The following is a 57,671-nucleotide window of genomic DNA, read 5'->3' as shown; positions in this document are numbered from 1 at the left end:
GTTTTTTATACATCATCTCAAAAAACTCTTTTTATGTGTAATGAACGTTTTTGGGAAAAAGGAAATGATAATGAGAAGATAGTTGGCGGAGGATCTAATACTGATTTGCCAATTCAAACCATATGGTATCCTAGTCATAGTATTAGTACTAGTTATGGTGGAGTAACAAAAAATAAGATGAATGTTTCTGTTGGAAGAAAAAGAAGTGCTAAGGATAATCAAGGAGTTCTGATAGCATCATATAATTTAGGGTTAGACGGAATACGCGTAGGAAGCTTAGATGATAATGCACGATTTGAATTGATTAAAAGGCAAGTTGAGGATGTCCAGGGTCTTCCACGAGGATATCTTGATTATATAGTTGAAGATCATAAAACTGTTGACTGGGATAGAGAAAAAGGATTTTATGGAGCATTTTGCTACTTTATGCCTCAGCAGCAAAAACTTTTTTCTAATGCGATGGTAAAACCAGAATATAATAATAGAGTATATTTTGCAGGAGAACATGTTTCTTTGACGCATGGATGGATAGAAGGTTCTGTAAGTACTGCAATGAAAGCTGCAAATAAATTAGCAGAGTACTGTAAAAGTATGTGAGAGTGAGCTACCTTTAAATAGAAATGCATTTTCTATTTATGGTGGCTTTTTTTGGTGAAAAATTATATATTAATAATTTAGATTTTTTAGTATAATAGTAGCGAAGGGAGTAGATATAATGAGAAAAAGAAGAAATAAAAGTAGTAACAAGGTTATGCCAGGGGTTATAATTTCTCTCTGTACTTTGGGTGCTATATATTTAGGTATGTCATTATATTCTATTAATCATTTTCACTTTGGAACCGTAATTGATGGGGTTAATGTTGGCGGGCAGACCGTTGAGGGAGCAGAAGAAAAGCTAGCTGCCCAAATGCAATCATATGCATTGGAATTAGACGAAAGAGGAGATGTAAAAGAACAAATTAAAGCTAGTGACATTGGATTAAAATATAATTCTGATAAAATCAAAGAATTAAAGAAGAATCAAAGTTCATTTGCTTGGCCTAGTACATTTTTTAAGAAAAATAATTCTGAAGCATCCCAGATAATTATGTATGATGAAGAACAACTAAACCAAACACTAAATAAGCTTTCTTGTGTTAGTAACAAGAAGATAACCCAACCACAAAATGCTAGCTTAAATTATAAAGATGGAGAATACGAGATAGTAGATGAAGTTTTAGGAAATAAGATAAATAAAGATGCTTTACATGATAATGTAGCTAATGCGATCCTTGATGGGAAAACATCAATAGATTTAGATTCAAGCAATTGTTATGAAAATCCTAAATACACTTCAAAGTCAGATGAAGTAACTGCAGCAAGAGATACACTTAATAAATACATAGGATTAAAAATTACGTATGATTCAAATGGCAAAAAAGAAGTTTTGGATGGATCTACTATACATAACTGGCTTGGAGTAGATGACAATATGCAAGTTACAATCAATGAAGATAAAGTTCGGAATTATGTATATAAAATATCTAGCATTTATAATACTTTTGGTAGCATAAGAGATTTTGTTACAGCAACAAAAAAAACAGTACAAGTGAGTGGCGGTAATTATGGATGGATTGTTGATAACTCTAAAGAAGTAAAAGATTTAATAGAAATTATAAGGAATGGACAAGATGTAACAAAGGAACCAAAATATGCACAAAATGCATTTGTAAAAGGAACTAACGATATAGGGAATACTTATGTAGAAGTCAATCTTACTAAGCAGCATGTATGGTTTTATAAAAATGGAGCTCTAGTTGTTGATGATGATGTTGTTACAGGAAATGTAAGTAATAATACGGGTACACCAGTAGGGACATATGTTCTAAATTACAAAGAGAAAAATGCAACATTAAAGGGTGAAGATTATAGTTCACCAGTTGATTATTGGATGCCTTTTAATGGAAATGTAGGTATTCATGATGCTAGTTGGAGAAATGGAGTGTTTGGTAAGCAGATATATTTAACAAGCGGTTCACATGGATGCGTAAATTCACCTTATAATTTAGCAAAAACAATATTTGAAAATATTGAGCCGGGAACTCCAATTATAGTATATACTGAATAATGTACTATTTAATTTATATTTGTTAATAAAATTGTAATACTATTGAAATAGTATAAATAAGTAAAGTTATGCTAATATAAAAGCAGGTTTATAGATTAAAAATCTTGAACCTGCTTTTAATTTTAACATTAGAGAAGGTGTATATTATGGATATAAAAATTCTTATAGCTGAAGATGACAATATATTTCGTGATTTAGTATGTGATATAGTAAGAAAAGAAGGGTACATGCCTATAGAAGCGTGTGATGGGGAAGAAGCTATTAATATGTTTTTTAATAATAATGATATTGATTTGGTCATATTAGATGTAATGATGCCAGTGTACGATGGGTGGGAGGTTCTTAAAGAGATAAGAGAAAAATCTGAAGTGCCAATAATTATGCTGACAGCATTAGGAGATGAAAAACATGAAGTGTTAGGGCTTAAAAAAGGTGCGGATGATTACATTGGAAAACCGTTTAGTTATGAAATATTTGTTGCACGCTTGAATAACATCGTAAAGAAAGTAAAGAAGAAATTCTCAGACGAAATAGCTGTAGGAAACTTAAGGATATATCAAAGAACTCATAAAGTAGTGATTGATGATGAAGAAATCAAATTAAATCCAAAAGAATATAATCTTTTACTGTATTTAGTTGGAAATGTTAATACAGTTCTAAGCAGAGAGCAGATATTGGATAAAGTATGGGGATATAATTTTGATGGTGATATAAGAACTATAGATACGCATATAAAAACTTTAAGGGCTAAACTTTCGGAACAAGGAGATTGGATAAAAACTATAAGAGGAAGTGGATACATGTTTGAGGTAGAAAAATATGAAAACAATTAAGACAAAATTATTTTATATATTTATGGTTCTTATGATTTCATTAGTTTTAGGTGGGATAATTTTAAATTCAGTCTTCCTAGAATCATATTATATTTATAAAAATAAAGGAGTCTTAGTGTCAGTAAGTCAGAAAATTAAGGATGAATATACGGAAGGAGAAAAAGACAATTATCAATATGTAGACACAATACAAAGTGTTGATAACATTAATACAATAATTGTTGATAATAATTATGATATAAAATACAATTCTATTCATCCTAAATCAAATGATGAAGAAAAACGTCTATCTAAGGAGATTAAACAAACTATTGTAGAGAATGAAAAAAGACTTTCGAAAAAGTATGTTTACTATATTGATGAGAAAAATAATGATCAAAGGACAAAATTAGTATTTGTTTCACAAATTGAGAATGGAGATTTTATTATTCTAAAGAAGTCTTTTAAGAGTATTCATGAGAGCGTAGTAATTGCAAATCAATTTTATATATTGGCAGGACTTATAGTAATGTTTATTGGTGCTATATTTATTATTATTTTCTCTAATAAAATAACAAAGCCAATTATAGAAATGAGTAAAATTGCTGAAAATATATCTAATCTTAAATTTGACAAGGTTGTTGATATAGATTCGAAGGATGAAATAGGAAGGCTAGGAAATAGTATAAATAAGATTTCTGACAAGCTTAACAAAAGTATAGATGAACTTAAACAAGATGTGGAGCGTAAGAAAGAACTTGTAAGGAATATGTCTCACGAATTAAAGACACCAATTGGGATAATTAAAGGGTATGCGGAAGGGCTCAAATTTGGAGTGGCCAATGATAGGGAAACAATGGATAAATATTGTTCGATATTAGTTGAAGAATGCGATAGAATGGATAGCTTGGTTAAAGAACTTTTACATTATTCTATGATGGAAGGTGGAATGATTAAACTAAATGTTGTATCATTTGATATTAACAAATTTTTATGCAAAATTGTAGAACGATTTAAACCAGTAGTTGGTGAGAGAAATATTACTTTCACTTTAGATTGTGTGAAAGACTGTGAAATACATGCTGATAGAGACTTGCTTGAGAAGGCTATAAATAATTTCATTACGAATGCCATCGATCATGTGAAAGGCAGAAGAATTATTAATATAATAGGCAAGAAAGAAGAAAATAAAATAAAGATAGGTGTTTTCAATACTGGTGATAACATATGTGAGGAAGAAATGGATAAGCTTTGGGATGTATGCTATAAAGTGGACAGGTCGAGAGCTAGAAAGTATGGAGGTCATGGTATAGGCCTGTCATTAGTGAGATTGATTGCACAACTTCATGGTGGAATTACTAAAGTGAAAAATGTGGAAGAGGGGGTGACTTTCTATTTGGAAATACCTGAATAGATTATTGAATATAAATTTATCCCAAATATAAGAGAATATTAAAGTCATGCAAAATATATATGCATGACTTTTTTGATATAAAATATATTTATATTTAAAATACATGAAAAAGAGCAAGGGATTTTTGTAAAAGGTGTATACGATTTCGAAAAAAATGTATAAATTCATGGAATAATATTCTTGATAACAAGGACAATCTGATGTATAATACATACTGTTAGTATGCGAACAATATGTATAAAAATAATTCGTACATGGAGGGTTAATATGAAAAAGACTATGTTAGTTTGTTTAGTTGTAGCACTAATGTTAAGTGGTTGCGGTTCGACTAATAACGGAAATACAAGCAATAATTCAAAAACTGCTGAAACTACTGCAGAGCAAGCTAAAAATAAATACATAATGGCTGGAAAAATAGAAGCAAATGATCAAGCAAATATAGCCTCAAAAATTTCAGCAAGAGTTTCAGAAGTACTAGTTGATGTTGGGTCAAAAGTAAATGCAGGGGATACTATAGTTAAGTTAGATACTCAAGACTTGCAAGCACAAGTGAATCAAGCACAGGCAGCGGTTGATACTGCAAATGCGACGTTAACTAACGCTATGAATTCTACACGTCCAGAACAAATATCTCAAGCTCAAGCAACTTTAGATAGTGCAAATGAAGCTTATGATGTTGCTAAGAAAAACTATGATCGTACTAAAGCTTTAGTTGATGCGGGAGCAAATACTCAGCAGCAACTTGAAGCTGCACATCAACAGCTTACAACTGCAGAGTCACAACAGAAATCTGCACAAGAGCAATTGAACATGCTTAATAATGGAGCAACACAAACAAGTATAGATGTTTATAAAGCTCAAGTGGCACAAGCAGAAGCTGCCTTAAAAACTGCACAAACAACATTAAATAATGGAACTCTTACAGCGCCGATTTCGGGTGTAGTAAATGCTAAAAGTATTAATGTAGGTGAGATGGCATCTCCAGGTGCAACTCTTGTTTCAATATCTAATCCGGATGCTTTAGTGGTAAATGCATATGCACCTTTAGATATTGCAGGTCAGCTTCAAGAAGGACAAGATGTGGTAGTTAAAGTATCAGAAGTAGATAATGTTGAATTTGACGGAAAGATAACTGTAATAAATTCAAAACTAAATTCGCAAAGTAGAAATATTTTGGTTAAAGTTAGTTTAGCAGACCCAAATTCACAATTAAAGCCTGGCATGTTTGCTGAAATTGGATTAAAGGAATAAGGGAAGAGGTGACTTGAATATGAAAGGAAAGCGTAAAATATTAATTATTGGAATATTGTTGGTAATTGTGGTAGCATTAGGTAGTATAGGATTCTACTATTGGTATGAAAATGCATACTATGTTTCAACTGAAGATGCAAGAGTTAATGCAGATTTTGTTAGTGTAACTCCACAAATTTCTGGTAAACTACTAGAACTTAATGTTGATGAAGGAGATAAAGTAACAAAAAATGAAATACTAGCGCGTCAAGAAATGAATAATCTTCCAGACACAAGTGTAGAACAATCTTTAGTAAGAGCACCTATTGATGGAATTATAGTAAAGAAGCAGGGAACTGTTGGAGAACTTTTATCAACAGGTCAAACTTTAATTACGTTAGTAGATCCAACTAAGCTTTATATTTCTGCTAACATAGAAGAAACGAAACTTGAAAAAGTAAAAGTTGGACAACCAGTTGATATTACTATTGATGAATATGATTCACAAAAATTTAGTGGAAAAGTAAAAACAATAGGTGAAATATCTAATTCTGCTATATCACTATTACCATCATCAACAAGCGGAACCTTTACTAAAGTAGTTCAAAGAGTACCAATAAAAATTGAACTTGATAATTTTGATGATAAGATTCTTCCAGGAACTAATGCAGTTATTAAGATTCATATTAAATGATGAGGTGATATAATGGGAGAGAATAATAACGAATCATTAGCAAGTAGTTGGTTAGCGTTAGCTGTAGTTATTATAGGTACTTTCATGTCTATACTTGATAGTAGTATAGTAAATATTGCTCTTCCTAAAATGATGGCTGTTTTTGGAGTATCTTTAGATGATATAAAGTGGGTGTTAACAGCTTATACATTGGCGCTTGGTGCCATTATACCACTTACTGGATATTTACAAGAAATTTTAGGAGCTAAAAGAATATATGTATTTGCTTTAGCGATGTTTACAGTTGGATCTATGTTATGTGGTCTTTCTTGGAGCAATACAAGTATGATAGCATTTCGTGTCCTCCAAGCCATTGGAGGAGGAATGATAATGCCAGTAGGAATGTCAATAATATATCAAATATTTCCTCGAGAAAAGATTGGATTAGCACTTGGATTTTGGGGAATAGCTGCGATGGCAGCACCTGCAATAGGACCTACTTTGGGTGGATATATTATTGAGAAGATGGACTGGAGACTTATTTTCAATGTTAATGTCCCAGTAGGGATAGTAGGAGTAATATTGGCCTTAATTTTATTAAAGGGGACAGAAAGGAAACCTTTTAAATCCTTTGATATAATTGGATTCTTATCTTCCACTGTAGGGCTAGTAAGTATACTATATGTTCTAGGTGAAGGCTCATCAATTGATTGGTCAAAACTTGAAAATCCAATTTTGATGACCCTTGGATGTTTAAGTCTTGTATTATTTATAGTAAATGAATTAACTCATCCAGATCCATTATTAGATTTAAGAGTTTTTAAATTATTTGATTTTACAATTAGCCAAATTATAACTAGTGTATTAACTCTAGCTATGATGGGCGGTGTTTACGTATTACCATTATTTTTACAGAATATAAGAGGATATACACCTATGGAAGCCGGATTAATAATGTTGCCGGGAGCTCTGGTAATGGGAATTATGATGCCTCTTAGCGGTAATTTATTAAATAAAGTTGGCGTAAAAGCACTGGTTATACCTGGACTTATAATACTTGCAGGCGCTTCATATGAACTTGCAACAGCTATAAACATGAATTCGAGTAAAGACTATATCATACTTGTTAATTGTATAAGGTCCATTGGAATAGGATTGAGTATGATGCCGATTAGTACTACCGGGATGAACGTTGTTCCAGCACATTTAATTAGTAGAGCATCAGCTCTTTCAAATACCTTAAGACAGGTGGCTGGTTCAGTTAGCGTTACTTTAATGTCTACTCTTATACAAGGAAGAAATGATTATAATTATGCAAAGTTATCTGAACAAATTAATGTATATAATCCAACTTCTAATAGCACAATAAGTACATTAACTAAAGCATTTATGGGAATGGGAATGGATACAAATACTGCTAGAGCTTCTGCAGTATCTTATATAGTGAAAATAATTCAAGGTCAAGCGTATGTAGATGCTATGTCATATTCAGTTGTAGTAACTGTTGTTATAGTATTCGTGACTATATTCTTAGCTTTATTTATGGGTGGAAAGAAAGAGCCTAAAAAAGAAAATAAAGAAGGTGAAAAAAATGAATCTACAGGAGGGGCCCTCATCGCCGAATAATGAATTACATCAAAAACAAGCGGATGAGATTATTGGTGTATTTAGGAATATTAGAAAAGAATTAAGCTGTAAGTTTGAAAAAATTGCAAAAGATTGCGGATTTACAGCACCTCAATTAAATGTTATATTTCATTTATATATGATGCCATCGATAACTCTAAATGAATTAAGTGATCAGATAGGATTAACTAAAAGTACAGTTTCAGGAATAGTTGATCGTCTTGCAAAACAGGGAGTTGTTACAAGAGAAATACCAAAGGAAAATCGTAGAATTGTAAGATTGTCAATTTCAGCGGAATTTAGGAAAAACAATGATATTTGCAAAATGAAAAAAGAGTTTATATCAAATCTTATACTAAATTCTATAAAAAATACAGATCCAGAAGAAGTAGAAAAAATAATTTATGGATTAAAACAATTCAGTATATTACTGAATAATAATTAGAAAATTGTAAAGCGCTTTATTCATATACAATTATTTTAGGATAGTTTTTATGAGTGAAGTGTTTTTCTTTAAGAAATTTATAAAAGGCCAAAGTAAGACTGATTTTATAATTCTTTTATTTGGATCGGAATCTTTTTAAGTTTAATGTCCAGGTGAACTGTAATTGGCTAGGTGATAAATGGGAAATATGACGTTCAATGTAGTAGCCGAAATTTTGTTATTTTTATTAAAAAAAAGAAGTAATATATGTGTTAATTTAATAAAGTTAAAGTGAAATTATTTGTATATTTTAATTGAGTTAGTAGTATAATTAAATGAAGGCTAATTTTGTCGAAGATGTATACAAAGGTAAAAGTATATTATATTATTTTAATATAAAAATTAAAATAATATAAGTGGGAGAGAAAAGTTTATGTCTGAAAAAAACAACAAAAAAATTGTTTGGTATACCTTAGCATTTATGGCTTTTTCAACAGTTTGGGGTTTTGGTAACGTTATCAATGGTTTCTCTGAATATAATGGACTTAAGTCAGTAGTATCTTGGATCCTGATTTTTGCTATTTATTTTGTACCATACGCATTAATGGTAGGAGAGTTAGGATCAGCGTTTAAAGAATTTGGTGGTGGTGTCAGTTCATGGATAAATGAAACAATAAGTCCTAGAGTTGCCTATTATGCAGGATGGACATATTGGATTGTTCATATGCCTTATATTTCACAAAAACCATCAAACTTTATGATAGCAACAAGTTGGGCTATATTTCAAGATAAAAGAATTAGCAGTATGGATACAAAGTTACTACAAATAACATGTTTAGTAATTTTTTTGGTTGGACTTTATATAGCTTCTAAAGGATTAAATCCGTTAAAAAAATTAGCTACACTTGCAGGAACATCGATGTTTGTAATGTCAATTTTGTTTATTGTTTTAATGGTAGCTGCACCTGCTATTACTAATGCGCATTTAAATTCTATAGATTGGTCTATAAAAATGTTTATGCCCGCATTTGATATGAAGTTTTTTACAGGTCTATCTATATTAATTTTTGCAGTTGGCGGTTGTGAAAAGATTTCGCCGTATGTAAACGAAATGGATGATCCTGAAAAGGGATTCTCAAAGGGTATGATTGCATTAGCTGTTATGGTAGCTGTATGTGCAATTTTAGGAACAATTTCTCTTGGAATGATGTTTGATTCAAATAATGTTCCTAAAGACTTAATGACAAATGGAGCATACTATGCCTTCCAGAAGTTAGGGGAATACTATCATCTAGGTAATTTATTTGTTGTCGTTTATGCTATTACTAACATGATTGGACAGTTTGCGGTATTAATTATATCTATTGATGCACCTTTACGTATGTTACTTGATAGTGCGGATAAGAATTTTATTCCTGAAAAAATGTTTGTAAAAAATAAATATGGCACATATAAAAATGGTCATAAATTAATTTTAATAATTGTTTCAATTTTAATAATAGTTCCAGCCTTTGGTATTGGGAACGTAGACGAGCTAGTGAAATGGCTAGTAAAATTAAATGCCGTGTGTATGCCACTTCGTTATTTATGGGTATTTGCTGCTTATATTGCATTGAAAAAAGCAGGAGAAAAATTCAAGCCAGAATATCAATTTGTAAAAAACAGAACTGTTGGTATTATAATTGGAGCATGGTGTTTTGCATTTACTGCTTTTGCATGTATTAGTGGTATGTATACAGCTGATAAATTTCAATTAGTTCTTAATATTATAACTCCTTTTGTATTACTTGGGCTAGGATTTATAATGCCGTATTTTGCACGAAAGAACAATAATTAATTATACAATAAAATATTTGGCTCTAAGTATTATAACTTAGGGCTGTTTTTATTGTACAAAAAACTATGAATTTATTAAATGCTAAATAGCTTATTATATAAGTCTTTAGTGATATAATTGTGTATACATTGGGGATTATGAGATTATAAAAATAAACGGAAGTGGAGGGCGGCGTAGCTAGCTTTTATAAATGAATAATAATTAATCAGAATCTTTGAAAAGTTTTAATACTAAAGCAGTGTAGATTATAGTAAATAGAGAATTTAAATAATTTATAAATAATTATGGAAAGTGTACAGGATTTTAAAGAGGAAAATTGGTGCATTAAAAATATATTTAAAAGGTCTTTTAAATTGCTGTATTTTTAAGTATTATAATAAGTGAATGCTAACATTTTAATTGTCCTCCATATTATTTATCATGCTTAACAGCGGGTGTATAACTTGGGGGATAAAACTTATTTTTTAAAATAATAAAGCGGGTTAAGTTGGCAGGGTTAGAAAATACTTTTGAAAGAACTTTTAAGCTGCAAGATAGTAGCATTTGGAGGAAATATGTCAGATATTAGAGAATTGAGTTTTAATGATACAAATAGTTCAACAAAATCACTAGGAGAGCAAACTTCAGAAAGAATTGTTCGATTGATTATAGATAATGATTGGAAATCTGGAGATAAGTTACCTAATGAATATGATCTTGCAAGTAGCCTTAATGTAGGAAGAAGCACTATAAGAGAAGCTATAAAGGCTTTGGTTTCACGGAATGTTTTAGAAATTAGACGTGGAGCTGGAACTTTTATTTCTGATAAATGTGGAATTGCTGATGATCCCCTAGGATTAACGTTCGTAAAAGATAAATATAAATTAGCGCTTGATTTATTGGAAGTAAGATTTATGATAGAACCATCAATAGCATCTATAGCTGCTACAAAAGCTACTGATGAAGAAATCGAACAAATGTCTAGCCTGTGTGACGAAATAGAGAGCCTTATCTTGAAAAATGAACCGTATTTAGAGAAAGATATAGAATTTCATACTGCAATAGCTAAGAGTAGTAAGAATTTGGTTATTGTTAATTTGATTCCAATAATTAACAGATCTATTACTATATTTATAGATATTACAAATAGAAAATTACGTAATGAAACAATAGAGACGCATAGGGAAATTTTAAATTCAATTAAGGAACATAATGCTAATGGAGCCCATGATGCGATGCTCTTACATTTAGTATATAATCGAAGGAATATCGCAAGTATTATAGCGAAGGAAAAAAATTACTAATTGTTTTGACTTGATGAAATACATCTGCTCTTGTTTTGGAGAAAGGTGTATTTTTTTGCTGCTATTTTAAATACATCAGATGAATGTGCATGTTTTATATTGCTTTTTATAGAAAAATAAGAATTAAAGCAATGAATTCAAAAAAAATTGACAAATACATCAGATGTGATATCATAAATACATCAGATGTATTTAAACGGTGTCAAATAAAGATTAAGGAGAGAAATAGTATGATTAGTCAAGAAGTAAGAAAAATTGCTCCAGAGATGGATCCACTTCGAAGAGGAATGGGATGGACAACAGAAGATTTATCAAAGCCACAAATTATAGTAGAAAGTACATTTGGAGATAGTCATCCAGGAAGTGCTCATCTATTGAAATTTGCTAACAGAGCAGTTGAGGGAATTACACAATCAGGTGGGAAAGGTGCTAGATACTTTGCAACAGATATTTGTGATGGAATGTCACAAGGGCATGATGGAATAAATTACTCCTTAGCGTCTAGAGATACATTAACGTCTTTAATAGAAATCCATGCTAATGCAACACCATTCGATGGAGGCGTATTTATTTCAAGTTGTGATAAAGCAGTTCCATCACATCTTATGTCAATCGGAAGGCTAAACATACCAGCTATTATGGTTACTGGAGGAGTAATGGAAGCAGGTCCTGATTTATTGACACTAGAACAAATAGGTGCCTATAGTGCAATGTGCCAAAGAGGGGAAATTTCAGAAGAAAAATTAACTTTTTATAAAGAAAACGCATGCCCATCTTGCGGAGCTTGTTCATTCATGGGAACAGCAGCTACAATGCAAGTTATGGCAGAAGCACTTGGATTAATGCTTCCAGGTAGCTCATTGATGCCAGCAACATGTGAAGATTTAGAAGAAGTAGCGTTAAAAGCAGGAAGACAAGCTGTTGAACTAGCTAAAATGAATCTTCGTCCAAAAGATATTGTTACAATTAAATCCTTTGAAAATGCTATATTAGTTCATGCAGCTATATCAGGGTCTACTAACTCACTGTTGCATTTACCTGCTATAGCTCATGAATTTGGATTGTATATCGATGAAGAGACTTTTGATAGAATACACAAAGATGCACATTATTTACTAAACATACGTCCTGCTGGAAAATGGCCTGCGCAATATTTCTATTATGCAGGTGGTGTACCAGCAATAATGGAAGAGCTAAAGCACTTGCTTCATTTGGATGTTATGACTGTAACGGGGAAGACTTTAGGTGAAAACTTAGAAGAATTAAAAACTAACGGATATTATGAGAAGTGTAATGAGTATCTTGAAAAAGTAGGACTAAAAAAAGAAGATGTTATTCGTCCATTCAATAATGCTATTGGTACTAATGGTTCTGTATCGATATTAAAGGGAAATATAGCGCCAGAAGGTGCTGTAGTAAAACATTCTGCAGTTCCTAAAGAAATGCATGAGGCTATACTAAAAGCAAAACCTTTTGATAGTGAAGAGGAAGCTATTGATGCAGTCTTAAGAAAAATAATTCGTCCAGGGGATGCGGTTATTATAAGATATGAAGGACCAAAAGGTAGCGGAATGCCAGAAATGTTCTATACAACAGAAGCAATTGCTTCGGATGAAGAATTATCTGCTAGTATAGCGTTAATAACAGATGGTAGATTCTCAGGAGCTTCTAAAGGACCGGCAATTGGACACGTATCACCAGAGGCCGCAGTAGGAGGACCAATTGCATTAATTGAAGAAGATGATTTGATTGAAATTAGTATTCCTAATAGAGTATTACAGATCGTTGGTATAAAGGGAAAAAAATGCAGTAAAGAAGAAGTGGAGAAAGTTTTTGAAGAACGTAGAAAGAATTGGAAACCACGAAAATCAAAATACGAATCTGGAATTCTAAAGATTTTTTCAGAACATGCAGTATCACCAATGAAAGGTGGATATATGAAATAGATTAAAAACAAGGGAAAGATAAACTGTTTATTATGTAGTATACAGATTAAAATATTTCCATAATAAGTGATAATTTTATGATTTCTATTATAAATTATTAAAAGGGAAAGAATGGTTCATGTGTTAGTGAATTGTTCTTTCCCTTTATTACGCTAGATTTAAAAGATATATTATGTAAGACAAGGATGTAATGCCTTTTGGGGTAGAAAGCTGAAAAAATAATCAGATTCCTATATAGAATTTTTAAATATACAAATATAATGTTTTAGTAATGATGTGTATGAACGTATATTAGCACTAAAAAATATATACCTCAATAATAGTAAATAGAATTCTAAAGTGATATAATTTTGAAAAAGAACTATGTTCAAATGATATGTTATAGCAATTTAGGAGGAAATCTATTATGGAGAAAAGACTCTATCTATCAGCAACAGATAAAAAGTTAGCAGGGGTATGCGGTGGGATAGCTGAATACTTTGGACTTGATTCAACATTAGTCAGAATTGGGTGGGCAATTTTGATTGTTTGTGCGGGATCAGGATTACTCTTATATATAATTTGTGCATTAATTATACCAAAGCAACCGCTATTATAAGCATAAGAAAAATTAAAATTTAAGGAAGTATACTAGTGAGCAAGTTTAATATAATATTAACTATCTAACTTGGGAGGAAACAAATGGATAAAGTAAATAGCTTGATAAAAAATACGCCAATACATTTAACAACAAATACTATAGTTTTAATAATAGTTGCTATTATTGCTCTTTATATATTAATTAAAGCAATAGCAGGTATCATAAGAATAGCAGCTCTTATAGGTGTGTGCTGGTTTATATTGATGTCTATTCAAAGTACAAACCTTATTAATATACCAATTATAAGAGAAGCGTATACAACGGTAGAAAAAATAATTCCTTCAAAGGAATTATGGACAGAAGCTTTGGATAAGGCAAATAAGATAAACAAAGTAGTTAATGATTTAAAATAATAAATGTTTTTTATTTTCCACCTAGGGAAAGCTAATTTCAAGATATAAAAATTGATATTTTAAAAAATTGAAAATACTTTTGAGGAGTGAAATGAATGAAGACGTCAACTCATAGAATAGCTATTCCTTCTATTTTAGAGGTGGGAAAAGGAAATATAAATAATGTAGGCAACTTGATTAAGAAAGCCATGTTTAAAAATGTTTTAATATGCTTTGGCGAGGGTCTAGAAGAATTGTTTGGAGATTCTATATGCAACTCTTTAAAAGAAGCTAATATAGATATTTCAAGAATAGAAACAATATCAGATGTAAATTTCGAAAAGATTAGTGTAAAAGCTTTTGAAATATCAAACGACGTAGAAGCTTTAATTGGAGTAGGCGGAGGAAAGGCTATAGATGCTGTTAAGTACATGAGCTTTTTGAGAAAACTACCGTTTATTAGTATTCCAACTTCAACTTCTAATGATGGTTTCTCAAGTGCAGTTGCCTCTCTTTTGGTTAATGGCAGGAGAATATCTCTTCCAGCTAAAACTCCTTATGGAATAATTGTAGATATTGATGTTATTAAGAGTGCACCAGAAAAATTTATATATTCGGGGATAGGAGATTTAGTATCAAATATCACTGCGTTGTATGATTGGAAATTTGAAGAAGAAAATGGAAGGATGATTATTGATGATTTTGCTACTATGATTTCTAAGAAAGCAGTCAATAGTTTTATAAGAACTGAGTTTAAAAATATTAAAGATGATTTGTTTCTGAAGGAATTAGTGGATTCATTAATATTGAATGGTATTTCTATGGAAATAGCAGGTAATAGCTCGCCGGCCTCTGGTTCAGAGCATCTAATATCTCATGCATTAGATAAATTTTTAGAAATGCCTCAGCTTCATGGAATACAGGTTGGAATTGCAACATATATTATGGCGAAAGTACAAGATCATAGATTTGAAAGAATATCGAAGATACTAAAAGAAACAAACTTTTTTGAGCATGCAAAAACTTTAAAAATGAAAAAGAAAGATTATAAAAAAGCTATTGATATTGCTCCATCAATAAAACCTAATAGATATACGTATATTCATGTAGATGAAAATAGAATTCTTGCTAAAAAAATTATAGATGAGGATGAAATTTTGAACTACATATTAATATAATTTTTTCAGAAAAGATGGAAATAAAATAAAGATTAAATGCATGAAAAAAAGTGATGAAGAAGCTATCGTAAAAGCTGAATAAAAAAGTCTCCACGGGTAATACTAGATTTAGAGTTAGTATGATTCAAAAGAGGAGGAACTTTAATGGAAAAATTAAGAAAAGGTGAGCATGAAAAAGCCATGGAAAAAGCAAAAGAGATGCTTGATAAAGGTTGCGGAATGGGAGATATAGTAGAGGAAACAAAACTAAGCGAAGAAAATGTAATGAAGGCAAAAAGAAAATGGGAAGATAAATCGTAATATTTGTTTTTGCATAAAATAATAGAAAAGTATAGTTTATTTTATAACTACTAATTAGGTTGCTAGATAAGTGCTTAGTTGGTAGTTTTATATTTTTATAATTTAATATAATAAAATTTGTTCAAGATAAAAAAATATATTTATTAGTATTTCTAAAGCAACATGGACCTAGTGCTATAGTTATTGAATAAAATATACAATAATAAATAAATTTATGAATAAATATTCAATTATTATGAATATAGTGTATAATATAATTATAATAATATAGAAGTTGGGGAAGAAATATGAATAATATTACATATGAATTTATAAATTATAAAAGTAAAGAGTTTAAAGAAGTATCTGAATTAAGGTTTAAAATACTTTTTAAACCATATAATAAAATTCATAAATACGACTATGATGAATTAGATTATAGCAGTATACATTTGGTAGCATTAGATGAGGGCACTGTTGTTGCATATTCCAGAATGACTAATTATAATATGAATGGTAAAATGACAAATATAGTTGTTAGTGAAAAATATGTGGGTAAAGGCATTGGCATTGAAATGTTAAAAAGACATAAAATTAAGGCTAAAGAGTTTGGAGTTATATGTTTATATTTGAATGCAAGATTAGATACAATTAATTTTTATAAAAAGGCAGGATTCCAGTGCAAAGGCAATACATTTTTATCAGAAAAAAGTGGATTAGCATTACAGCCTATGTATTTTAAAATAAGTTAATATATAATAATATTATTATAATGGGATCAAAACTTATTATCATACAAATTCAGAGTTGATAAATTATATAATTTTAGGCAATAATCTTAGTAAGATTATTGCCATTATTTTTGCACATAAAATATTTGAATATCATCCTAACAACTTTTTCGTACATGTCTTGATTTTTTTATGTCTAAATAAGAATCACCGGGAATATTCTGAATGAATTTAAGAAATTTAACTATCTTTATATCTTTCTTTAATGATTCAAGACTTCGATAGTGTGTTGCTAATTCACGATTCGTGAAAAGAGCATGAATTTGTCTATGACAGGTTGAACATAAAGAGAGTGTTTTAAATTTTTCTCCGCCTTTTTCTAAGGGAATTAAGTGATGTTTAGTAATGCTAGAAACATTTCTATTGCATAATTCACATATATGGTTTTGTGCCATAAAATCCTCCTCTTATATATTAGCTTTACAATTTGATTATATCAAAATAATGAGTAAAAGCAAAAAAGATTAAAAGTAATATCATTATTATTTTATTAACAATTATTCCGTAAAATTACAAAAATATAGAAGTCCATTTTAGTAAGATTAACTTGTATATTTAAATTTATTAGTTTTCATGAAGTAGAATTGAGATATTTATAGAATTACTGTTTCAAAATACAAATCAAAGATTTGAAATTTGTAATAATTTTGAGTTAAATTAGGAAAACTTTAATCATACTAAATCAGAATTTCTTAATATATATTAAAATCATAAAGCTATATTTATAATTATTATAAGTCAAGTGATTAATTAAGGCTAATATGTGGAAATTAAATTGAAATACAGGTGTAATAACAAAGTTAAAAATAATTCATTAAAAGAAGAAATCAGTGATAATTACATATGTATTCGTATTCATGAGGCAAATTCTACATTTTTCTTCAATATATGCAATAATTAGAATATTGCTTTTGATTTCATTATTACATACAATATTTTTCGTATGATAATATAGGGGGAAAATAAATGCTTACAAAGTTTTTAGATGTTTTATTAGGAGAACCTTTATCAAATGAACAAGGATGTAATGAAAAGTATAATATTCCTTTTGGATTAGCAATTATGGCAAGTGATGCAATATCATCTGTTGCCTATGCTGCTCAGGAGATTCTTTTTGTTTTAATAGTTCTAGGTGTAGCAGCATATCAGTGGTTAACATGGACCTCTTTTATGATTATAGGATTATTAATAATATTAACAATTTCGTATATTCAGATTATTAGGGCTTATCCTCAAGGTGGAGGAGCTTACAAAGTAGCAAATGAAAATATAGGGAAAAAATCTGGCTTAGCAGCTGGTGCAGGTCTAATAATTAGTTATATACTTACTGTCGCAGTTAGCGCCAGCGCAGGTGCGGATGCTATTATTTCTGCATTTAGCAATTTGACAGAATATAAAGTCATGTTTGTTTTAATAATAATTATAGTTTTGACTATTTTAAATTTAAGAGGTATAAGTGAATCTTCAAAAATTTTTGCCATACCTACGTATATTTTTATTTTTAGCATGGCTTTTATGATACTTTATGGTTTGTTTAAGTACTTTATATTAAATATTCATCCAGAACCAATGTATTCTATCCCGGCAAATACTACAGAAAATGTATCGATATTTCTTATTTTAAGAGCTTTTTCATCAGGATGTTCTGCTTTAACTGGAGTGGAGGCAGTAAGTAATTCTGTTCCAAATTTTCAAGAACCGAGCCAAAAAAGTGCAAAGACTGTTATGATATTATTAGCAGCTTTAATATTTTTCATATTTGGAGGAACTTCGGTACTTGCCATATTTTATACAGCTGTACCAATAGCAAATGGTCCTACAGTTGTTTCACAAATAGCATTTGCTATTTTCGGCAATGGCATAATGTACTATATAATTCAGTTTAGCACTGCTGTAATTTTACTTATGGCATGCAATACAGCATATACAGGATTTCCAATGCTAATGTATATAGTTGGGAAGGATGGTTTTGCACCACGACAATTCACTATTAGAGGTAAACGACTTAGTTTTTCTTTTGGAATCGTTGCATTATCATGTATAGCTTGTATTTTAGTTATTGTATTTAAGGCCGATACTCATAGGTTGATTCCGCTATATGCTATAGGAGTATTTATATCTTTTACCCTAGGACAATTTGGAATGGTGAATCATTGGAGAAAAGAAAAAGGTAAGGGTTGGGTAAAACGTGCAATAATCAACGGTATTGGTTCTGTTGTTACTTTATTAACAACGATAATAATTTTAATTGAAAAATTTAGTGAAGGTGCATTTATAGTTGCAATTTTAATTCCAATCATAATTGTAATTCAGCTAAGAATAAAAAAACACTACGATAAAGTGGCTTGTGGTTTAAGTATTAGTCAATTAAATCTGAAAAAGGTGAATTTAAGAAAGAAATATACTCATATTGTGATAGTTCCAATTGCTAGCTTAAATAAAGCAACAATAGGTGCGTTGCAATATGCTCAAAGTGTAAGCGATAATGTTATTGCTCTTAATATTTCACCAGACAAGGAAGCTATGGAAAAATTAAAATCTAGATGGAGTGAGTTAGATACAGATATATTACTTGTCGCAAAATATTCTCCATATAGAGCTGTGGTTACTCCTTTGTTAAAGAATATAGAATTGATTGCAAATTCAACAGCTAAAGATGAGAAGATAACAGTAGTTGTACCTCAATTTGTTACTAATGAAAGATTTGGTGAGGTCTTACATAATCATACAAGTTTCTTTATTAGAGAAACCTTATTGAAGAATGATAACATAATTGTATCTACTTATCCTTATCATTTACTAGATGAGGATATAAAGCAAAGTAAGTAATTATTAATTATAGATTTAGGATATAAAAACGTGCTATATTGTTTGATTCAGCAATATAGCACGTTTCTTAATTTCATTATTATCTTTTTACTTTAGTTCCAAATAATTGATCCCACATATTTAAAGCGTCCATGAATTTAGTTGTGTCTAATTGCGTCGAATTTGGAAGTGTATTAATAGAATCTTCATAAGATTGTCTTATAGCTGGTTTTATTTTATCTTGACTTTCTTTTGGAGCCATATCAAGTGAAACATTTTTTACAGAAGGTCCAGGATAAAAATAACCGCTATCGTATGTTATTGCCTGCATCTTTGGCGTCATAAGCCATGCCATTAGTTTTAAAACTACATTTTTTTGTTCATCGCTAAGTCCTTTTGGAATTGCCATATACTGAGCATCTGCAACCAATGTAGTATTGTTTAATATAAATCCTTGATAAGTTTGTGGAATACCACCTATGATTCTCTGATTCATATCCCATCCTAACTGACTTGCTATAATAGATCTTTTTCCGTCTTTTAATTCTGTGAATGTAGTACCAGTTTTAGCGGGATAATAATCTATGTATTGATTCAATTCTTTAAGATAAGCCCAAGTCTTGTCCCAAGTTTTAGGATCTTTAGGATCCTTGTCTCCAAGAATATATGGTAACCCTTGAAGAAAAATTCTGCCTGGTCCTGAACCCGCGGGTCTTGCATATGTGAATTTTCCAGGATTAGCTTTAGCGAAAGCTAAAAGCTCATCAGGCGTTTTAGGTATATTTTGTACGGTATCTGGGTTATAAGTAAAGAATGGGCCGCTAGGTGAATACACATAAGTTATCCCATAACCCTTTACTAAATCATAAGTGGCTTTAGCGCCAGAACTATAATTACTTTCTAAATCAGGAAATCTGCTGCTATATGCAGTCATAATGTTTTCTATAACATCTCTATCAATACATGTGGAAAGACCATCAATTCCAGTAAAAATCAAATTTGTTTGCATATCTTCAGATAAAATTTGAGATTTTAATAAAGATGGGACCTCTAATGCAGTAGATTTTTTTACTACGACATCTCCTATTAAATCAGGGTTTGCAGCTTTAAATTGATCTATGGAATCTCCGACTAATTGCATGCTTCCTGAAACATCTATTATATTTAAAGTGATAGGCTGCATTGCTTTGGAAACATTTTTTGAACCGCAGCCTGTTAATATAGTCGTCATAAAAACTATTACAAGCGTAACATTTAGAAATTTAAAATTTTTCATAATTATCCTCCATTTTAATTTAGATATAATGCTCTCGAGTTTAAAATTGCAAAATATATCTTAAGTTATGTATAACAACAATTATAATTTAAATTTACTTACTTCATTCATCATAGAGGTTGTTAAATTTGATAAAGTTTGAGCTGAAGTTGCTACATCATTAAAAGATGAATTTATTTGTTGTACTGAGGCTGCTATTTCTTCAGATGAAGCTGCATTTTCTTCTGATACTCCAGAAATATCTAACGTTTTTGAGATTATGAGATCTTTTTCAATATTTATATTTTCAATAGATTTATTTATATTATCAACTCTAGGCAATATAGTATTTATAGCCTTAAATATTAAAGCAAAAGATTTTATAGAATCTTCAATAAGGACTGATTGATTATTTAAGCTATCTTTACCTAAATCAGTAGTCTTAACCGCTATTTGGGCTTCGTTATTAATATTAGTAATCAAGTCACTTATATTACTTGCAGATACTTTAGATTGTTCCGCGAGTTTTCTGATTTCCTCTGCAACTACAGAGAATCCACGCCCTACTTCTCCTGCACGAGCAGACTCAATTGCAGCATTTAATGCTAATAAGTCGGTTTGATCAGCAATTGAATTTATAATAGTAGTTATGTTATTCACTTGTTCTACATGATTATCTAATTGAACAACCTTATTTCTTACAGTATCAAAAGATTCGTTTACATCTTTAATAGAATTAAATAAAAATTCTAACTTAGAGTTACTATCTTGGGCCATTGAACTAATATTATGTATATTTGAGTTTACATCATTAATTGACGAGGTTATTTGATCTAGTGAATCAGCGAAACTATCCAATGAAGTTTTTACATTCATTAGGTCACTAGATTGTTCAGTGGCAGCATTAGCTACTTCTTGAACAGCAGCATTAATTTCTTGTGCAGAAGAAGACATTTCATCTGAAGCTCCTAATAAATTAGTTGCTTGTATATTTACAACATTTGCTGAATTTTGCACTTCTTCGAGCATGGAGGAGATGTTTGAAGTTGTTACTTTGAGTGATTTTTTCATTCTGCCAAATTCGTTTTTTAAATTAGTGCTTATTTCAAAACTAAAGTCACCCTGAGCAACATTATCTAAATCGGACATTATCTCCTTTATAGACTTTCTTATAACCAAGATTATAGAGGAGGAAACAAGTATCTGAAGAATAAAGCCAATGAAGAAAGTGGTAAAAAAGATTTTAGTGCTTCTAATGTATAAACTCATATTGTCATTATGCAGAGTATTAGCAGTATTTGAACTATAAGTTACTAGATTATCAAGAAAAAGTTGCATTTCAACTCCCAATTGATTAAATTTTTCTAAATCTATACCATATAATTTATTGCCTTTTTCAAGATTCTTAATTTGTTCATAATAAGCTGAGGAGTCCTTCTTAAATTCGGATAAATTGTTTGTTTCTATAGTGCTAAGCGATAGATTTTCGTAATCTTCCACCATTTTGTTTATGGCAGAGTAGTCATTATCTATAGCTGCTACATCATCATCATTAAATTCAGATATAGAAATTCTATTGACATTTAACCGAATATTTAAGAATGTTTGTCTAATTTCCTCAGTCTTAATAATTCTTGTTAACGCAATTGTGTACATTGATGATGAATTCGAGTTAATCGTTTTCATGTTATTATAACCAATTATTGCGATAGATAACGATACAACCGTTGATAAGATAACCATCAAAATAATACTATTGATAATTTTAATATTTTTCAGCATAATATTCCCCTTTCAAACATAATAAATTTCCATATTGATAATATATCTAACCAATATTATACTCAAGGTCTAAAAAATCGGCGTATATATGAAATACGTGCAATTATATTGCATTTTTCTACCATATTCTCATTATTGCTAACTATATTGTAAGTTGATGCATTTCAAAAAATAATTAAATATTTATCTTGACATTGTAAACGGTTATGATTATTATTAAAACATAACTACCATACAAGTATGGCAGTATGGATTGATAATAGATTTTTTAAAATACTTATGATAAAATATAAATATAACTACCATACAAGTATGGTAGAACTTGAAAGTAAGGGAGAATATAAAAATGGCTTTAGAGGTAAATAAGAATACAACAAGTAAAACTATATATTATAAACTTAGAGATGAAATTATTAATTTATATCTTGAGCCTGGTACTAGTATTTCGGAAAAGGAACTTTCGGAAAAGTATAGTGTGAGTAGAACTCCAGTAAGAGAAGCACTTGTTAGATTAGCTCAAGAGGGGCTAGTTAATATTTATCCTCAAAAAGGAACGGTTGTTTCTTTAATTGATTTATCTGCAGTTGAAGAAGGAAGATTTTTACGTGAACATTTAGAAAGAGCAGTTGTAAAGGAAGCTTGTAAAGAATTTTCACAAGAAAATGTACTAGCTTTAGAAATGAATTTGAAACTTCAAAAAATGTATATAGAAAATAATGATTATAAAAAGTTATTTGAGGCAGATGAAGAATTTCATAAGATAATTTTCGAGGGAAGTAATAAAAAAAGAGTATGGAATAGTATTAATGATGGCAGTACTGAGTTTCAAAGAATTCGTATGCTTAGATTAGTAACTAATTCTAGCTGGGACAATATTTATCTTCAGCATAAAGAAATTTTTAATGCTATAAAAAACAAGAGCCCAGAGATAGCAGAAGACTTTATGAAGGAACATTTAAATATGGTTACTTTTGATAAAAATAAAATAAAAGAGAAGTATCCTAATTATTTTAAATAAAGATTGATTTAAGTTTTAATATGATCAAAGCTGTTAAATAATCATGTAATACTAAGATTATTATTTTAAATTAAAGGAGGTGAGGCTTATATATAAGCAGCATTAAATTTAAGTGTATTAATTTTATATATGTTTTGAGATATTATATATTGAAATTATAATTAAATGAAGTGACAGGAGGGACATTACTATGAAAATGGGTTTTAGATGGTACGGAGAAGGCAATGATACCGTTACACTTGAACAAATAAAACAAATTCCTGGAGTTGGAGGAATTGTTTGGGCTCTTCATGATATGGCAGCAGGTGAAGAATGGCCAATGGAAAAGATCCTTGAAGTAAAAAAATCAGCTGACAAGTATGGATTTAATATGGATGTTGTTGAAAGCGTTAATGTTCATGAAGACATTAAATTAGGTTTACCAACAAGAGATAAATATATAGAAAATTATAAAAAGACAATAGAAAAGTTAGCTAAGGTTGGTGTTAAAGTAATCTGCTATAATTTCATGCCTGTATTTGACTGGCTTAGAACAGATTTATTCAAGAAGGCAGAAGATGGATCAACAGCTCTTTTTTATGAAAAAGCAAAGATTAAAGATATTGATCCAATGGAGTTAGTTAACAAAATTGCGTCTAATCCAGATCTTACAATGCCAGGCTGGGAACCAGAAAGACTAAAGAATTTATCACAGCTTTTTGAAGCATATAAGAATGTAACAGAAGAAGACTTATGGAATAACTTAAAATACTTCTTAGAACAAATTATTCCTGTAGCTGAAATAAATGATATTAAAATGGCAGTACATCCGGATGATCCACCTTGGCCAATATTTGGGTTACCAAGAATAGTTAAGAACAGAGATGATTTAGCAAGATTATTAAAGCTTGTTGATAATCCATATAATTGCTTAACTCTTTGCAGTGGTGCTATAGGTTCAGATCCAAATAATAATGTACCAGCTATGATAAGAGAATTCGGTAATAGGATTGCTTTTGCTCATATTAGAAATGTTAAGATTTATGAGAATGGTGATTTTATTGAAACATCTCATAGAACTTGTGATGGTTCATTAGATATATGTGATATAGTTAAAGCTTATCACGAAGTTGGATTTACTGGATATGTAAGACCAGACCATGGAAGACATATTTGGAATGAACAATGCAGACCAGGTTATGGACTTTATGATAGAGCACTTGGAATTATGTATTTATGGGGAATATGGGATTCTCTTGAAAGAAATAAATAAAAGAGATAAACTAAAATTTTGATTAAAAAAATTTTGGCTCATAGAATCTTAAGATACAAAAGATAATTAATAGTATTGACTTTATTAGCAATAGTTTTAAAGAGGTGAAAAAAATGAATAACGCCAAAATAGTATTAAGTAAAGAAAGTATCAAAAATAGTGATTTATGGGAAAAAGCTGGGATTGAAATTCCAAAGTTTGATTATGATAAGATGTCAGCATCAACTAAAGAAAATCCTACATGGGTTCATTTTGGAGCAGGAAATATATTCAGAGGATTTATAGCAATACTACAACAGGAACTTTTAAATACTGGGAAAGCGAAATCTGGTATTGTTGCTGTAGAAGGATATGACTATGAAATTATAGATGAAATTTATTCTCCTTATGATAATTTAAGCTTACTAGTAATTATGAAACCAGATGGTAGCTTGGATAAAAAAGTAGTAGGAAGTATAGGTGAAAGCTTAGCTGGTGATTACTCAAGAGAAGAAGACTGGAATAGGTTAAAAGAGATATTTTCAAATCCATCTTTACAAATAGCAAGCTTTACAATAACAGAAAAAGGTTATAGTGTTAAGAATTTATCACAACAAGATACAACAGATGGTCTAGAGCATCCTGTAAGTATTATAGCTAAAGTTGCGTCCCTAGCATATGTAAGATATCAAAACGGACAACTTCCAATAGCTTTTGTAAGTATGGATAATTGTTCAAAGAATGGTGAGAAGCTTCACAATGCAATGGAAACAATGATAAAGAACTGGGTTGAGAATGGATTAGTTGATAAAGGGTTCCTTGAATATATCAATGATGCTAAAAAGGTATCTTTCCCTTGGAGTATGATAGATAAAATTACACCTAGACCATCTCAAAGTGTTAAGAATACATTAGAAGCAGTTGGTTTTGATAGCACTAAGATTGTAACAACTAGCAAAAATACTTATATTGCACCTTTTGTAAATGCAGAAGGGCCTCAATATCTTGTAATAGAAGATAACTTCCCAAATGGACGTATGCCTTTAGAAGAAGCAGGTGTATTTTTAACAAATAGAGAAACTGTGGAAAGAGTTGAAACAATGAAGGTAACTACTTGTTTAAATCCACTACATACGTCTCTAGCAGTTTTTGGATGCTTACTTGGATTTGATTTAATTGCAGATGAAATGAAAGATCCAGCTTTAAAGAAGTTAGTTGAAAAAATTGGATATGAAGAAGGAATGCCTGTTGTTGTAAATCCAGGAATATTAAATCCAGAAGATTTCATTAAAGAGGTAGTTGAAGTTAGACTTCCAAATCCATATATACCTGATACACCACAAAGAATTGCTTCAGATACATCTCAAAAAGTTGGTATAAGATTTGGAGAAACAATTAAAGCTTATAGTAAGAGAGAAGATTTAGATGCTAAAGAACTTAAATACATTCCTCTAGTTATAGCAGGCTGGTGCAGATATCTAATGGGATTAGATGATAATGGTAATGTTATGGAGTTAAGTCCAGATCCTTTATTAGATGAATTAAGAAAATATGTAGCAGATATAAAATTAGGTTCTAAAGAATCAGTAGAAAGTAGCTTAAAATCAATACTTATAAATGAAGAAATTTTTGGAGTAAATCTTTACACTATAGGTTTAGGCGAGAAAATTGAAGGTTATTTCAATGAATTGATTTCAGGTGCTGGTGCAGTTAGAGCAACTTTAGAAAAATATTTAGATTGTAAATAATCAGAGATAATGCTCGAAGATGCAAAAAAATAAACATTTTTATCATTCTTCATTTATTATATTCTGCCAAATAATATAAGTGAAGAACGATAAAGAATGTTTAAGAAAATTAATATGAAGTACATTATAACATAAGCAATGCTAATTAACAACTTTTCACTTATACTAAAAGGATGATATAAAACTTTTAGTATTATAAGGTAAGGAAGTTAAATTAGCGAATATAAGAATCCCAAACATAACAATAAGGTTAATATATAAAATTTAAGAAAACGTTGTGGTAAAGTATTGAGTAAATGCAAATTACAATAATGTACGTGAATTTATATACTGCGTGTTATTAACCCAAATATTCAATGCTTTACAAATATAAAATATTTATTTGAGAGAGTAGGATGAAGAATATGAAAAATTTCATGGATGAGAATTTTTTACTATCTAATCAAACAGCTATAGATTTATATCATAATTATGCTAAGAACTTGCCTATTATTGATTATCACTGTCATATTGATCCAAAAGAAATATATGAAAACAAAAAATTCAGTAATATAACTGAAGCGTGGCTTTATGGTGATCATTATAAGTGGAGAGCTATGAGAAGTAATGGTATAGATGAAAAATGCATTACAGGAGATGGAAGTGATTATGACAAATTCTTAGCTTGGTCGCAAACGATACCTATGGCTATAGGAAATCCTCTTTATCATTGGACTCATTTAGAACTTCAAAGATTCTTTGGAATATATGAACCGCTTGATGAAGATACTGCTCCTGAAATTTGGAAGAGAGCTAATGAATTATTAAATGGAGAAGGTTTTAATGTTAGAGATTTAATTATAAAATCAAACGTTGAAACTATATGTACAACAGATGATCCTATAGATACATTAGAATATCATATAAAAATTAAAGAAGATGCTAGCTTTAATGTAAATGTTTTACCCACTCTTAGACCAGATAAAGGAATTGAAATCAATTTAGATGGTTTTGTTTCTTGGGTAAAAGATTTAGAAAAAGTATCTGAAGTATCTATAAATAATTATGATGAATTTTTAAAAGCTCTTGATTCAAGAATAAGATTTTTCCATTCAGTTGGATGCAGAATAGCAGATCATGGTATAGATGGTGTAGTAGTTTATGCAGATTCATCAAAAGAAGAAGCAGAAGCAATATTTGCTAAAGCTTTAGAAGGTAAATCTATAAGCATTGATGAAGAAAAGAAGTATAAAACTTATACATTAAGACATGTGTTCAAGCTTTATCATGAATTAGGGTGGACTATGCAGCTCCATATTGCAGCTCTTAGAAGTAATAATACAAAAATGCTTGAAAAAATAGGAGTAAATACAGGTTTTGATTCAATTAATGATGAAAGCATAGCTTATCCACTTTCTAGACTTTTAGATTCTGTGGACAGAGAAAATTCTCTTCCAAAAACAATTTTATATACATTAAATCCAAAGGATAACTATGTTCTTGGAACTATGATAGGAAACTTTCAAGGAGATGGTATTCCAGGAAAAATGCAATTTGGTGCAGCATGGTGGTTCAATGATAATAAGGATGGAATGATTGAACAAATGAAGGCATTAGGAAACCTTGGATTGCTAGGACGCTTTGTTGGAATGCTAACTGATTCTAGAAGTTTCTTATCATATACTAGGCATGAATACTTTAGAAGAATTGCTTGTAATTTAATTGGAGAATGGGTAGAAAACGGAGAAGTACCTAAAAATGATAAATTACTTAAAAGAATTGTTCAGGGTATATGCTACAGCAATGCAAAAGAATATTTTGGATTTGATGAAAAATAATTCGGGAACACTTAATTGATGAAAGTGAGGAAAAATATATGTCAAATAATAATAGAAAAATCACGATAGCTAGAGGCGTTGGTTATGGACTAGTTGATTTAATGGGTGGTGGAGCATTCACCATTATTGGAGCTTTCTTACTATTTTTCTATACAACATTTGCAGGATTAACACCGATAGAAGGTGCTTCTATTATCGCTATCGCTCGTATAGTGGATGCAGTTGCTAGTTTATTTATCGGTAGTATATCTGATAACTTCTATAAAACTAAACTTGGAAAACTTTTTGGTAGACGTCGTTTCTTCTTATTAATCGGAGCTCCGTTAATGGCAGATTACGTATTACTATGGGTAACAGGAAGAAGTTATGCATTCTATTTAGTTACTTATTTGTTATTTGAAATAATTGCAGCTATGGTATTAATTCCATGGGAGACATTACCTGCTGAAATGACAAAAGATTTTACTGACAGAACTAAATTATCAGCATCGAGAATGTTTATTTCGGCAACAGGTACATTTTTAGCTACTTTTGTTCCAGGAAGATTAATAGCTTTCTTTGGTGACAAGAGCCCACAAGCATATTTCATTAATGGATTAGTTTTTGCTATTATATATGCAATATGTATACTTATATCACATAAAGTAACATGGGAAAGGGACCTTACACCTGAAATGGAACAAGAACTATTAAATGGTTCTACAAGCAAGAGCTTTGGCGAACAATTAATGACTATTGTAAAGGTTGCTGGTGACTATGTTTCAACATTTAAGATCAGAGCATTTAGACAACATTTAGCAATTTATATATGTTCATTTACTGCTAAAGACTTATTTAATTCAGTATTTATATATTTCTGTGTATTTAATTTAGGTGTTTCATCTACTACTGCTGCGAATGTACTTTCACTTAGCATCATTGGTATTCCTGTAACAATATTAGGCGGATTCTTAATGATTAAAGTTGGACCAGGTAACTTATATAAGATGGCTTATTCTATTATGATTGTATGTTTATTAGCATTTTATGGACTTTATGTAGGAAATTTAGGATCGAATATTGTTTTATTATTTGTAATTGGTACAATTTATCAAGTAGGAAGAAGTTTATTAGAGTTTACTCCATGGAATGTATTCCCATTCATTCCTGATGTTGATGAAATGGTTACAAGACAAAGAAGAGAAGGGCTTTTTGCAGCAGTTATGACATTTACTAGAAAAAGCAGTGTGGCAATAGCTACATTTGTTATAGGTGTTGTATTGCAAGAAAGCGGATTCGTTAAAGGACAGGCAACTCAATCACCACAAGTTGTATCAACTATAGCTACTCTTTTAGCTGTTGGATGTATATCTTTACTTGTAATTGCATTAATTTGTGCGGCAACTTTCAAACTTAATAAAAGAACACATGGTATATTAGTGGATGAAGTTGAACGTCTAAAGAATAATGGTTCAAAAGAAGAAGTAACTCCAGAAACAAAAACAATTGTTGAAAATCTTACTGGATATAAGTATGAAAATGTTTGGAAAGAAACAGTAGTATAAATTAATTCTTTTGACTAATAGAATATTAAAATATAAAAATAGCTCAAAATCATCATAATTTCTAGATACGTTTCAATTTAGTTATTATAGCTGTCTTAAGATAGAAAGTAAATTGCTATTTTAAGGCAGCTAATTTTAATTTCAACTGTACTAAAATATTATTTTGATAGCTTCTATATTGTCTGTAAGAATATAAAGGTATATCCTAAATAATTAATTGTACTATTAAATATAAAAATGTTATTAATATATGTCTATAAAAAATTAGGTTAGGAGACTGAAATATGAGTAATAAAAATAATTGTCTTTATTGTGATAAGGATGAAAAACTTGATAATTTAATGATTGAGATATGTAAGCTTGAAGTGTCAACTCTTTATTTGTTCAAAGAACAAAGCCATAAAGGGAGATGCATTGTTGCGTATGATAAACATGTGAAAGAATTATTTGAATTGGATGATAAGGAATTAGAATTATATATGAAAGATGTCACTAGAGTAGCGGCTATGATTAATAAAACTTTTTCACCTGATAAAATAAATTATGGAGCATATTCAGATACCCTTCCACATCTTCACTTTCATTTAGTTCCTAAGTATAAAGATGGATATTCATGGGGTGGTGTATTTGAAATGAATCCTCAGAAAAAATATTTAAGTGATGAAGAATATGTGAAGAGAATTAATCTCATAAAAGAAAATTTATAATTATATATTTTGTGTTAGCTATTTCAAAACAGAGGATAGATATCTGTTTTGAAATAGCTATTTTACAATGCAGATTTATGCTTTTATTTTGTATTGTATGTATTAATAACTATATATCCATATTAGGTTTTGAATATAACTTTCTATTTATACTAATCAAGAAGGATCTATAAGTACAAGGGGATAATTCTACAGCATATGGAAAAGAAAATAGATTTATTTGAAACTTGGATTAAAATGAAAATTTTAGTAAAGCTTCTTCAATGACAAGTTTAGGAGGCATAGATATCGAATTATCCCCTATAGATATTTATGATGTATGTTCCTTTTTAAGAAGACGTAAAGCAAAAAGTTAAACATATATTATAATTTAAGAAATATACTAAGATTACATTTGGGGTTGAAATTATATTGTAAATAATAATGAATATATTTGTTTTGTAAAGAATAAGCATGATTATTCATAATTTTTAAATTATTAGAGCTTAATAAAATTAAAATAATAAATTTTCACCTAATTAGTTTATGTAAAACATTGAATTTATTTCCTTATTATGTTATAATTTAGAGGTTGAAAAAATTTGGATTCTAAAGTAGTTTTTGATTTTTACACTGTGTTGGAGACTCATCATCTAAACATTGTTAGCTATGTAAAATTCGCTAACAGAGATGTACTTTTAAAACTGTGCATGTCTATACAGAAGTGCTGTAATTAAATAAGAAAATAGTTAGAAAGAAATTTATAGAATATTTTAGATTATCTCTAGTTTTTAAAAATCGAGGGGTAGTCTCTTTTGTTAATAATAGAATATATATTTTATTTAGTTTGTTTAAGTTCAATAAAATATGTATTCTAATTAAGAAAATATAGAGAGGGTTGTATTATTATGTGGATAAAGTTCTTAATGGAATATTTTAAGTCGCCAAGAACTGTTGGAGCTGTAGCTCCTAGTTCTAAAAAGCTTGCGGAAAAAATGGCGCATGATATTGATTTTGACCATGCAAAATGTATTGTGGAGTATGGTCCTGGAACAGGAGTGTTTACTGATAGACTAATGAAAAAAATAAAGGATCATACGATGTTAATGCTCGTAGAATATAATGAAGAATTCTGCAGAGAACTAGAGGAAAAGTATGGTGAATATAATAACGTTGTAATAGTAAATGATTCAGCTGAAAATGTAGATAAATATTTAAAAGAATACAATATTAAAGAAGTAGACTATGTTGTATCAGGATTACCATTTGCTAGTTTGCCAAAGAATATGTCAAATAGTATATTGAAAAAAACAAAAGATATATTAAAAAAGAATGGATTATTCATAACATTTCAATATACATTGCTTAAAAAGGGATATATAGGAAGTTACTTTGAAGATATAAGTTTAGAAAGAGTAGTGTTAAATATACCACCAGCGTATGTTTTGAAATGTCAAAATACCTAATATGATTAACATAATTTTAAGTTATGTGAGAACTTGCTAAAATGATAGTAGTAAGTTTATTTTAGAAATTAAAGATGTTGGTATCTAGGAATATAAGTTTTGTACAAGCTTTAGAATTTCATATCAAGTTTTAAAGAAGTTTACAAATATATATTTTGAAAATAATAATTTTTAGCATTTAATTAATACAAGTGAAGCTCTCAATGTATGTTGAGAGCTTTTTATTTTTAAGGTTGATGTATAAGAATAATTATTATATATACTTTACCTTAAATCTCCGAAGTAATGTTATACTGTAAAAATAACATTTATTAAGAAGTATAAAATAAAGGATTTTTGAAATTATTGTAGAATTATAGAAATTATAGAAGTATTTTAATATGGTAGTGAATATAACATTACAATAAGTTTACATTAAAAAAGATAGTTTGCAAGGGAGGAATATAAGTTGTGTAAACGTTTTTTTGAGAGGCTCATATTTGTTATAAATTTAACAAATATGATGTCCAAGTAGTTATTGTGTATTAAAAGGATTGAATTACTAATATGATTAGATGCTACCAAGGAGGAAAGTCAAAATGGAAATATTAAATTTTAGATTACGCAAATTAAGTTGCATTGTATTAATAATTTTGGTTGGAAGTATTTTATCAGCTTGCTCCCAAGTAGGTAAAGTAATTGTTGATACCGAACCAAAAGAAGATAGGCAAAAAGATTATATTGAAGAAGTTACAACACAAACTGTAACAAATGAGAAATCAGTGGATTTGGCACCGTTGTACGATCAGGTAAGAAATTTAAAAGGACAAGAGGCATTGGATTTTTTTGAAAGTCTTAAATCAAAGGGGTTATCGGATAGTGATATATTAGAATTTTTTATTAATTTACCTCTTTCAGATGCAAATAAAGAGATTACGGATATATATAAGAATGAAAAATTTGAAACTTATATGAGTACATATCCTACGGGAAAGCCTTTCGGTAACTATAAATGGACAAATGGAGATGGAACTAAGATAAAAGGAGCATTTAGCGAGCTGGATTTGAAATTACCATTTTCAAATTATGTGGCCTTAAAATCAGGACCAGTTGGAGACTCAAATAAAAAGTATAGAATTGGTGTTGCTATTCATGGATTTGATCAGCCATGGAATGTTAGTTTAGCTGATGCAGCTCAATGGGAAGCAGAAAGACATCCAAACGTCGAAGTTGATGTTAAAGATGCTCAATGGGACAACGATAGAATGGCGGATATTATAGATAGTTTTGTTTTGCAGAAAGTGGATGGGATTTTAACTTGGCCTATGGTTGAATCAGAAACAACTATTGCACCAGTAAAAAGGGCTATTGAGGCAGGTATACCAGTTGTAAGCGTTGATAGAATGACAGGACTCGAGGAAACCACGAGTAGAGTTACCGGGAATTTTCCAGCAAATGGCGCTCAGTGTGGTATGTATTTAATTTGGAAACTTGCAAAAGAAGGCAGTCTAAATGCAAATGTAGTTCTTCTTAGAAAGCCTTCTGGAAGTACTGCAGATGCTAATAGAACTGGTCATTTTCTTAAGGTACTAAGTTATTTCCCTGATATTCATATATTAAAATCATATCATGATGATGATAATACAGCAGAAGCACTTGCCAATATGCAATTAGCATTAAATGAATATCCTTCTATTGATGTTGTATTTGGAACAGGTGATCATGAAGCAATTGCGGCTTATGATGCATCAAAAAATGCTAATAGATTAAATAGCAGAAAGGATGCTAAAAAGATGATGTTTTTATCAATTGATGATTCTAAAAAAGCAATTACATCCGTAAAAGATGGATTGTTTGAAGTGAATACACCATACACCCCTTTAATATCTGATATTGGAATGAGAACTTTACTTAATATAATCACTAAAAATGGTTCAATGCCACATGATATTATTACTCCTAATATACCTATGGTGACAAAAGACGGAGATACTATATTTGGATTGAAAACTCAAACACCTGATCAATGGTATGAATATACTTTTGGAGCACCAATTAAATAATATATAGATATTATTTAGAAGTTAAAATTAGATCTGAAAATTTTACATAATCAATGACATAAGAGGAAGGAGAAACTTCAAGATGAAAAAAATAAGCTCAGTTCCAGGAAGAATTCCCTTAACAATAAAATCAAAGCTTATTATAAGCTTCTCATTAATAGTATTCTTGATATCTGCAGTAGGAATAACATCTTATATGACTATGAGGTCTTACTTAGTACAAGAAAATATTATGATTGAAAAAAACGTTATGGCGAACGATATCATAATTTTAATAAACTCAATTCCTCAGGATATATCAAAATATATATTAAATCCAACAGAGGAGAATAAAAAAATTATAGATGATAAGTTTATAAATATTAACAAAAATCAAGAGTTTATTAAAGATAATCTATCGGGAGAGAAGACACTGAAATCTTTTGATGCTGTAAGCAGAATGTTAGAGTCCTATTCTGAGGAAAATATAAAACTTTTTGAAAGTAAGAATGCTACTGAAATGGTAGAAAAAAATAAACTTATGAACAGGTTTTCTAAACTAATTCAAAATAGCATGCAGGAATATATGTCAGTTGAATTAGACCAACAAAATAAAGCTAGAGCAGATTTAGCTAAAAAATCTAATTTTACAGGAGTATTAATCATTGTTTTTATAGTATCCATAGGTTTTGTTAGCGTAATTTTTGCCATTTTCTTTTCGATAAAGTTAGGAAAATCATTGAATAAAATTGTACTATTAGCTGATGATATTGCTAATGGAAATTTACAGGTAGAAGAATATAAAGTGAATTCTAACGATGAAGTATCTTTATTGGCAAGTTCTTTTAACGAAATGACAAAAAATCTAAGAACCATGATTAAGGGGATTATTAATAATAGCAAGGATTTATATGAATCTTCTACTATGATCAAGGATAGGGCGAAGGAAAGTGTCAAAGCAGTTAATCAGATCGCAGTATCTACTCAAGATGCTGTCGATGGTTCACAGTATCAATTTAGTGAAGCAAAAAGGACTGAAGAAGCAGTTAATAGACTTATTAAAATGAATAGCACAATAAAAGAAAAGTCAAATAATGTTTTGTCTTCGGCTAATAAATCTCTTAAAATAGCCGAAGGCGGAAATGAGAAAGTTAGATCCATGTTAAATCAAATGAACACTATCAAAGAACAGGTTATGAATATCCAATCGGTAACTGGCATTTTAAAAGAAAATTCATCGCAAATAGAAACGATACTAGATACTATTTCTAAAATTACAGCCAGTACGGAGTTGTTGGCTCTAAATGCTGCGATTGAAGCAGCTAGAGCAGGTGAATATGGAAAAGGATTTGCAGTTGTATCAGATGAAATTCGCAAACTAGCAACAAGTTCTGCAACATCTACTGTAGAGATATCTAAAATTTTAACTCAAATTCAAAATTATATTAATGTATTGATTAAAAGTATGTCCATTGCGGTTAGCGAGGTAATGAGTGGTTCGGAAAAAGTTTTGGAAGTTGAAGGAGCATTTAAGAATATTGTGGAGTCAAACAATGATGTTGACGGTGAAATAAAAAATATTTCAGATGAAATTTTAGTAATGGTTAATGAAATAAATGCAATTGAAAAAATATCTAAGAATATATGTGAAATTTCAAATAAATCACTAGAAGGAAGTACAGATATATCTGCAATAGTGGAAGAACAGCTAGCAACTCAAGAAGAATTCTTTGCATCTGCCACTACTTTGGCTAACATTTCAAGTGAGTTAGCCAACGTTGTTTCTAAGTTTAGGGTTTAAGCGAACTTTAGAAATTTTAATAGTAGCGATACAAGATTCTTGGAGTGTCGAAGCATATGTTGAGTTAGTGAAATTTTTAGGAATAGAAATTGTGATATAATAACACTAGATTTAAATTAGAAATATATTTCGTTTTAATCTGATGTAGGAAGAGGAGCGTATTATATGAAAAGTCTATGTGTAATTGGAAGTTTAAATATGGATTTAGTAACTACAGTAGAAAATTTTCCTGTGGCAGGACAGACTGTCATGGGGAAAGAGTTTAATACATTTCCAGGAGGAAAAGGTGGTAATCAAGCAATAGCACTAGGTAGGTTGGGTTCAGATGTGCTTATGGTAGGAAAAATAGGGGAAGACATGTATGGAAAAAGATATCTAGAAGTTTTAAGAAGTAATAATGTCAAGTCTCATGGAGTAAGCATTGAAAAAGGCATGTCTTCTGGGGTAGCAGTGATACAAGTAAGTAATAATGGAGAGAATAATATAATTGTTGTTCCAGGAGCTAATGCAGAAGTTGATATAAATTATATTGAAAGCAAATGGAGTTTGATTGAAAGAGCAGATATATTTTTGTTTCAATTAGAAATTCCACTAGAAACAGTAATTGCAACTATGAAAAAACTAAAAAAACAAGGTAAGACAGTAATACTTGATCCAGCACCAGCGGTGGATCTTCCTGATAAAATTTTTAAATATGTGGATTATTTAACACCAAATGAAACAGAGTTGGAGACTTTAATTGGAAGAAAGATAAATAGTGAAGAAAACCTTGCAGAAGCAGCAAAAACATTATTTGATAAGGGAGTAAAAGTTATAGTTGCAAAGTTAGGTAGTGATGGGGCTGCAATTATTAAGAAAGATAAATGTACTAGAGTTCCGGGATTTATTGTTGATGTAATAGACACGACTGCAGCGGGAGATTCTTTTAACGCGGGATTTGCTTTTGCGCTAGCAAAAGAAAAAGAACTTAAAGAATGCGTAATATTTGGAAATGCAGTAGGTGCTATTTCAACAACTGCACTAGGAGCTCAGGAAGCTATGCCAACTTTTGAAAGAGTTGATAAATTTATTAGAGATAGATAAATTTATAAGAAAAATTAATTATAAAAATTATTTCCATTGAGATATTTATACGTATAATGCGATAATTAATTTACCGGTAAATATAATGGAGAGGGGATGATTATATTGAAAATTAATAAGAGGTGGTTATCAGCTTAAATTTGAGCTAATAACCCTGCCAATAAAATAAGGAGGATTATATCCTCCTTTGAAAGATTTTTAGACATATCTAAAAAAGTATATTTGTGAGTAATTTAAAAATATTTTTAGAGAATATTGACATAAAACATTATTTTGAATAATATATATTATATGGGTTATTTAGGAAAGTTAAATGATCAAAATTCAGATGAAGGAGGATATTTATATGAAAATTTTATTAAATAAAAGTGTTGAGGTTTTTTTAAAATAATTGAATATTGCTGAAAGTCATTATAGAAAACTTTATAATTATTTTTTGTAATATTTATAGAGTAATGGAAGTATGTTATGCTTACTTTTCATTCGTTGTGCTTTCAAAAGAGTATTAACCATCATCTGAAGAATTAATATATATCTAGGCAGAATACACGAGGGTTATCGTGTTTTTTTTATTGCATTTTTTAAGCATAAGGAAGTACTAGACAATAGTAATTATCTAGTTTTTTTATGTGTAATCCCATGGATGATTAATTAGTATCCACGGGATTTTTTTATCTTAATCTAATTATAAGGAGTAATAATCTAATTTTGATTATAGAAATTATTAGGAGGTGGTTTCAATGAGAAATTTAAAAAACGTAGTATTATTGAATATTAAAAATTTTAAGGAGGAAATCAAGGGTGTGTTACAAAAACGGAAAGGATATCCTGCCAGAAAAGCTTTTGAGAGAGCTTCAAAAGTATATTCAAGGAGAAACCATTTATATTCCTAAGACTGAAGAAAGAAAGGGCTGGGGAGAAAGTAATGGTACTAAAAGAGCAATAAGAGAAAGAAATTTAGAAATATATAAATTATATAAAAAAGGCGAAAAAGTTTTTGATATTGCAGAGGCATATAATCTTTCAGATGATAGTATAAGAAAAATTATATTTAAGTTAAATAATGAAAAATTAGAGTCATCACATATAGTGCTAAAAAGTAAGGCCAAGTAAAGACGAAGTTCATATTTATAATATAAAATGATTTGCAAGGTACAGGAATCCTATAAAGAAACTGTTGTAAATAATATACAACTCAATATCTAATTAATTATTAGTTGGATATTGCGTTGAAAATTATATTCAGCAGTTTTTTGCTGATTCTAAATTAAAGAGTCGGAATTAAGAAAGTTTAATTATAATAATTTTTTACATATCATTTAATTTGTGGTAAGGGTAAACTATTATTGTGGTGCTAGTTTATTATTAAATAAGCTGTTTCAAAAACTTTAAAAATATTAAAGAAGGAGTGAGTTAAATGGAATATCATGAAGCAGAATTTAGGGAGTATTCAAGGAAAGGAATTATAAAAAATACGGAATGAAATTTGGAATTAGTAGAGGTAAGATAAATATGAAGAATAAAAATGAAATAGGAAACTTATTTGTTAAGTTAAAACGAAAGGCTAAAGCTTTTATTGTAGCAATCTTTAATTTCGCGCCTAAAGATACTATAGAGAGTTTTGATTACTACAAGTTTAGAAAGCTAAAATCTAACGATTATGAGGAATGCAGAAATAGAATTAGCATTCAGATGCAAAGAGATAGGCTCTTATTTTAGAATTATAATAATAGAATTTCAAATCTGAAAGTATTAAAAAAATACAAGTAAGTTTTAAGATATATCTAATATATTAATAGGTCAACCATAAACAATAAATAGAGATGGTTGGTCTATTTTTATTTGAAATAAATAGAACATTGAAAAGTTTCATGAGGTACACTTAGAAAGTTGATATTGATAAGGTGCAAACATTAGTGATAAATGTTTGTTTATATATAGACAAAGTAAATAAAAGTCTGTAATATATTAAATAGAAAGTAATTATATTGAAAGGGAATGAGATTAATGGATATAAAATCAAATGAATTATTTTGGAATGCTACTATAAGTGAGCTTAAAGAAGGGATTCTCGAAGAAGATGATGGATATAGGTGTATAATATGTGAAGAAGAATTCCAGATAGGAAGAATATATGAAATAAATTCAAAGCTGTATGATGCAAAGAAATCAGCAGAGTTACATCTTAAAACAAGCCACGGTTCAATGCTTGAATATTTGTTAAATATGAATTCTGGTTTTACTGGAATATCAGATGTTCAAAGAGAATTAATAAAATTGATTGCTCTGGGATTATCTGATAAAGAAATTTCAGAGAAACTTAAAGTTGCGCAATCAACAATACGAAATCACCGATATAAATTAAGAGAAAAGGAAAAGCAAGCAAAATTATTTTTAGCTATGATGGATTTGCTTTCAAAAACCACAAATAAGAAAATTAATAAAATTGGTAAAGAGACTATATGTGATGCTTATAAAACAGCAACTACTTTAGATGATAGGTATAATATAACAGATAAAGAAAAGAAGAGTGTTATTGAAACTTATATGAATGAAAATGGTGGTTTAAAGAGTTATCCAGCTAGAGAAAAGAAAAAGATTATTGTGTTAGAAGAGATATCAAGAAATTTTTCAAAAGGAAAGCAATATTCTGAAAAAGAGATAAATAGGATTCTAAAGAGAGTGTATGAGGATTACGTAACCATAAGAAGAGCTTTAATAGAGTATGGTTTTATAGAAAGAAAAAAAGATGGAAGCAGCTATTGGATTAAGGAATAAGTTTTTATGCTAAAGTGGAATTGGTTAGATGATAATAGGTCTAATTTTTGATATAATAATTTATAGAAAAATTAGTAGAGGGGGATATATATGGCAATTGGAAGAAGTAAAGTAGTAATAGTTGGAACGGGTTCTGTTGGGGCAGCGGTAGCATTTGATATGGTAATGAATCATGTTTGTGATGATTTAATACTGATTGATATAAATAAAGAAAAATCATGGGCTGAAGCAACGGATTTGCAACATTCTCTTGGATATAGCGGAAGTAAGATGAGGGTAAAAGATGGGGGGTACGAAGAATGTAATGATGCAGATATAGTTGTAATTGCAGCTGCATTACCTTATATTACAGGGCAAACAAGATTAGATATGTTAGAAAAAGCTGCAGGAATAATGAATAATATAGTCCCGAACATCATGAAAAGTGGATTTTCAGGCATAATAGTTGTAATAACAAATCCTGTTGATGTTATGTCATATTACGTGCACAAACTTTCGGGTTTGCCAGCAAGTAAAGTCATTGGAACAGGAACAGCTCTAGATTCAGCACGTTTGAAATATCATTTAGCTGATGTTATGAGTGTTGACCCACAAAGTGTTCATGCTTTGTGCATGGGAGAACATGGAGATTCACAGATAATTCCATGGAGTCAAATTACAGTTGGGGGTAAAAAGTTTTTAGATATAATCAGTGACAATGAAATGAGATTAAAAGGTTTTAATTTAAATTCAGTAACGGAAGATATTAAGAAAATAGCATATCGTATTGTGAATGCTAAAGGTGCAACTACTTTTGGTATTGCAGCAACTACTGTTCAGATTGTAAAAGCAATATTACGCGATGAAAATAAAGTTATTCCTGTATCAGCTATGCTTAATGGAGAGTATGGGGAAAGTGACACATATGCAGGTGTTCCAGCGGTTTTAAATAATCAAGGAGTGAAGGAGCTTGTTGAATATCACTTAGTTGAAAGTGAAAAGGCAGAATTAAAAGAATCTATTGAGATTATAAAAGACTACAATAAAAGACTAAAATTATAAAATATGATATTTAATATTTTTGTATAAATGATATTTTATATAAAAAATTGAGAATGAAAGCATTTCTTTTTATAGAAATACTTTCATTCCTAAAATTTATAATCGTTCTTCAATTTATTATGTTACGATTTTAGTAAACCATATTTAATCTAAATCTATTAGTTAAATAATTCTATGATCCCGAGACTTATAAGTAAGAGTCCTGAAATTAACGGAGCAAATTTACCTAAGAACTTGCCTAAAATATGGTTTCCAGCTCTTTCTCCAAGTTTAAGTGTACAAATACTTAATATAAATGTTAATATGACTGTAAGTTCTATATTAACGCCTGTTACACTTGCAGCAACTCCTGTACCAAAGTTATTAAATGTTAATGCAAAAGCTACCAAAAAAGCTTCTTTTTTATCTATATCTCCTGATTTATCTAAATCTGATTTTTCTGCATATTCAATCATATCATTAGTATTCTTTAAAGCGAGTTCTTTTATTTTTTTATTATTTATAAGTTTAAAAATACTTTGAATTACAAAGTATAATCCTAGAATTATGATAATTCCAGCACCTAAGCTATTTGATAAAAAGCTTGGTAAAAATTTAGATACATATATGCCAAGTAACATAGATAAAAATGTTCCAGTAGAAGTTACAAGTGCTACTATAAGATTTGCAGTTGTGTCTATTCTTATTTTTTTTATTCCATATGCAATACCTATAACTAAATTATCTAAGTTAGAAGATAAACTAAATAATAAAGCAGATAAAATTAATATCATATATGTCATTCCTTCTTAATTATTACTTATATTTAATATATGGTTGTAAATTTGTGTGGTGATTAAGAATTTTTAAACGAAATTACGTTTAATTACTAATATCTATTAAATACATAAAGATATTTAAGTTATATTTTATAAGATGTCCATACAAAAATGTGTAGATTAAATTAATAGTGGGAAGAAAACTCTTCTAAGGCTCTGGAAGACCGAAAAGAAGAGTTTTTATCTTTTAACATGTTAATAGACTTAATCACAAAGCACTCCTAAAATATTACTATTAAGCTTGGCCAGTAAATGTTAAATATAAGAGAACCATATTTAGTGATATGATTATAGCTGCGATGATAATACCTAAAATTCTTACCCAATTGCGATTTGCCATAATACCCATTAAATCCTTACGTCTAGCTATAGTTAGCATTTGTATTATCGGAAATGGCAATATGAAGCTAAGTGCTACTTGGCTTAAAACAAGGGCATTCATTGGATTTATTCCAAGTGCAATTATAGCCAATGCAGGCATCATAGTTATAAGTCTTCTAATATTAATTGGTATACTTAAATTCACAAAACCCTTCATAATTGTTTGACCTGCCATAGTACCCACAGCAGATGATGACAAACCTGAGGCAAGTAATGCTATTCCAAAAGCTCCGCTAGATAATGAACCTAGTAAAGGTTGTAATGATGCATGGGCTTGCTCCATTGTATCAACAATTAATCCATTTTTATTGAATACAGCAGCGGATACAATAACCATTGCAGCATTCACTATAAAGGCAATATTCATAGCTATTGTTACATCAATTTTTTCCATTTTTAAATGTTTTAGCTTTCCTTCAATGGATGTATCAGTTCCTCTATGCTGGACCAAATGTGAATGAAGGTATATTACGTGAGGCATAACTGTTGCACCAAGCATTCCTACTGCGATTAATAATGCCTGACTATTTGGCAGTGATGGAATTATTGTATGAATTCCTACTTGAAACCAATCAGGTTTGGCAAGAAATAATTCTATTGTATATGCAATACAAATTACTGCAACAAGAATTGATATTATTATTTCTATAGTTTTTTGGCCATACTTTTCCATATAACAAATGAAGAATGTTATTATTCCTGTAATAATCCCAGCATATATCATTGGTATATGGAACAATAAATATAATCCCAAAGTTCCACCTAGAAATTCTGCTAAGTCAGTTGCCATTGCACCTATTTCTGCAACAATCCAAAATACCCAATTTGTTTTTTTAGAAAATACTTTGGCACACATTTCTGGAAGGTTATGGCCTGTGGCTATTCCTAATTTTGCAGACATTATCTGTAAAAAGATAGCCATTAAGTTACTAAATAGAATTACCCAAATTAACGCATAGCCAAATTCCGATCCTCCACTAATATTAGTTGCAAAGTTTCCAGGATCTATATATGCTACACTTACAATAAAAGCTGGACCTAAATATTTTAATAGTTGCCTAAATTTACTAATATTAGCACTCCTGTCTTTTTTAAATGGAACAAATCCAGTGACAGATACATCAGTGCTTCTTAAACCTCTTTCGTTCTCCAAGAAAATACATCACCTTTCTTACTTTATTTTTTTATGTGTCTAATTTTTTAATCTTATATGTAATTAAGATAGTTATTAACAGTTAACTTTCTTAGCCTAGTCTAAATTATTTTATATTATAAGTTATGCAATAATATTCTAAATGTTACAGTAAAGTAACTTTTTCGCCATTAAAGCATATAATTTATTAAGTAGATTATTACGGGGAGCGAGTAAGTATATGGGCAAAAATGATTTCTATACTTTTAACGAATATATGAAGAAAGAAGACAGCAAGCTAACTGCGTCCATGGAAGATTATCTTGAGATGATATATAGATTGTCATTGAATAAAGGGTATTTAAGAATTAATGAACTTTCAAATGCACTTAATGTTCAACCTCCTTCTGCCACAAGGATGGTACAGAAGTTATCAGAGGAAAGACTTGTAAAGTATGAAAAATATGGGATTATAATACTTGAAGAAAGTGGTAAAGAACTTGGCGCAGCACTTCTTAACAGGCATCATATTATTGAGAATTTTCTAAGGATACTTGATATTCCTGATAAAGAAATATTAGATGAAACAGAAAAGATAGAACATACTGTAAGTAAAGAAACATCAAAATGCTTTCAGGATTTTGTACAATTTATAGAAAGTAATCCTAGTATAGCTAAGGCTTTCAAGGAGTATAGAGAGTCTATAAAATAGAAAGATGGAGATCGGTTATTTAAACATTAATAAAGATAAATCAGATAGCAAGTTAAATCTTAAAGGCTTAATTTATTATCTGATTTATTTATGTTGCTTTTATTTGAGCTTGAGTAAATATAATTAAATAGTAAATACAGTTTTTAGTGTTCTATAAATAAAGGTGCCTGTTGAAATTGTATTATATTTAAAAAAGTGAGCTACAAACTGCATTTTTGAATATTCTGTTTTATAAGTGGAAAAAACTTAGTTAATTGTTTTATGTGTATATAAAAATCTTTATTATTAACTGTATACATAATAATGTAATTAATTAACATAGACTATATAAGAAATATATATTCAAAGAATAAGGGGAGAAAATTTTCGATGGTAAAGTGTAAGAATCTTTTTGAAAATAAAAATATTGAAATTGTAGAATCAAGAGGGGGCGTTAAGGTTCTTGAATATAAAAAGGATTTGAGTGTAAGCACTACAACTGCAATGGCAGCATATTTTGCTTCAGAGATGAATGTTAGAAAAAGACAGGTTTTAATTGAGTTGAATGGTAATGCTTACACAATAAGTTCCGGAGTAATGCAGTGGACAGCAGGATCTGTGAGTATGGCTGCTGATATTAAGGGAATTGGTGATTTTTTTGGAAAAGCTATATCATCAAAGGTAACAAAAGAGTCTGCTATTAAACCAAAATATCAGGGAAATGGTTTATTGATGTTAGAACCAACATATAGGCATATTTTGCTTGAGGAAGTTTCGGAATGGGGAGGGATGGTTTTAGATGATGGACTTTTCTTAGCGTGTGAGTCTAAGGTTCAGCAAAAGATAGTTGCGAGAACAAACATTTCTTCGGCAATGCTTGGGAATGAAGGACTATTTAATTTGTGTCTAAAAGGTGAAGGGATAGCCGTGCTAGAAAGTCCTGTTCCAAGAAGCGAATTAATAGAATTTATATTAGATAATGATGAGGTGCGGATTGATGGAAATTTTGCAATTGCTTGGTCTAATTCTTTAGAGTTTAGAGTTGAAAAGTCTAGTAAAAGTTTAATTGGATCTGCAGTTTCAGGAGAGGGATTAGTTAACGTATATAGGGGAACAGGAAAAATACTTATGGCTCCAATATCATAGAAATACGGATGTGAATATTTAATTGTAGAAGGATTGGTAAGAAATATTATAATCACCAATCCTTTTGCTATTAAGAAATTAAAAGGTAAGTCAAAAATAATGTTCATTTGGGATTAATAGTAAACAGGATAATATAAAAAGTTAATAGAATAATAAATATAAATATTAAGATTGCTTAAAAACTAATATTCGGAATAATTTTACATACGAGGAATTATAGCTATATTATTAGATTTTTTTTGCCCAAAACATATAAAAACACGAACATTAGATAAATAAAAATAAAAAAAATACATAAAATATTTAATTTGCTATTGATTTATAGTCCAAAGTATTGTAGCATTAAGTATGTAAAATAAAGAGCTATATATTACGCACTGAATATATTACATTTTATTTATTCTATGCTTTAACATTCGATGATTGTATGGAAATTCAAAAAGTAATTTATTAGTATGTCATATATAAATAATGAAATTTTACCCGTATATGCTTGAAAATAAGGTTCAAGCGTTTCTACCGGACTACCGTAAATTGTCTGACTATGGGTGTTTATAGGTACTTGTTACTTGTAAGCCCCTTTGTAAAAAACAAAGGGGCTTATATTTTACAAGAAATCTTTAAATTCTTGTTATTATCTTTTATATTTTTTTCAACGTTAGTGCATCCTACTAACAGATGTATTATTTTGGAGTAGCAGTGTTAATTTGTGTAGCTCAAAAATAGGAGGAATCTATATTGGACAATGTATTAAAAAAATCGGTAAAAACAACGGAGGAGAACGGTATGTTAGAAAAAATATTTCACTTATCAAAAAATAAAACAACTGTTAAGACAGAAATGTTAGCGGGGTTAACAACCTTTTTAACTATGGCGTATATCTTAGTAGTAAATCCTAGTATCTTAAGTCAATCAGGTATGGATGTATCAGCTGTATTTACTGCAACTGCATTGGCTTCTTTTATTGGTACTGTAATTATGGCGCTTATTGCTAATTATCCATTTGGTATGGCACCAGGTATGGGATTAAATGCTCTTTTCACATTCACAATTTGTTTGGGAATGAAGTTCTCTTGGCAAACAGCTTTGGCAGCTTCATTAATCGAAGGATTTATATTTATGGCGCTTAACATATTTAAAATTAGACAAGTAATTATTGATAGTGTTCCGCCAACATTAAAATATGCAATTAGTATTGGTATTGGTTTCTTTATAACATTTATAGGTCTTCAAGATGCTAAGATGATTGTTGCTAATCAAGCTACATTAGTTGGAATAGGAAATTTAAAAGATCCAACAGTTCTTTTAGCTGGTCTAGGTGTTATTATAATATCGGTATTATATTATAAAAATATAAAAGGTTCATTCATTATTGGAATGTTTTCTGTATATGTATTAGGAATGATTTTTGGAGTTGCTAAGGTACCTACAGGAATAATATCTATGCCACCATCAGTTGCTCCAATATTTATGCAATTTGATTTTAAGAGTGCAATGGTGATTGGTATAATACCAGCAATTCTTTCTATGTTATTTATAGATGTTTTCGATAGTATAGGAACTCTAATTGGTTTAGCTTCAAAAGCTGGATACTTAGACGAAAAAGGTAATGTTAAAAATGCAGATAAAGTTTTAACAGCTGATGCTATTGGGTCTGTAGTAGGTGCATGTTTAGGAACATCTACACCAGTTGCATTTGTTGAGTCAGCAGCCGGTATTGCTGAAGGTGGAAGAACAGGACTTGCTGGTCTTACAATAGCTGGATTATTCTTCTTGTCATTATTCTTTTCACCAATTTTAACTGCTATACCAGGTTTTGCTACAGCGCCAGTTCTAATAGTTTTAGGTGCAGTAATGATGGAACCAATAGCAAAGGTTAATTTCTCAGATTTCACTGAAGGAATGCCTGTATTCTTGACATTGATATTAACTCTTTTAACATATTCAATTACAGATGGGTTAGCATTTGGATTTGTTTCGTATGTGTTAATAAAATTATTCACAGGTAAATCAAAAGATATTCCTGTACCAATGTATTTTATTGCCTTAGCATTTGTAGGATTATTCGCGCTAATGTAATAATAAATAAGAAGAGCCTCATGGTGTAAGAAAATTCACCATGGGGCTTTTATAAATTAATTACCATGCTATTAGTATTCTATACTATTTGTTGAAAATAATAATATTGCTTTGTCTTATTATCTAGTTGGCAATTTTAATTTTATATTGAAGATATTTTTAAGGACGTCCGAAGATTTATAATTCCATACGTAACTTTACATACTTCTTAATATATTTTACGCATTTCTCGAAGCCGAGCTTGCTGGTATCTAGAGACAGATCATAGTTTTTTACGTCCTCCCATTTATTTCCAGTGTGGTAATAGTAGTAGTCACTTCTATATTTATTTAATTTCTTAATTTCCTTAATTGCTTCTTTTTCAGAAGCGCCAAGGATATCCATTTCATGCTTAATACAGTAATCTTCTGATGCATGAATAAAAATTTTAAATATATTTGGTTTATCCTTTAAGATATAATCAGCACAACGCCCTATCACAACATAAGATTCTTTATCGGCTAATTCACGTAATACCTTAGCTTGATAATTGAACAAATTGTCATTTGAAGTAAAATCATTACTTTCAGGTGGGATTAATTCACCATTATATACTTTCTTTGAAACCTTATATAACAAACTATTTTTTACACCTTCGTCTGCATTGGCAAATAGAGCTTCATTTATACCACTGTCATCTGAAGCCAAACGTAATAACTCACGGTCATACATATTTATACCCAAATCTTTAGATAACATTTTCCCTATTGTTGTCCCACCGCTTCCACAAGTTCTTGTTATTGCAATTACAAACTTATCCATATAATCTCACTCCTTCCCTATATAGAAATTATACCACATTTTATTAAATTATTTAAGTGCGGCTTGAGCTATCTGAATATCTTCATCAATGCTTCCACCACTAACACCAATAGCACCAATGATATTTCCGTTACTAACTATTGGTATTCCTCCACCTAAAATACAAAGTTCGCCATGTCCAGTATTTTCTAAGCCATAAAGAGGTTTGCCAGGAAGCGCTAGTTCATTAAATCTTTCAGTAGACATTTTTAAAGCAAGTGCAGTATATGCTTTATTAAAGGAAACTTTAATACTTATTAAGATTGAATTATCCATTCTATGCTGGGCGATAAGATTTCCACCATCATCAACTAATGCTATAACTACTGGAACATTTATTGACTCAGCTTTTCTTTCTGCTTTTTCAAGAATTTCTTTTGCCATTTTTAGTGTTAGCTTAGGCGTCTTTATAGAACTAATTAGATCACTCGATAACTTTTTTATTAATTCTTCATTTATCATATAATCGCTCCTATAAATATTATTTATATAATGTATTTAAGTTAAATTACTCCAATAATATTATATAATTTAACTAATTTTGCTACAGGTAATTTACAATTGTATAATAAGTAAAGTTCAGACTATACTTAAATTTACTTATTTTTAGTTACAAAATTATTACTAATAGTCCTTAGGGATATGCTAACATTATAAACAGAGTGGTATCAAAAAAAATGTGTTTAAAATTACAATTTCTTCGAGAGGGTGAAAAAAATGAAGTTAAATGATTTGCAGATAAATAAAACTGATTTAATGAGGATAATTCAAGAAACCGTTCCAGGAAAACAAATTACAATGGCTCATGTAATTGCGAGCCCAGACTCAATTATTTATAAGAAGCTAGGATTAGACCCTAAAATTGATTATAACAGGGCAGCTATTGGTATTCTCACTGTTACTCCAAGTGAAACTTCTATAATAGCTGCAGATATAGCAATAAAAGCGTCGGCAATAGAGATTGGTTTTATTGATAGATTTAGTGGAACTTTGATTATTACAGGAACAATTTCAGATGTGGCAATTGCTTTAGAGTCTATCTTAAACTATGCAAAAAATACACTAGGGTTTAATGTTTGTAATCTAACAAAGGCATAGGTGGTTTTATGAGAAAGATTATGTTAGTTGGAAGGACAGGCTGTGGTAAAACTACTTTAACTCAAGCTTTAAAGGGAAAAGAGATTACATATCATAAAACCCAATATATAAATAATTTTGATGTTATTATAGATACTCCTGGCGAATATGCTGAAAATAAAAAACTAGCACGAGCGTTAATACTATACTCCTATGAAGCTGATGTAATTGGACTTCTAATGAGTTCACTTGAAGAATATTCTCTTTATAGCCCTAATATTGCAGCAGGAGCGACTAGAGAAGTAGTTGGAATTGTGACTCAGATAGATAATAAGAATGCAAGAGCAGATTTAGCAGAAGCATGGCTCAGCCTTGCCGGTTGTAAAAAAATATTTCATATAAGTGCATATACAGGAGAAGGAATACCAAATCTTTTGGATTATTTAAAAGAAGATGACGATATACTGCCTTGGGAAAAGTAGCATATAGAAAATGTCTTAAAATTACATGTAAAGGTTTAAAAAGTGCAAATTTTATTTAAGGAGAGATCTGAATATGAGAAAAATTTTGATGTTAGCTGGCGATTTTACTGAAGATTATGAAGTCATGGTACCATATCAAGCCTTGGAAATGTTAGGTTTTAAAGTTAATGTAGTTTGTCCGGAAAAGAATGCCGGGGAATATATAAAGACTTCAATACATGATTTTGAAGGACATCAAACTTATACTGAAAAGCTTGGACATAACTTTCTATTAAATATGTCTTTTGATTATTTAAAATTAGAAGAATATGATGGATTATATATAACAGGGGGAAGAGCACCAGAATACCTTAGACTTAATACACGGGTTATTGATATTGTAAAATACTTTATGGAATTAAAAAAACCAGTAGCTGCTATATGTCATGGAATTCAAATATTAACAGCGGCTGATATAATTAAAGGAAGAAAGTTAACTGCGTATCCTGCTGTTAAGCCAGAAGTAGTTATGGCTGGAGGAATATTTATAGATAAAAATCCAGATGAAACAGTGGTAGATGGTAACTTAGTAACTGCACCAGCCTGGCCAGGAAATACAGCCATCTTGAAAGATTTTTTAAATGCTCTCAATGTGAAGATTCAATTATAGTTTTAATTTTACAATATTTTAGTTTGAATTGTATTACAACGATTTCATACCTCTAATATATAATGAACTTGCACGAAATAAATTTTTACGATTTTTTTGAGGAGGGAATTATAAATGATATCTAAAGGGTTTTCAAAACCAACTGAGAGGGTTGAAAGATTAAAAAGAATGATTGTGGATGCAATTCCGTATGTAGAATCAGAAAGAGCGGTTCTTGTAACAGAATCATATAAGGAAACAGAAGGTCTATCTCCTATATTAAGACGTGCTAAAGCCGTAGAAAAAATATTTAATAATCTACCTATTACTATTCGTGAAGATGAATTAGTAGTTGGTGCAATTACTAAAAATCCACGTTCTACTGAAATCTGTCCAGAATTCTCTTATGATTGGGTAGCTAAAGAATTTGACACAATGGGAGCAAGAGTTGCAGATCCATTCCAAATTCCGAAAGAAACAGCAGCGGAATTAAGTGAAGCATTTAAATATTGGGACGGTAAAACTACAAGTGCACTTGCTGACTCTTATATGTCTCAAGAAGCAAAAGACTGTATGGCAAATGGAGTATTTACTGTAGGAAATTATTTCTATGGTGGTGTCGGACACATTTGTGTTGATTATGGAAAGATTTTAAGAAAAGGGTTTAAAGGCATTATTGCTGAAGTTATTGAAGCAATGAGTAAAATGGACAAGAAAGACCCTGATTATATAAAGAAACAACAATTTTATAATGCTGTAGTAATTTCTTATAGCGCAGCAATAAATTTTGCACATAGATATGCTCAAAAAGCTAGAGATATGGCAGCTGCAGAATTAAATCCAACTAGAAAAGCAGAATTGTTACAAATAGCTGCTAACTGTGAAAGAGTACCTGAAAATGGTGCAACAAACTTCTATGAAGCTTGTCAATCATTCTGGTTTATTCAAATAATGGTTCAAATTGAATCTAATGGACACTCAATTTCGCCAGGACGTTTTGACCAATATATGTATCCTTACCTTAAAGAAGATAAAAATATTTCAAAAGAATTTGCTCAAGAGTTAGTTGATTGTATTTGGATTAAACTTAATGATATCAATAAAACTCGTGATGAAATTTCAGCTCAAGCTTTTGCAGGTTATGCTGTATTCCAAAACCTATGTGTTGGTGGACAAAATGAAGAAGGGCTTGATGCTACAAATGAAATATCTTACATGTGTATGGATGCAACAGCTCATGTTAAATTACCAGCGCCTTCATTCTCTATCCGTGTATGGCAAGGAACTCCAGATGAATTCTTGTTAAGAGCTTGCGAAGTTGCAAGATTAGGGCTTGGCGTACCTGCTATGTACAATGATGAAGTTATAATTCCAGCATTAGTTAATAGAGGTGTTACTCTTAGAGATGCACGTAACTATTGTATTATCGGCTGTGTTGAACCTCAATGTCCAAACAAGACAGAAGGCTGGCATGATGCAGCATTCTTTAATGTAGCTAAGGTATTAGAAATTACATTAAATAATGGTAAAGTAGGCAACAAGCAATTAGGTCCTATCACAGGAGATATAACAACATTTAAGAGTATCGATGATTTCTATGCAGCATTTAAGAAGCAAATGGAATACTTTGTTTACTATCTTGTTGAAGCAGATAACTGTGTTGATTATGCTCATGCTGAAAGAGCGCCATTACCATTCTTATCAGCAATGGTTGATGACTGTATTGGAAGAGGCAAATCTGTTCAAGAAGGTGGAGCAATTTATAACTTTACAGGACCACAAGCTTTTGGTATAGCAGATACAGGAGATTCCGTATATGCAATTCAAAAACATGTATTTGAAGATAAAACTATTGAAATGGATCAATTAAAAGCAGCATTAGATGCAAACTTTGGACATACTGGCGTTAATACAGTTAGTACAAGCAATAACAATGCCGATGTTACTGAAATGCAGATATATGAAGCAGTTAAGAGAATATTAAGTAATTCTGGATCAATTGATATATCTGAAATTCAAAGTAGAATCTCTTCAGAATTTACTTCACCTAAAACAACAGTTTCGGGAGATTTTGATAATATAAGAAGACTTCTTGAAAGTACTCCTTGCTTTGGTAATGATATAGATGAAGTTGATATGGTTGCTCGTAAATGTGCACAAATATACTGCTTCGAAGTTGAAAAATATACTAACCCACGTGGAGGACAATTCCAAGCTGGAGTTTACCCAGTATCTGCAAATGTATTATTTGGTAAAGATGTTGCGGCATTACCAGATGGTAGATTAGCTAAGACTCCTCTTGCTGATGGTGTATCTCCTAGAGCAGGTAAAGATTGTGCAGGTCCAACTGCAGCAGCAAATTCTGTTGCTAAGTTAGATCACTTTGTAGCATCAAATGGTACACTTTATAATCAAAAATTCTTACCATCTGCAGTTGCTGGAGATACAGGATTACAAAACTTTGCTTCTGTAATAAGAAGTTACTTTGATCATAAAGGTATGCATGTTCAATTTAATGTAATTGATAAGCAATTATTATTAGATGCTCAAAAGCACCCAGAAAATTATAAAGACCTGGTTGTTCGTGTTGCAGGCTATAGTGCTCAATTTACTGTATTAGCAAAGGAAGTGCAAGATGACATTATAAATCGTACTGAACATTCACTTTAAGCTTATTTGAACATAATAAGTAGGCCAAAATTTTATCCCTTATAAGTTTTATTTGAAAAAGTTACACTTTATAAGGTTAGGGGAGATGTGCATGATGGATACAATTAATTATAGTATGGAAGGAACAGTATTTGATATACAGAGATTCTCTATACATGATGGCCCAGGAATTCGTACAATAGTTTTTTTAAAAGGATGTCCTTTATCATGCTTATGGTGTAGCAATCCTGAATCACAGAAAATTAAACCTGTCATAATGTATCAATCTGCGAATTGTATTCATTGTGGAAGATGTATTTCAGCCTGCAAAATAGGTGCAATTAGTGTTAATAATAAAGGTTTTATAAATAGAGAAATTTGCACAGCATGTGGTGAATGTAGCAATGTTTGTCCAACAAGCTCTTTAGTCTTAAAAGGTAAAAAAATGACGATTGAACAAGTTATAAAAGAACTCAAAAAAGATGCTATAAATTATAGACGATCTGGTGGTGGAATCACTTTATCAGGAGGAGAACCACTAGTGCAGTCAGATTTTTCAAAAGAACTTTTTAAGGCATGTAAGGCACAAGGTTGGCATACAGCTATTGAAACTACAGGTTATGCAAATTCAGAAACTATTGAAGAAGTATTTCCTTATATAGATTTAGTGCTTATGGATATTAAGAGTACAAATCTTGAATTACACAGAAAATACACAGGAGTTTCTAACGAAATAATTCTAAATAATGCAAAGAGAATTTCTGAAATATCAAAAATGGTAATTAGAGTACCATTAATACCAGACTTTAATTCTTCAATGCAAGATATTTTGGAATTATGTAGGTTTACTAAAACGTTGAATAACATTGATACGATTCATTTGTTACCATACCATACTTATGGTGAAAATAAATATGAACTCCTTGGAAGAGATTATCTTATGAAAGACTCACGGTCATTAAAAGAAGATGAGATTGAAGTCTTAAAAAAGATTATTGAGGATCAGGGGATTAAATGTATTATTGGTGGTTAAAGATATAATTTTAGAATGGAGGAGTCAAAATGGATCAACAATTGATTGAAAAGGTAATGAAACAGGTTTCTAGTGAACTTGGAATATCTGTTAAAAATCAAAATAATGATTCTCAAAATATAAGCAAAAATACTAGTGGAGGAATAGGTGTTACTGAATTTGTAGGTACTGCAATAGGCGATACTATTGGACTAGTAATTGCAAGTGTAGATCCACTACTTACAGAAACTATGAAATTAGGAAAGTACCGTTCAATCGGTATCATAGGTGGAAGAACCGGAGCTGGACCTCAAATTATGGCTGTTGATGATGCTGTTAAAGCTACAAATACAGAAGTTATTTCTGTTGAATTACCTAGAGATACTAAAGGCGGAGCAGGTCATGGAAGTTTAATTTATATAGGAGCTGATGATGTTTCAGATGCTAGACGTGCAGTTGAAATTGCACTTTCAAGTCTAGATAAATATTTTGGAGATGTGTATGCAAATGATGCAGGACATTTAGAATTTCAATACACAGCTAGAGCAAGTTATTGTTTAGAAAAAGCTTTTGGAACACCACTAGGCAGAGCTTTTGGAATGGTTTGTGCAGGACCAGCTGCAATTGGAACAGTTTTAGCTGATGTTGCTGTAAAAGCTGCTAATGTTGATGTTGTGGGTTACTGTTCACCAGGAAACGGAACAAGTTTCTCAAATGAGGTTATATTAACTTTCAGTGGTGATTCGGGAGCTGTAAGACAAGCTGTAAGAGCATCAATTGAAGTAGGTAAAAAATTACTAGGTGCGTTAGGTGATGAACCTAAATCAACTACAACACCTTATATTTAAGTAGAGAACCCAAATCTGTGATTTGGTGTGAATCACTTACTCAGCGAGTGAATACGAGTCGAGTTTCCTTATCAATATAATATATTAAATTCAATATTTTCTATATAAAGTTAAATATAAAAAAACAAAAGTTTACCTAAAATTTAAGGAGGTATTTAATATGAATTCAGATGCATTAGGAATGGTTGAAACTAAAGGGTTAGTTGCTGCAATAGAAGCAGCAGATGCTATGGTTAAAGCGGCAAATGTTAATCTAATAGGATATGAAAAGATAGGCTCAGGTCTAGTAACAGTTATGGTTCGTGGTGACGTTGGCGCTGTAAAAGCAGCAACTGATGCAGGGGCTGCATCTGCTAGATTAGTTGGAGAAGTTGTTTCTATTCATGTTATTCCACGTCCTCATATGGACACTGAAAAGATTCTTCCTAAATTCGTATAACAAGATTTTAAATTATAATGAGATAGTTATGCAAAAAGAAAATATTACAGTAATTGCTTTTAGAGCTTAGGAGGGATAACGTGGAAATAGATGAGAAAAGACTAAGAGAATTAGTGATTAAAGCCATACAATTGCTTCAAGCCGAAAGCTCTATACAGAATTTGTTTATTCCCCGAAAGAAACTGTATGTGATATTTACTGAAGAGTGGAATAACAAGTATTCATCTCTATTTGAAGAATTAGATAAGCGAAACGAATATGAAGTTTATGCAGTATTACCAGATGGAATATATAATGCTTTTCACCTAAGTAATTTGAAAAAATTTAGTGTATGTAAATCCGTAATAAGTAGAAAGAATGCTGACTTTGATGAATCATCAGAATATCTCACGGTATTTCCAGTAGTTCCTAGAGAAATCGTAGTTAAAACAGCATTATGTATTGATGATATTTTTGAAAGTAGATGGATTTTTAAAAGTATGGAAAAGGGACAAAGAATTATTTTACTCAGTTCAGGACTTGAAAAATTTACTGGCAAAGAGCCACCTAGTTATATTAATAAGATATTAAATTATTACAAGACTTTGTTGGAATTTAATATTGAAATAACAAAGGATATTTTTCAAATTGAAGAATATGAAAATAAATTTATTGAAAATAGTTCCGTGGTCTATGAAAGTACAGAATATAATGAGGTTTTAAATAATAAAGATGGCAAAAGAATAATTACTGTTCAGGAAATAGAGAGATATAAGAATGATAAAAAATTATTCTTATATTCAGGAGATATAATAACTGAGTTAGCTAAGGATAAGGCAAAAAATTTAAACATTCAAATTATTAGAAGAAGTTAGAGTATATTCAAAGGTATCGTTTAGTATAATAAAGATTTTCATAGAATGCGAGATTACTCGTATTTTATGAAAATTGTAAAAAGATGCACACATTAATAAAGATTAAAGTGAGGTGACAAGATGAAAGAAGCATTAGGTTTAGTTGAAACAATAGGTTTATCAACTGCTATTTTAGCTGCAGATGCTATGGCGAAAACGGCTAATGTTAATATAATTGACCTTGAAAATACTAAGGGATCCGGGTACATGACGATAAAAGTTTCAGGAGATGTTGGAGCGGTAACAGCTGCAGTTACAGCAGGAAGACAAGTTGCTATTGAAAACAACGCATTTGTTTCATCTAAAGTAATTCCAAGACCTTCTAATAATATAGAAAGCGCTTTTTGTCAGCCTAAAAAGGAAGAAGATACTTCTTCTATCACAGAGAATAATATAACTGAAGAAAGTAATGTAAGTGAAGAAAATAATATTATTGAGGAAAATAATACTGTTGAAAACAAAGAAGATTTAGAAAATCACGTAGTTGTATTAGAAGAGGCTTTAACTGAGAAAGTTGAAAAGCTGGAAGATAAACAGGAAGGAAATACTTCTCAAAGTGAAGAGACAGTAGTTGAAAATAATGAAGACATCAATCAATCTGAAGAAGATGGCATTCAACTTAAGCAATCTGATATAGAAATTTCTCAATCTCAGTCAGAAGAAAAGAGAACTAGAAAAACTAGCAGTAGAAAAAAAGGAAAATAATAAATATCACTTTTTAAGCTGTTAAAGGAAAGGACTGTGATTAGTATGTATATGGCAAAAGTTGTTGGTAATGTTGTAGCTACAAGAAAAGATGATTCATTAGTTGGATATAAGTTAATGATTGTAAAGAGAATAGATGTAAAAGAGAATTTTATTGGCAACGAAGAAGTTGCAGCAGATTATGTCGGAGCAGGTATAGGGGATTATGTATTACTTTGTAAAGGGTCAGCTGTACGTGTAGAGAAACAAAAGGTTGCTATTGATATGGCTATTATTGGAATCATAGATACAATTGATGTCTAAAATGCATTTATTCCATAATCAAGAGAGGAGGTTAACATGGATATAAATTATAAATTTTTTAATAACGAAGAATTAAAAAGTGGTGTTTTTTCTTCAGTGAACGATGCAGTTTTAGCAGCGGTAGGTGCATATAATCAATATAGCAAATTTACTTTGAATGAAAGACAAGAGATTATTGATTCTATTAAGGAAAAGCTTTTATCTAGGGTTGAGGAAATAGCTTATATGACAGTTGAAGAGACTGGAATGGGGAATGTGCATGACAAAATTGAGAAACTTATTCTAGCGATTAAAAAAACACCAGGAATAGAAGACTTAATTACTGAAGTGAGAACAGGAGATAATGGGATGACATTATATGAACTATCATCTTATGGTGTTATCTGCGCTATACATCCATGTACTAATCCATGTGCCACATTAATTAGTAATACAATAGGGATGCTGGCAGCAGGAAATGGAGTTGTTCATTGCCCACATCCAAGAGCAATAAAAGTGTCAAAATATGTTACGGAGATGATCAGTGTTGCAATAAGAGAAAGATGTGGAATAGATAATTTAGTTGTAACCTTAAATGAAAATTCAATTACTTGTACTAATGAAATTATGACTCATCCAGATATTTCAATGGTGGTTACGACAGGTGGTAATAATGTATTGCGGCAAGCAATGGCATCTGGCAAAAAAGTTATTGGAGCTGGACCTGGTAATCCTACGACTATTGTTGATGAAACTGGTGACATTAAAAAGGCTGCAAGAGATATTGTAAGGGGAGCTTCTTTTGATAATAATATAATGTGCATTTCAGAAAAAAGCATAGTGGCTGTTTCAAGTATTGCTGATTTATTAGTAGAAGAGCTTGTTAGAAATAAGGTATATTACGTAGATAATGATGAG

General features: G+C 30.3%; 52 protein-coding genes and 1 riboswitch (2 of these 53 running past the window's edge). Of the genes, 45 read left to right on the top strand and 7 right to left on the bottom strand.

Annotated elements, in window-relative coordinates:
- The 16 genes from L1S46_RS09190 to L1S46_RS09115 form a co-directional block, all read left to right on the top strand.
- Positions 1-597 carry the 3' end of an FAD-dependent oxidoreductase gene (locus tag L1S46_RS09190; RefSeq protein WP_238861175.1) on the top strand. It extends 1,137 nt beyond the left edge of the window, so 597 of the gene's 1,734 nt are visible here — the last part of the coding sequence; its start codon lies beyond the left edge, outside the window; the stop codon is at positions 595-597.
- A 118-nt stretch (positions 598-715) separates the two neighbouring features.
- On the top strand, positions 716-2,107 hold the full coding sequence (locus L1S46_RS09185; RefSeq protein WP_238899805.1) for a L,D-transpeptidase family protein: 1,392 nt from the start codon (positions 716-718) through the stop codon (positions 2,105-2,107).
- A gap of 146 nt (positions 2,108-2,253) precedes the next feature.
- On the top strand, positions 2,254-2,940 hold the full coding sequence (locus L1S46_RS09180; RefSeq protein ID WP_017209081.1) for a response regulator transcription factor: 687 nt from the start codon (positions 2,254-2,256) through the stop codon (positions 2,938-2,940).
- Positions 2,927-4,333 (top strand): HAMP domain-containing sensor histidine kinase, encoded by a 1,407-nt coding sequence (locus L1S46_RS09175; RefSeq protein ID WP_238899804.1) that lies wholly within the window; start codon positions 2,927-2,929, stop codon positions 4,331-4,333. The genes L1S46_RS09180 and L1S46_RS09175 overlap by 14 nt, the downstream gene beginning before the upstream one ends.
- Before the next feature lie 267 nt (positions 4,334-4,600).
- Positions 4,601-5,584, top strand: a complete 984-nt coding sequence (locus L1S46_RS09170; RefSeq protein WP_012060258.1) for an efflux RND transporter periplasmic adaptor subunit — start codon at positions 4,601-4,603, stop codon at positions 5,582-5,584.
- A gap of 19 nt (positions 5,585-5,603) precedes the next feature.
- Positions 5,604-6,257, top strand: coding sequence for an efflux RND transporter periplasmic adaptor subunit (locus L1S46_RS09165; RefSeq protein WP_017209079.1), 654 nt, complete (start codon positions 5,604-5,606; stop codon positions 6,255-6,257).
- Between the two features lie 12 nt (positions 6,258-6,269).
- Positions 6,270-7,862 carry a DHA2 family efflux MFS transporter permease subunit gene (locus L1S46_RS09160; protein ID WP_012060256.1) on the top strand — a complete coding sequence of 531 codons (1,593 nt, stop codon included), beginning with the start codon at positions 6,270-6,272 and terminating at the stop codon, positions 7,860-7,862.
- Entirely contained in the window at positions 7,828-8,307 is a 480-nt protein-coding gene (locus L1S46_RS09155) for a MarR family winged helix-turn-helix transcriptional regulator (RefSeq protein WP_012060255.1), read from the top strand. Before L1S46_RS09160 ends, L1S46_RS09155 begins: the two co-directional genes overlap by 35 nt.
- Positions 8,308-8,719: 412 nt before the next feature.
- The gene (locus L1S46_RS09150; RefSeq protein WP_238899803.1) at positions 8,720-10,123 is read left to right on the top strand and encodes an amino acid permease; all 1,404 of its coding nucleotides are present in this window, start codon (positions 8,720-8,722) and stop codon (positions 10,121-10,123) included.
- Between the two features lie 554 nt (positions 10,124-10,677).
- Entirely contained in the window at positions 10,678-11,406 is a 729-nt protein-coding gene (locus L1S46_RS09145; protein ID WP_238899822.1) for a FadR/GntR family transcriptional regulator, read from the top strand.
- A 230-nt stretch (positions 11,407-11,636) separates the two neighbouring features.
- Positions 11,637-13,352, top strand: a complete 1,716-nt coding sequence (gene ilvD / locus L1S46_RS09140) for a dihydroxy-acid dehydratase (protein ID WP_023973090.1) — start codon at positions 11,637-11,639, stop codon at positions 13,350-13,352.
- Positions 13,353-13,758: 406 nt separating this feature from the next.
- On the top strand, positions 13,759-13,950 hold the full coding sequence (locus L1S46_RS09135; protein ID WP_017209073.1) for a PspC domain-containing protein: 192 nt from the start codon (positions 13,759-13,761) through the stop codon (positions 13,948-13,950).
- Positions 13,951-14,033: 83 nt separating this feature from the next.
- Positions 14,034-14,345, top strand: a complete 312-nt coding sequence (locus tag L1S46_RS09130) for a hypothetical protein (RefSeq protein WP_238899802.1) — start codon at positions 14,034-14,036, stop codon at positions 14,343-14,345.
- A gap of 95 nt (positions 14,346-14,440) precedes the next feature.
- Positions 14,441-15,502: an iron-containing alcohol dehydrogenase family protein gene (locus L1S46_RS09125; protein WP_238899801.1), complete on the top strand. Its 1,062-nt coding sequence runs from the start codon at positions 14,441-14,443 to the stop codon at positions 15,500-15,502.
- A 144-nt stretch (positions 15,503-15,646) separates the two neighbouring features.
- Positions 15,647-15,802 (top strand): hypothetical protein, encoded by a 156-nt coding sequence (locus L1S46_RS09120; protein ID WP_023973088.1) that lies wholly within the window; start codon positions 15,647-15,649, stop codon positions 15,800-15,802.
- A 287-nt stretch (positions 15,803-16,089) separates the two neighbouring features.
- Positions 16,090-16,533, top strand: coding sequence for a GNAT family N-acetyltransferase (locus L1S46_RS09115; RefSeq protein WP_238861184.1), 444 nt, complete (start codon positions 16,090-16,092; stop codon positions 16,531-16,533).
- A gap of 137 nt (positions 16,534-16,670) precedes the next feature.
- Here L1S46_RS09115 and L1S46_RS09110 read toward each other — a convergent pair whose 3' ends face one another.
- Positions 16,671-16,967 carry an HNH endonuclease gene (locus L1S46_RS09110; protein ID WP_012060246.1) on the bottom strand — a complete coding sequence of 99 codons (297 nt, stop codon included), beginning with the start codon at positions 16,965-16,967 and terminating at the stop codon, positions 16,671-16,673.
- Between the two features lie 571 nt (positions 16,968-17,538).
- Between L1S46_RS09110 and L1S46_RS09105 the strand changes: the two genes are divergently transcribed.
- On the top strand, positions 17,539-19,401 hold the full coding sequence (locus tag L1S46_RS09105) for an APC family permease (RefSeq protein WP_238899800.1): 1,863 nt from the start codon (positions 17,539-17,541) through the stop codon (positions 19,399-19,401).
- Between the two features lie 79 nt (positions 19,402-19,480).
- Here the strand turns inward: L1S46_RS09105 and L1S46_RS09100 are convergent, their stop codons facing one another.
- Both L1S46_RS09100 and L1S46_RS09095 read right to left on the bottom strand, forming a co-directional pair.
- Positions 19,481-20,656 carry an extracellular solute-binding protein gene (locus L1S46_RS09100; RefSeq protein WP_238899799.1) on the bottom strand — a complete coding sequence of 392 codons (1,176 nt, stop codon included), beginning with the start codon at positions 20,654-20,656 and terminating at the stop codon, positions 19,481-19,483.
- A gap of 81 nt (positions 20,657-20,737) precedes the next feature.
- On the bottom strand, positions 20,738-22,417 hold the full coding sequence (locus L1S46_RS09095; protein WP_238899798.1) for a methyl-accepting chemotaxis protein: 1,680 nt from the start codon (positions 22,415-22,417) through the stop codon (positions 20,738-20,740).
- 346 nt (positions 22,418-22,763) lie between these two features.
- Here L1S46_RS09095 and L1S46_RS09090 point away from each other — a divergent pair, with 346 nt between their 5' ends.
- The 14 genes from L1S46_RS09090 (at position 22,764) to L1S46_RS09025 (ending at position 40,651) form a co-directional block, all read left to right on the top strand.
- A complete protein-coding gene (locus L1S46_RS09090; protein ID WP_012060242.1) occupies positions 22,764-23,435 on the top strand; it encodes a GntR family transcriptional regulator in 672 nt (223 codons plus the stop codon).
- Between the two features lie 190 nt (positions 23,436-23,625).
- Positions 23,626-24,687, top strand: coding sequence for a mannonate dehydratase (gene uxuA / locus L1S46_RS09085; protein WP_023973084.1), 1,062 nt, complete (start codon positions 23,626-23,628; stop codon positions 24,685-24,687).
- A gap of 113 nt (positions 24,688-24,800) precedes the next feature.
- Positions 24,801-26,414, top strand: coding sequence for a mannitol dehydrogenase family protein (locus tag L1S46_RS09080; RefSeq protein WP_275298979.1), 1,614 nt, complete (start codon positions 24,801-24,803; stop codon positions 26,412-26,414).
- Positions 26,415-26,818: 404 nt separating this feature from the next.
- A complete protein-coding gene (gene uxaC, locus L1S46_RS09075; protein WP_012060239.1) occupies positions 26,819-28,231 on the top strand; it encodes a glucuronate isomerase in 1,413 nt (470 codons plus the stop codon).
- Positions 28,232-28,269: 38 nt separating this feature from the next.
- Positions 28,270-29,775, top strand: coding sequence for an MFS transporter (locus tag L1S46_RS09070; RefSeq protein WP_012060238.1), 1,506 nt, complete (start codon positions 28,270-28,272; stop codon positions 29,773-29,775).
- Positions 29,776-30,059: 284 nt separating this feature from the next.
- Positions 30,060-30,482, top strand: a complete 423-nt coding sequence (locus L1S46_RS09065) for an HIT family protein (RefSeq protein ID WP_238899797.1) — start codon at positions 30,060-30,062, stop codon at positions 30,480-30,482.
- 887 nt (positions 30,483-31,369) lie between these two features.
- Complete coding sequence (locus L1S46_RS09060) at positions 31,370-31,927, top strand: rRNA adenine N-6-methyltransferase family protein (protein WP_012060236.1); 558 nt, start codon at positions 31,370-31,372, stop codon at positions 31,925-31,927.
- A 578-nt stretch (positions 31,928-32,505) separates the two neighbouring features.
- The gene (locus tag L1S46_RS09055; protein ID WP_238899796.1) at positions 32,506-33,969 is read left to right on the top strand and encodes a sugar ABC transporter substrate-binding protein; all 1,464 of its coding nucleotides are present in this window, start codon (positions 32,506-32,508) and stop codon (positions 33,967-33,969) included.
- 82 nt (positions 33,970-34,051) lie between these two features.
- Entirely contained in the window at positions 34,052-35,749 is a 1,698-nt protein-coding gene (locus tag L1S46_RS09050) for a methyl-accepting chemotaxis protein (RefSeq protein ID WP_238899795.1), read from the top strand.
- 165 nt (positions 35,750-35,914) lie between these two features.
- Positions 35,915-36,832, top strand: a complete 918-nt coding sequence (gene rbsK / locus L1S46_RS09045; protein WP_238899794.1) for a ribokinase — start codon at positions 35,915-35,917, stop codon at positions 36,830-36,832.
- Positions 36,833-37,633: 801 nt separating this feature from the next.
- Positions 37,634-37,945 carry a CD3324 family protein gene (locus tag L1S46_RS09040; RefSeq protein ID WP_012060232.1) on the top strand — a complete coding sequence of 104 codons (312 nt, stop codon included), beginning with the start codon at positions 37,634-37,636 and terminating at the stop codon, positions 37,943-37,945.
- A gap of 366 nt (positions 37,946-38,311) precedes the next feature.
- A complete protein-coding gene (locus tag L1S46_RS09035; RefSeq protein WP_023973078.1) occupies positions 38,312-38,551 on the top strand; it encodes a hypothetical protein in 240 nt (79 codons plus the stop codon).
- Between the two features lie 288 nt (positions 38,552-38,839).
- The gene (locus L1S46_RS09030) at positions 38,840-39,610 is read left to right on the top strand and encodes a DUF2087 domain-containing protein (RefSeq protein WP_238899793.1); all 771 of its coding nucleotides are present in this window, start codon (positions 38,840-38,842) and stop codon (positions 39,608-39,610) included.
- A 90-nt stretch (positions 39,611-39,700) separates the two neighbouring features.
- Positions 39,701-40,651 (top strand): L-lactate dehydrogenase, encoded by a 951-nt coding sequence (locus tag L1S46_RS09025; RefSeq protein ID WP_238861200.1) that lies wholly within the window; start codon positions 39,701-39,703, stop codon positions 40,649-40,651.
- A 158-nt stretch (positions 40,652-40,809) separates the two neighbouring features.
- Here the strand turns inward: L1S46_RS09025 and ytaF are convergent, their stop codons facing one another.
- Together ytaF and L1S46_RS09015 are read right to left on the bottom strand one after the other, a co-directional pair.
- Positions 40,810-41,424, bottom strand: a complete 615-nt coding sequence (gene ytaF, locus L1S46_RS09020; protein ID WP_039771820.1) for a sporulation membrane protein YtaF — start codon at positions 41,422-41,424, stop codon at positions 40,810-40,812.
- A gap of 280 nt (positions 41,425-41,704) precedes the next feature.
- Complete coding sequence (locus tag L1S46_RS09015) at positions 41,705-43,003, bottom strand: Nramp family divalent metal transporter (RefSeq protein WP_012060227.1); 1,299 nt, start codon at positions 43,001-43,003, stop codon at positions 41,705-41,707.
- A gap of 220 nt (positions 43,004-43,223) precedes the next feature.
- Here L1S46_RS09015 and mntR point away from each other — a divergent pair, with 220 nt between their 5' ends.
- From mntR to L1S46_RS09000, 3 genes are all read left to right on the top strand, one after another.
- Positions 43,224-43,694 (top strand): transcriptional regulator MntR, encoded by a 471-nt coding sequence (mntR, locus tag L1S46_RS09010; RefSeq protein WP_023973073.1) that lies wholly within the window; start codon positions 43,224-43,226, stop codon positions 43,692-43,694.
- 369 nt (positions 43,695-44,063) lie between these two features.
- The gene (locus L1S46_RS09005) at positions 44,064-44,819 is read left to right on the top strand and encodes an AIM24 family protein (RefSeq protein ID WP_012060225.1); all 756 of its coding nucleotides are present in this window, start codon (positions 44,064-44,066) and stop codon (positions 44,817-44,819) included.
- 463 nt (positions 44,820-45,282) lie between these two features.
- Positions 45,283-45,384, top strand: a riboswitch (purine riboswitch).
- A 221-nt stretch (positions 45,385-45,605) separates the two neighbouring features.
- A complete protein-coding gene (locus tag L1S46_RS09000; RefSeq protein ID WP_012060224.1) occupies positions 45,606-46,898 on the top strand; it encodes an NCS2 family permease in 1,293 nt (430 codons plus the stop codon).
- A gap of 177 nt (positions 46,899-47,075) precedes the next feature.
- Here the strand turns inward: L1S46_RS09000 and L1S46_RS08995 are convergent, their stop codons facing one another.
- Positions 47,076-47,699: a cytidylate kinase-like family protein gene (locus L1S46_RS08995; RefSeq protein ID WP_017209051.1), complete on the bottom strand. Its 624-nt coding sequence runs from the start codon at positions 47,697-47,699 to the stop codon at positions 47,076-47,078.
- 48 nt (positions 47,700-47,747) lie between these two features.
- Positions 47,748-48,200 (bottom strand): heme-binding protein, encoded by a 453-nt coding sequence (locus L1S46_RS08990; RefSeq protein ID WP_012060222.1) that lies wholly within the window; start codon positions 48,198-48,200, stop codon positions 47,748-47,750.
- Positions 48,201-48,455: 255 nt separating this feature from the next.
- Between L1S46_RS08990 and L1S46_RS08985 the strand changes: the two genes are divergently transcribed.
- The 11 genes from L1S46_RS08985 to L1S46_RS08935 form a co-directional block, all read left to right on the top strand.
- Positions 48,456-48,836, top strand: a complete 381-nt coding sequence (locus tag L1S46_RS08985) for a BMC domain-containing protein (RefSeq protein ID WP_012060221.1) — start codon at positions 48,456-48,458, stop codon at positions 48,834-48,836.
- Positions 48,837-48,844: 8 nt separating this feature from the next.
- Positions 48,845-49,297, top strand: coding sequence for a EutP/PduV family microcompartment system protein (gene eutP, locus L1S46_RS08980; protein ID WP_238899792.1), 453 nt, complete (start codon positions 48,845-48,847; stop codon positions 49,295-49,297).
- A gap of 73 nt (positions 49,298-49,370) precedes the next feature.
- Positions 49,371-49,946 carry a DJ-1/PfpI family protein gene (locus tag L1S46_RS08975; RefSeq protein WP_238899791.1) on the top strand — a complete coding sequence of 192 codons (576 nt, stop codon included), beginning with the start codon at positions 49,371-49,373 and terminating at the stop codon, positions 49,944-49,946.
- Positions 49,947-50,060: 114 nt separating this feature from the next.
- Positions 50,061-52,595: a glycyl radical protein gene (locus L1S46_RS08970; protein ID WP_012060218.1), complete on the top strand. Its 2,535-nt coding sequence runs from the start codon at positions 50,061-50,063 to the stop codon at positions 52,593-52,595.
- Positions 52,596-52,686: 91 nt separating this feature from the next.
- Positions 52,687-53,607: a glycyl-radical enzyme activating protein gene (locus L1S46_RS08965; RefSeq protein ID WP_017209046.1), complete on the top strand. Its 921-nt coding sequence runs from the start codon at positions 52,687-52,689 to the stop codon at positions 53,605-53,607.
- A gap of 29 nt (positions 53,608-53,636) precedes the next feature.
- Positions 53,637-54,434, top strand: a complete 798-nt coding sequence (pduB, locus tag L1S46_RS08960; protein WP_012060216.1) for a propanediol utilization microcompartment protein PduB — start codon at positions 53,637-53,639, stop codon at positions 54,432-54,434.
- Positions 54,435-54,594: 160 nt separating this feature from the next.
- On the top strand, positions 54,595-54,873 hold the full coding sequence (pduA, locus tag L1S46_RS08955) for a propanediol utilization microcompartment protein PduA (RefSeq protein ID WP_012060215.1): 279 nt from the start codon (positions 54,595-54,597) through the stop codon (positions 54,871-54,873).
- A gap of 80 nt (positions 54,874-54,953) precedes the next feature.
- The gene (locus L1S46_RS08950; protein ID WP_238861213.1) at positions 54,954-55,727 is read left to right on the top strand and encodes a hypothetical protein; all 774 of its coding nucleotides are present in this window, start codon (positions 54,954-54,956) and stop codon (positions 55,725-55,727) included.
- Positions 55,728-55,847: 120 nt separating this feature from the next.
- Positions 55,848-56,471: a BMC domain-containing protein gene (locus L1S46_RS26335; protein ID WP_275297169.1), complete on the top strand. Its 624-nt coding sequence runs from the start codon at positions 55,848-55,850 to the stop codon at positions 56,469-56,471.
- A gap of 51 nt (positions 56,472-56,522) precedes the next feature.
- Entirely contained in the window at positions 56,523-56,774 is a 252-nt protein-coding gene (locus L1S46_RS08940; RefSeq protein WP_241682647.1) for a EutN/CcmL family microcompartment protein, read from the top strand.
- Between the two features lie 36 nt (positions 56,775-56,810).
- On the top strand, positions 56,811-57,671 hold the 5' portion of the coding sequence (locus tag L1S46_RS08935; RefSeq protein ID WP_238899790.1) for an aldehyde dehydrogenase family protein. It continues 489 nt past the right edge of the window; the window shows 861 of its 1,350 coding nt (coding positions 1-861); its start codon is at positions 56,811-56,813; its stop codon lies off the right edge, out of view.

It is taken from the genome of Clostridium sp. YIM B02500, assembly GCF_022324665.1.
Classification (GTDB): Bacteria; Bacillota; Clostridia; order Clostridiales; family Clostridiaceae; genus Clostridium; species Clostridium beijerinckii.
This window is presented reverse-complemented; position numbering and strand designations above follow the sequence as displayed.

Coding starts and splice junctions, on each gene's coding strand:
- L1S46_RS09110 (WP_012060246.1), bottom strand. CDS start 16,967: ATGGCACAAAACCATATATGTGAATTATGCAATAGAAATGTTTCTAGC.
- L1S46_RS09095 (WP_238899798.1), bottom strand. CDS start 22,417: ATGCTGAAAAATATTAAAATTATCAATAGTATTATTTTGATGGTTATC.
- L1S46_RS09050 (WP_238899795.1), top strand. CDS start 34,052: ATGAAAAAAATAAGCTCAGTTCCAGGAAGAATTCCCTTAACAATAAAA.
- ytaF (WP_039771820.1), bottom strand. CDS start 41,424: ATGATATTAATTTTATCTGCTTTATTATTTAGTTTATCTTCTAACTTA.
- L1S46_RS09135 (WP_017209073.1), top strand. CDS start 13,759: ATGGAGAAAAGACTCTATCTATCAGCAACAGATAAAAAGTTAGCAGGG.
- L1S46_RS09070 (WP_012060238.1), top strand. CDS start 28,270: ATGTCAAATAATAATAGAAAAATCACGATAGCTAGAGGCGTTGGTTAT.
- L1S46_RS26335 (WP_275297169.1), top strand. CDS start 55,848: ATGAAAGAAGCATTAGGTTTAGTTGAAACAATAGGTTTATCAACTGCT.
- L1S46_RS08975 (WP_238899791.1), top strand. CDS start 49,371: ATGAGAAAAATTTTGATGTTAGCTGGCGATTTTACTGAAGATTATGAA.
- L1S46_RS09165 (WP_017209079.1), top strand. CDS start 5,604: ATGAAAGGAAAGCGTAAAATATTAATTATTGGAATATTGTTGGTAATT.
- rbsK (WP_238899794.1), top strand. CDS start 35,915: ATGAAAAGTCTATGTGTAATTGGAAGTTTAAATATGGATTTAGTAACT.
- L1S46_RS08985 (WP_012060221.1), top strand. CDS start 48,456: ATGAAGTTAAATGATTTGCAGATAAATAAAACTGATTTAATGAGGATA.
- L1S46_RS09105 (WP_238899800.1), top strand. CDS start 17,539: ATGCTTACAAAGTTTTTAGATGTTTTATTAGGAGAACCTTTATCAAAT.
- L1S46_RS09160 (WP_012060256.1), top strand. CDS start 6,270: ATGGGAGAGAATAATAACGAATCATTAGCAAGTAGTTGGTTAGCGTTA.
- pduB (WP_012060216.1), top strand. CDS start 53,637: ATGGATCAACAATTGATTGAAAAGGTAATGAAACAGGTTTCTAGTGAA.
- L1S46_RS09115 (WP_238861184.1), top strand. CDS start 16,090: ATGAATAATATTACATATGAATTTATAAATTATAAAAGTAAAGAGTTT.
- L1S46_RS09065 (WP_238899797.1), top strand. CDS start 30,060: ATGAGTAATAAAAATAATTGTCTTTATTGTGATAAGGATGAAAAACTT.
- L1S46_RS09155 (WP_012060255.1), top strand. CDS start 7,828: ATGAATCTACAGGAGGGGCCCTCATCGCCGAATAATGAATTACATCAA.
- L1S46_RS09120 (WP_023973088.1), top strand. CDS start 15,647: ATGGAAAAATTAAGAAAAGGTGAGCATGAAAAAGCCATGGAAAAAGCA.
- L1S46_RS09035 (WP_023973078.1), top strand. CDS start 38,312: ATGAAATTTGGAATTAGTAGAGGTAAGATAAATATGAAGAATAAAAAT.
- L1S46_RS09175 (WP_238899804.1), top strand. CDS start 2,927: ATGAAAACAATTAAGACAAAATTATTTTATATATTTATGGTTCTTATG.
- pduA (WP_012060215.1), top strand. CDS start 54,595: ATGAATTCAGATGCATTAGGAATGGTTGAAACTAAAGGGTTAGTTGCT.
- L1S46_RS09005 (WP_012060225.1), top strand. CDS start 44,064: ATGGTAAAGTGTAAGAATCTTTTTGAAAATAAAAATATTGAAATTGTA.
- L1S46_RS09150 (WP_238899803.1), top strand. CDS start 8,720: ATGTCTGAAAAAAACAACAAAAAAATTGTTTGGTATACCTTAGCATTT.
- L1S46_RS08990 (WP_012060222.1), bottom strand. CDS start 48,200: ATGATAAATGAAGAATTAATAAAAAAGTTATCGAGTGATCTAATTAGT.
- L1S46_RS09030 (WP_238899793.1), top strand. CDS start 38,840: ATGGATATAAAATCAAATGAATTATTTTGGAATGCTACTATAAGTGAG.
- L1S46_RS09025 (WP_238861200.1), top strand. CDS start 39,701: ATGGCAATTGGAAGAAGTAAAGTAGTAATAGTTGGAACGGGTTCTGTT.
- uxaC (WP_012060239.1), top strand. CDS start 26,819: ATGAAAAATTTCATGGATGAGAATTTTTTACTATCTAATCAAACAGCT.
- L1S46_RS09185 (WP_238899805.1), top strand. CDS start 716: ATGAGAAAAAGAAGAAATAAAAGTAGTAACAAGGTTATGCCAGGGGTT.
- L1S46_RS09100 (WP_238899799.1), bottom strand. CDS start 20,656: ATGAAAAATTTTAAATTTCTAAATGTTACGCTTGTAATAGTTTTTATG.
- L1S46_RS09180 (WP_017209081.1), top strand. CDS start 2,254: ATGGATATAAAAATTCTTATAGCTGAAGATGACAATATATTTCGTGAT.
- L1S46_RS08995 (WP_017209051.1), bottom strand. CDS start 47,699: ATGGATAAGTTTGTAATTGCAATAACAAGAACTTGTGGAAGCGGTGGG.
- ilvD (WP_023973090.1), top strand. CDS start 11,637: ATGATTAGTCAAGAAGTAAGAAAAATTGCTCCAGAGATGGATCCACTT.
- L1S46_RS09080 (WP_275298979.1), top strand. CDS start 24,801: ATGAATAACGCCAAAATAGTATTAAGTAAAGAAAGTATCAAAAATAGT.
- L1S46_RS09060 (WP_012060236.1), top strand. CDS start 31,370: ATGTGGATAAAGTTCTTAATGGAATATTTTAAGTCGCCAAGAACTGTT.
- L1S46_RS09130 (WP_238899802.1), top strand. CDS start 14,034: ATGGATAAAGTAAATAGCTTGATAAAAAATACGCCAATACATTTAACA.
- uxuA (WP_023973084.1), top strand. CDS start 23,626: ATGAAAATGGGTTTTAGATGGTACGGAGAAGGCAATGATACCGTTACA.
- mntR (WP_023973073.1), top strand. CDS start 43,224: ATGGGCAAAAATGATTTCTATACTTTTAACGAATATATGAAGAAAGAA.
- L1S46_RS09000 (WP_012060224.1), top strand. CDS start 45,606: ATGTTAGAAAAAATATTTCACTTATCAAAAAATAAAACAACTGTTAAG.
- L1S46_RS09090 (WP_012060242.1), top strand. CDS start 22,764: ATGGCTTTAGAGGTAAATAAGAATACAACAAGTAAAACTATATATTAT.
- L1S46_RS08940 (WP_241682647.1), top strand. CDS start 56,523: ATGGCAAAAGTTGTTGGTAATGTTGTAGCTACAAGAAAAGATGATTCA.
- L1S46_RS09170 (WP_012060258.1), top strand. CDS start 4,601: ATGAAAAAGACTATGTTAGTTTGTTTAGTTGTAGCACTAATGTTAAGT.
- L1S46_RS09145 (WP_238899822.1), top strand. CDS start 10,678: ATGTCAGATATTAGAGAATTGAGTTTTAATGATACAAATAGTTCAACA.
- L1S46_RS09055 (WP_238899796.1), top strand. CDS start 32,506: ATGGAAATATTAAATTTTAGATTACGCAAATTAAGTTGCATTGTATTA.
- L1S46_RS08970 (WP_012060218.1), top strand. CDS start 50,061: ATGATATCTAAAGGGTTTTCAAAACCAACTGAGAGGGTTGAAAGATTA.
- L1S46_RS08965 (WP_017209046.1), top strand. CDS start 52,687: ATGATGGATACAATTAATTATAGTATGGAAGGAACAGTATTTGATATA.
- L1S46_RS09125 (WP_238899801.1), top strand. CDS start 14,441: ATGAAGACGTCAACTCATAGAATAGCTATTCCTTCTATTTTAGAGGTG.
- eutP (WP_238899792.1), top strand. CDS start 48,845: ATGAGAAAGATTATGTTAGTTGGAAGGACAGGCTGTGGTAAAACTACT.